53 protein-coding genes and 2 pseudogenes (1 of these 55 running past the window's edge) are annotated in these 56,909 nt (G+C 62.2%); 35 read left to right on the top strand and 20 right to left on the bottom strand.

What is annotated here, in order from left to right; translation table 11 throughout:
* The 3 genes from A9K71_RS26250 to A9K71_RS26240 all read left to right on the top strand — a co-directional run.
* A protein-coding gene (locus A9K71_RS26250) for a type II toxin-antitoxin system Phd/YefM family antitoxin (RefSeq protein ID WP_067002873.1) crosses the window boundary here: on the top strand, positions 1 to 165 show its 3' portion. The gene continues 102 nt to the left of window position 1, outside the view; 165 of the gene's 267 nt are visible here — the last part of the coding sequence; the start codon falls outside the window, past its left edge; the stop codon is at positions 163 to 165.
* Positions 162 to 584, top strand: a complete 423-nt coding sequence (locus A9K71_RS26245; RefSeq protein ID WP_067002872.1) for a type II toxin-antitoxin system VapC family toxin — start codon at positions 162 to 164, stop codon at positions 582 to 584. Before A9K71_RS26250 ends, A9K71_RS26245 begins: the two co-directional genes overlap by 4 nt.
* Before the next feature lie 286 nt (positions 585 to 870).
* Positions 871 to 1,962: a 3-deoxy-7-phosphoheptulonate synthase gene (locus tag A9K71_RS26240; protein WP_067002870.1), complete on the top strand. Its 1,092-nt coding sequence runs from the start codon at positions 871 to 873 to the stop codon at positions 1,960 to 1,962.
* A 21-nt stretch (positions 1,963 to 1,983) separates the two neighbouring features.
* Here the strand turns inward: A9K71_RS26240 and A9K71_RS26235 are convergent, their stop codons facing one another.
* Complete coding sequence (locus A9K71_RS26235) at positions 1,984 to 2,619, bottom strand: LysE family translocator (RefSeq protein WP_067002868.1); 636 nt, start codon at positions 2,617 to 2,619, stop codon at positions 1,984 to 1,986.
* A 125-nt stretch (positions 2,620 to 2,744) separates the two neighbouring features.
* Between A9K71_RS26235 and A9K71_RS26230 the strand changes: the two genes are divergently transcribed.
* Positions 2,745 to 3,446, top strand: a complete 702-nt coding sequence (locus A9K71_RS26230) for a YafY family protein (RefSeq protein ID WP_067002866.1) — start codon at positions 2,745 to 2,747, stop codon at positions 3,444 to 3,446.
* Between the two features lie 12 nt (positions 3,447 to 3,458).
* Here the strand turns inward: A9K71_RS26230 and A9K71_RS26225 are convergent, their stop codons facing one another.
* The gene (locus tag A9K71_RS26225; protein ID WP_067002864.1) at positions 3,459 to 4,568 is read right to left on the bottom strand and encodes a Gfo/Idh/MocA family oxidoreductase; all 1,110 of its coding nucleotides are present in this window, start codon (positions 4,566 to 4,568) and stop codon (positions 3,459 to 3,461) included.
* Between the two features lie 158 nt (positions 4,569 to 4,726).
* Between A9K71_RS26225 and A9K71_RS26220 the strand changes: the two genes are divergently transcribed.
* From A9K71_RS26220 to phnN, 9 genes are all read left to right on the top strand, one after another.
* Complete coding sequence (locus tag A9K71_RS26220) at positions 4,727 to 5,572, top strand: MurR/RpiR family transcriptional regulator (RefSeq protein WP_067002862.1); 846 nt, start codon at positions 4,727 to 4,729, stop codon at positions 5,570 to 5,572.
* 155 nt (positions 5,573 to 5,727) lie between these two features.
* Positions 5,728 to 7,662, top strand: a complete 1,935-nt coding sequence (gene iolC / locus A9K71_RS26215) for a 5-dehydro-2-deoxygluconokinase (RefSeq protein WP_067002860.1) — start codon at positions 5,728 to 5,730, stop codon at positions 7,660 to 7,662.
* 51 nt (positions 7,663 to 7,713) lie between these two features.
* A complete protein-coding gene (iolD, locus tag A9K71_RS26210; RefSeq protein ID WP_067002858.1) occupies positions 7,714 to 9,564 on the top strand; it encodes a 3D-(3,5/4)-trihydroxycyclohexane-1,2-dione acylhydrolase (decyclizing) in 1,851 nt (616 codons plus the stop codon).
* A gap of 173 nt (positions 9,565 to 9,737) precedes the next feature.
* A complete protein-coding gene (gene iolE, locus A9K71_RS26205) occupies positions 9,738 to 10,652 on the top strand; it encodes a myo-inosose-2 dehydratase (RefSeq protein WP_067002856.1) in 915 nt (304 codons plus the stop codon).
* A 63-nt stretch (positions 10,653 to 10,715) separates the two neighbouring features.
* The gene (locus A9K71_RS26200) at positions 10,716 to 10,928 is read left to right on the top strand and encodes a hypothetical protein (protein WP_067003268.1); all 213 of its coding nucleotides are present in this window, start codon (positions 10,716 to 10,718) and stop codon (positions 10,926 to 10,928) included.
* A 13-nt stretch (positions 10,929 to 10,941) separates the two neighbouring features.
* Positions 10,942 to 11,754, top strand: a complete 813-nt coding sequence (gene iolB / locus A9K71_RS26195; protein ID WP_067002854.1) for a 5-deoxy-glucuronate isomerase — start codon at positions 10,942 to 10,944, stop codon at positions 11,752 to 11,754.
* A 150-nt stretch (positions 11,755 to 11,904) separates the two neighbouring features.
* Positions 11,905 to 12,612 (top strand): DUF1045 domain-containing protein, encoded by a 708-nt coding sequence (locus A9K71_RS26190; RefSeq protein WP_067002853.1) that lies wholly within the window; start codon positions 11,905 to 11,907, stop codon positions 12,610 to 12,612.
* 31 nt (positions 12,613 to 12,643) lie between these two features.
* Positions 12,644 to 13,783: an alpha-D-ribose 1-methylphosphonate 5-triphosphate diphosphatase gene (locus A9K71_RS26185; protein WP_067002851.1), complete on the top strand. Its 1,140-nt coding sequence runs from the start codon at positions 12,644 to 12,646 to the stop codon at positions 13,781 to 13,783.
* The gene (phnN, locus tag A9K71_RS26180) at positions 13,780 to 14,406 is read left to right on the top strand and encodes a phosphonate metabolism protein/1,5-bisphosphokinase (PRPP-forming) PhnN (protein WP_067002849.1); all 627 of its coding nucleotides are present in this window, start codon (positions 13,780 to 13,782) and stop codon (positions 14,404 to 14,406) included. The genes A9K71_RS26185 and phnN overlap by 4 nt, the downstream gene beginning before the upstream one ends.
* Positions 14,407 to 14,548: 142 nt before the next feature.
* Here phnN and A9K71_RS26175 read toward each other — a convergent pair whose 3' ends face one another.
* From A9K71_RS26175 to A9K71_RS26165, 3 genes are all read right to left on the bottom strand, one after another.
* Positions 14,549 to 15,544 carry an ABC transporter permease gene (locus A9K71_RS26175; protein ID WP_067002847.1) on the bottom strand — a complete coding sequence of 332 codons (996 nt, stop codon included), beginning with the start codon at positions 15,542 to 15,544 and terminating at the stop codon, positions 14,549 to 14,551.
* Positions 15,541 to 17,106, bottom strand: a complete 1,566-nt coding sequence (locus tag A9K71_RS26170; protein ID WP_067003266.1) for a sugar ABC transporter ATP-binding protein — start codon at positions 17,104 to 17,106, stop codon at positions 15,541 to 15,543. The genes A9K71_RS26175 and A9K71_RS26170 overlap by 4 nt, the downstream gene beginning before the upstream one ends.
* A gap of 121 nt (positions 17,107 to 17,227) precedes the next feature.
* Positions 17,228 to 18,190, bottom strand: coding sequence for a sugar-binding protein (locus A9K71_RS26165; RefSeq protein ID WP_067002845.1), 963 nt, complete (start codon positions 18,188 to 18,190; stop codon positions 17,228 to 17,230).
* 541 nt (positions 18,191 to 18,731) lie between these two features.
* Here A9K71_RS26165 and A9K71_RS26160 point away from each other — a divergent pair.
* The 8 genes from A9K71_RS26160 to A9K71_RS26115 all read left to right on the top strand — a co-directional run bounded on the left by A9K71_RS26160 (position 18,732) and on the right by A9K71_RS26115 (position 29,029).
* Positions 18,732 to 19,847, top strand: coding sequence for a LacI family DNA-binding transcriptional regulator (locus A9K71_RS26160; protein WP_067002844.1), 1,116 nt, complete (start codon positions 18,732 to 18,734; stop codon positions 19,845 to 19,847).
* Between the two features lie 65 nt (positions 19,848 to 19,912).
* On the top strand, positions 19,913 to 20,998 hold the full coding sequence (locus A9K71_RS26155) for a nitronate monooxygenase (protein ID WP_245299780.1): 1,086 nt from the start codon (positions 19,913 to 19,915) through the stop codon (positions 20,996 to 20,998).
* A 471-nt stretch (positions 20,999 to 21,469) separates the two neighbouring features.
* Positions 21,470 to 22,270 (top strand): class I SAM-dependent methyltransferase, encoded by an 801-nt coding sequence (locus tag A9K71_RS26145; protein ID WP_067002840.1) that lies wholly within the window; start codon positions 21,470 to 21,472, stop codon positions 22,268 to 22,270.
* A gap of 399 nt (positions 22,271 to 22,669) precedes the next feature.
* Complete coding sequence (locus A9K71_RS26135) at positions 22,670 to 23,815, top strand: integrase (protein WP_067003261.1); 1,146 nt, start codon at positions 22,670 to 22,672, stop codon at positions 23,813 to 23,815.
* A gap of 229 nt (positions 23,816 to 24,044) precedes the next feature.
* Positions 24,045 to 24,356: a hypothetical protein gene (locus A9K71_RS31815; RefSeq protein WP_156752770.1), complete on the top strand. Its 312-nt coding sequence runs from the start codon at positions 24,045 to 24,047 to the stop codon at positions 24,354 to 24,356.
* A gap of 471 nt (positions 24,357 to 24,827) precedes the next feature.
* Positions 24,828 to 27,869: a DUF3987 domain-containing protein gene (locus A9K71_RS26125; RefSeq protein WP_082980721.1), complete on the top strand. Its 3,042-nt coding sequence runs from the start codon at positions 24,828 to 24,830 to the stop codon at positions 27,867 to 27,869.
* 219 nt (positions 27,870 to 28,088) lie between these two features.
* Entirely contained in the window at positions 28,089 to 28,679 is a 591-nt protein-coding gene (locus tag A9K71_RS26120) for an HGGxSTG domain-containing protein (protein WP_067002834.1), read from the top strand.
* A complete protein-coding gene (locus tag A9K71_RS26115) occupies positions 28,676 to 29,029 on the top strand; it encodes a hypothetical protein (RefSeq protein WP_067002833.1) in 354 nt (117 codons plus the stop codon). The genes A9K71_RS26120 and A9K71_RS26115 overlap by 4 nt, the downstream gene beginning before the upstream one ends.
* A gap of 51 nt (positions 29,030 to 29,080) precedes the next feature.
* Here A9K71_RS26115 and A9K71_RS26110 read toward each other — a convergent pair whose 3' ends face one another.
* The 3 genes from A9K71_RS26110 to A9K71_RS30925 all read right to left on the bottom strand — a co-directional run bounded on the left by A9K71_RS26110 (position 29,081) and on the right by A9K71_RS30925 (position 30,407).
* The gene (locus tag A9K71_RS26110) at positions 29,081 to 29,362 is read right to left on the bottom strand and encodes a hypothetical protein (protein ID WP_067002831.1); all 282 of its coding nucleotides are present in this window, start codon (positions 29,360 to 29,362) and stop codon (positions 29,081 to 29,083) included.
* A 6-nt stretch (positions 29,363 to 29,368) separates the two neighbouring features.
* On the bottom strand, positions 29,369 to 30,031 hold the full coding sequence (locus A9K71_RS26105; protein ID WP_067002829.1) for a recombinase family protein: 663 nt from the start codon (positions 30,029 to 30,031) through the stop codon (positions 29,369 to 29,371).
* A 70-nt stretch (positions 30,032 to 30,101) separates the two neighbouring features.
* Complete coding sequence (locus A9K71_RS30925) at positions 30,102 to 30,407, bottom strand: helix-turn-helix domain-containing protein (RefSeq protein WP_082980720.1); 306 nt, start codon at positions 30,405 to 30,407, stop codon at positions 30,102 to 30,104.
* 380 nt (positions 30,408 to 30,787) lie between these two features.
* Here A9K71_RS30925 and A9K71_RS26095 point away from each other — a divergent pair, with 380 nt between their 5' ends.
* The 4 genes from A9K71_RS26095 to A9K71_RS26080 all read left to right on the top strand — a co-directional run bounded on the left by A9K71_RS26095 (position 30,788) and on the right by A9K71_RS26080 (position 35,303).
* Entirely contained in the window at positions 30,788 to 31,012 is a 225-nt protein-coding gene (locus tag A9K71_RS26095; RefSeq protein ID WP_067002826.1) for a hypothetical protein, read from the top strand.
* A 473-nt stretch (positions 31,013 to 31,485) separates the two neighbouring features.
* On the top strand, positions 31,486 to 31,893 hold the full coding sequence (locus A9K71_RS26090) for a hypothetical protein (protein WP_067002825.1): 408 nt from the start codon (positions 31,486 to 31,488) through the stop codon (positions 31,891 to 31,893).
* A gap of 15 nt (positions 31,894 to 31,908) precedes the next feature.
* On the top strand, positions 31,909 to 33,144 hold the full coding sequence (locus A9K71_RS26085; RefSeq protein ID WP_067002823.1) for a hypothetical protein: 1,236 nt from the start codon (positions 31,909 to 31,911) through the stop codon (positions 33,142 to 33,144).
* Positions 33,144 to 35,303, top strand: coding sequence for a hypothetical protein (locus tag A9K71_RS26080; RefSeq protein WP_067002821.1), 2,160 nt, complete (start codon positions 33,144 to 33,146; stop codon positions 35,301 to 35,303). Before A9K71_RS26085 ends, A9K71_RS26080 begins: the two co-directional genes overlap by 1 nt.
* Positions 35,304 to 35,305: 2 nt before the next feature.
* On the opposite strand, the gene A9K71_RS26075 is transcribed toward A9K71_RS26080, so the two are convergent.
* Complete coding sequence (locus tag A9K71_RS26075; RefSeq protein ID WP_067002820.1) at positions 35,306 to 37,030, bottom strand: DNA methyltransferase; 1,725 nt, start codon at positions 37,028 to 37,030, stop codon at positions 35,306 to 35,308.
* Between the two features lie 239 nt (positions 37,031 to 37,269).
* On the opposite strand from A9K71_RS26075, the gene A9K71_RS32965 reads away from it, so the two are divergent.
* The 3 genes from A9K71_RS32965 to A9K71_RS26060 all read left to right on the top strand — a co-directional run bounded on the left by A9K71_RS32965 (position 37,270) and on the right by A9K71_RS26060 (position 40,159).
* Complete coding sequence (locus A9K71_RS32965) at positions 37,270 to 38,823, top strand: collagen-like protein (protein WP_067002818.1); 1,554 nt, start codon at positions 37,270 to 37,272, stop codon at positions 38,821 to 38,823.
* Between the two features lie 349 nt (positions 38,824 to 39,172).
* Positions 39,173 to 39,631: a hypothetical protein gene (locus A9K71_RS26065; RefSeq protein ID WP_067002816.1), complete on the top strand. Its 459-nt coding sequence runs from the start codon at positions 39,173 to 39,175 to the stop codon at positions 39,629 to 39,631.
* A 75-nt stretch (positions 39,632 to 39,706) separates the two neighbouring features.
* Positions 39,707 to 40,159 carry a MucR family transcriptional regulator gene (locus A9K71_RS26060; protein ID WP_067002814.1) on the top strand — a complete coding sequence of 151 codons (453 nt, stop codon included), beginning with the start codon at positions 39,707 to 39,709 and terminating at the stop codon, positions 40,157 to 40,159.
* A 22-nt stretch (positions 40,160 to 40,181) separates the two neighbouring features.
* Here the strand turns inward: A9K71_RS26060 and A9K71_RS30920 are convergent, their stop codons facing one another.
* Complete coding sequence (locus A9K71_RS30920) at positions 40,182 to 40,550, bottom strand: nuclear transport factor 2 family protein (protein ID WP_082980719.1); 369 nt, start codon at positions 40,548 to 40,550, stop codon at positions 40,182 to 40,184.
* 69 nt (positions 40,551 to 40,619) lie between these two features.
* A complete protein-coding gene (locus A9K71_RS26055; RefSeq protein WP_067003255.1) occupies positions 40,620 to 40,937 on the bottom strand; it encodes a hypothetical protein in 318 nt (105 codons plus the stop codon).
* A 267-nt stretch (positions 40,938 to 41,204) separates the two neighbouring features.
* Here A9K71_RS26055 and A9K71_RS26050 point away from each other — a divergent pair, with 267 nt between their 5' ends.
* On the top strand, positions 41,205 to 41,438 hold the full coding sequence (locus A9K71_RS26050) for a hypothetical protein (RefSeq protein ID WP_348627037.1): 234 nt from the start codon (positions 41,205 to 41,207) through the stop codon (positions 41,436 to 41,438).
* An 87-nt stretch (positions 41,439 to 41,525) separates the two neighbouring features.
* Here the strand turns inward: A9K71_RS26050 and A9K71_RS26045 are convergent, their stop codons facing one another.
* The 3 genes and pseudogenes from A9K71_RS26045 to A9K71_RS31810 all read right to left on the bottom strand — a co-directional run bounded on the left by A9K71_RS26045 (position 41,526) and on the right by A9K71_RS31810 (position 44,758).
* A complete protein-coding gene (locus tag A9K71_RS26045) occupies positions 41,526 to 42,803 on the bottom strand; it encodes a PIN-like domain-containing protein (RefSeq protein ID WP_067002812.1) in 1,278 nt (425 codons plus the stop codon).
* Positions 42,804 to 42,983: 180 nt separating this feature from the next.
* Positions 42,984 to 43,857, bottom strand: a pseudogene (locus tag A9K71_RS26040) (RNA ligase family protein).
* A gap of 289 nt (positions 43,858 to 44,146) precedes the next feature.
* A complete protein-coding gene (locus tag A9K71_RS31810) occupies positions 44,147 to 44,758 on the bottom strand; it encodes a hypothetical protein (RefSeq protein ID WP_156752769.1) in 612 nt (203 codons plus the stop codon).
* A 152-nt stretch (positions 44,759 to 44,910) separates the two neighbouring features.
* Here A9K71_RS31810 and A9K71_RS26030 point away from each other — a divergent pair, with 152 nt between their 5' ends.
* Both A9K71_RS26030 and A9K71_RS31805 read left to right on the top strand, forming a co-directional pair.
* Positions 44,911 to 45,741 (top strand): excalibur calcium-binding domain-containing protein, encoded by an 831-nt coding sequence (locus A9K71_RS26030; protein WP_082980715.1) that lies wholly within the window; start codon positions 44,911 to 44,913, stop codon positions 45,739 to 45,741.
* Between the two features lie 94 nt (positions 45,742 to 45,835).
* Positions 45,836 to 46,711 (top strand): hypothetical protein, encoded by an 876-nt coding sequence (locus A9K71_RS31805; RefSeq protein ID WP_156752768.1) that lies wholly within the window; start codon positions 45,836 to 45,838, stop codon positions 46,709 to 46,711.
* Between the two features lie 607 nt (positions 46,712 to 47,318).
* On the opposite strand, the gene A9K71_RS26025 is transcribed toward A9K71_RS31805, so the two are convergent.
* The 3 genes from A9K71_RS26025 to A9K71_RS30905 form a co-directional block, all read right to left on the bottom strand.
* Positions 47,319 to 47,645 carry a hypothetical protein gene (locus A9K71_RS26025; RefSeq protein WP_067002807.1) on the bottom strand — a complete coding sequence of 109 codons (327 nt, stop codon included), beginning with the start codon at positions 47,643 to 47,645 and terminating at the stop codon, positions 47,319 to 47,321.
* A complete protein-coding gene (locus A9K71_RS26020; RefSeq protein WP_067002805.1) occupies positions 47,642 to 47,884 on the bottom strand; it encodes a hypothetical protein in 243 nt (80 codons plus the stop codon). The genes A9K71_RS26025 and A9K71_RS26020 overlap by 4 nt, the downstream gene beginning before the upstream one ends.
* A 93-nt stretch (positions 47,885 to 47,977) precedes the next feature.
* Positions 47,978 to 48,337, bottom strand: coding sequence for a hypothetical protein (locus A9K71_RS30905; RefSeq protein ID WP_082980714.1), 360 nt, complete (start codon positions 48,335 to 48,337; stop codon positions 47,978 to 47,980).
* Positions 48,338 to 49,298: 961 nt separating this feature from the next.
* On the opposite strand from A9K71_RS30905, the gene A9K71_RS26010 reads away from it, so the two are divergent.
* From A9K71_RS26010 to A9K71_RS26005, 3 genes are all read left to right on the top strand, one after another.
* On the top strand, positions 49,299 to 49,490 hold the full coding sequence (locus A9K71_RS26010; protein ID WP_067003253.1) for a hypothetical protein: 192 nt from the start codon (positions 49,299 to 49,301) through the stop codon (positions 49,488 to 49,490).
* A 103-nt stretch (positions 49,491 to 49,593) separates the two neighbouring features.
* A complete protein-coding gene (locus A9K71_RS30900) occupies positions 49,594 to 49,776 on the top strand; it encodes a hypothetical protein (RefSeq protein ID WP_082980713.1) in 183 nt (60 codons plus the stop codon).
* 125 nt (positions 49,777 to 49,901) lie between these two features.
* Positions 49,902 to 50,129, top strand: coding sequence for a hypothetical protein (locus tag A9K71_RS26005; RefSeq protein ID WP_067002800.1), 228 nt, complete (start codon positions 49,902 to 49,904; stop codon positions 50,127 to 50,129).
* Between the two features lie 852 nt (positions 50,130 to 50,981).
* Here A9K71_RS26005 and A9K71_RS30895 read toward each other — a convergent pair.
* A pseudogene (locus A9K71_RS30895) lies at positions 50,982 to 51,978 on the bottom strand (flavoprotein); the annotation flags it as partial.
* Positions 51,979 to 53,059: 1,081 nt separating this feature from the next.
* On the opposite strand from A9K71_RS30895, the gene A9K71_RS25985 reads away from it, so the two are divergent.
* Positions 53,060 to 53,269, top strand: coding sequence for a cold-shock protein (locus tag A9K71_RS25985; protein WP_067003251.1), 210 nt, complete (start codon positions 53,060 to 53,062; stop codon positions 53,267 to 53,269).
* A gap of 455 nt (positions 53,270 to 53,724) precedes the next feature.
* On the opposite strand, the gene A9K71_RS30885 is transcribed toward A9K71_RS25985, so the two are convergent.
* Entirely contained in the window at positions 53,725 to 54,030 is a 306-nt protein-coding gene (locus A9K71_RS30885) for a hypothetical protein (RefSeq protein WP_156752767.1), read from the bottom strand.
* Between the two features lie 236 nt (positions 54,031 to 54,266).
* Positions 54,267 to 56,909: CheR family methyltransferase (locus A9K71_RS25970; protein ID WP_067002790.1), on the bottom strand; the 2,643-nt coding region annotated here is incomplete at its 5' end.

Below are 56,909 nucleotides of genomic sequence, written 5' to 3'. Positions count from 1 at the left end.
ACCCGTAACGGCAAACCAAGCGTTGTCGTCGTGTCCGCAGAGGAATGGCGGCGGAAGACCGCCCGCAAAGGAACGCTTGCGGAGTTCCTCCTGGAGTCGCCGCTGCGCGGCGCCGATCTCGACCTTGAGCGTCAAGCCGACGAACCGCGTGATCAGCCGCTTTGAGGCTTCTGCTCGATACCAATGTCCTGTCAGAGGTGACGAGGGCGGCGCCGGATGTAGGCGTTCTAAAGTGGCTGGACGGGCTTGATGAGGATCGATCATTCATCAGCGTCGTGTCGATCGCCGAGATCCGGCGCGGCGTTTCCCTCATGGATGAGGGCCGCAAACGAGAGGCACTGGCCGAATGGCTCGCTCGAGATTTGCCGCAGCGCTTCGAGCAAAGGGTTTTGCCGGTGGACGAAGCCGTTGCCTTGGCCTGGGGCGACCTGATGGGCCTTGCCAAGCGCCGCGGTCGCGGTCTGTCGTCGATGGACGGTCTGATCGCCGCCACCGCGATTGCGAAGCAGCTCACCTTGGCAACGCGTAATTCGAAGGATTTCGAAGGCTTTGCAATCGAACTTTTCGATCCATGGTCTGCATGAACCGTGAACCGCTGCATGATGCTCTCTTTTTTCCCGAGGCCACGGAGCACGGCGCAAACCAAGCAAATGCTTAGCTTCATGAGGACGTGACAAGCGCCTCGGCATCGACTATATGAGCCGCATGATCCACCTGACCGCCTCGTTTTGGTACTTTAGCTACGGTAGCTCGCTGGCGGCGGGAGGATTGCGCTCGATCTGAAGATTGCAGCATCTAATCCGAAAAGCCGCCAGACCTGGCGGCTTTTTCGTTTCAGCCGGCAGGTCTCCTAACCAGGAGCAGAAAGCCGTGTTGACCACCACAGACGACCTACGGGTGAAGGAACTCAAAGTCCTGAGCACGCCGGACGACGTGATGCGCGAGATACCGCGCTCGCTCACGGCGACGCGCACCGTTGCCGCCTCGCGCAACGCCATCCATTCCATCCTGACCGGGGCCGACGATCGACTGGTCGTCATCGTCGGCCCTTGTTCCATCCACGATCCGGTCGCCGCCGTGGACTACGCCAGCCGTCTGGCGGCGCTGCGCGAGGCCCTGGCCGACCGGCTCGAGATCGTCATGCGCGTCTATTTCGAGAAGCCGCGCACCACGGTCGGCTGGAAGGGCCTGATCAACGATCCCGATCTCGACGGCAGCTTCAACATCGACAAGGGCTTGCGGATGGCGCGCAACGTGCTTTCCGCCGTCAACAATCTCGGCCTGCCGGCGGCGACGGAATTCCTCGACATGACGACGCCGCAATACATCGCCGACCTCGTCGCCTGGGGCGCCATCGGCGCGCGCACGACCGAAAGCCAGATCCACCGCGAGCTGGCGTCGGGCCTCTCTTGCCCGGTCGGCTTCAAAAACGGCACCGACGGCAATCTGAGAATCGCCGGCGAGGCGGTTAAGTCGGCGGCGCAGCCGCATCATTTCATGGCGGTGACCAAGGGCGGCCGCAGCGCGATCGCTGCGACGACCGGCAACGAAGACTGCCATATCATTCTGCGTGGCGGCGTGGCGCCGAACTACGACGCGGCAAGCGTCGACGCGGCCGCCGCGGAGCTCGGCCGCATCGGCATCGCGCCGCGCCTGATGATCGATGTCAGCCACGCCAACAGCGGCAAGAAGCCGGAGAACCAGCCGAAAGTCGCGCACGACGTGGCGGGCCAGGTCGCAGCGGGCGACGAGCGCATCATCGGAGTCATGATCGAGAGCAATCTCGTCGCCGGCCGTCAGGACGTCGTGCCCAGCAAGCAGCTCACCTACGGCCAGAGCATCACCGACGGCTGCATCGATTGGGCGACCACCGAAACGGTGCTGCACGGACTTGCCGGCGCCGTCGAGTGGCGCCGGTCGGTGAAGCGCGAACTGCTCGCCACCCGTCAGGGCGCCGCCTGACAACCCTGGCGAGGGCGGCGTTCACGCCGCCCTCAGCCCTTCCCATGCGGTGAATACCGAGACCGCGAATAGAAGCAGCCCGGCCGCACGGCCGGCAATGACCGTTGCCCGCGGATTGCCGACCAGAAGCGCCCGGCTGCGCCCGGCGGTGATGGCGAGGCCGCCGTAGATTCCTGCTTGTGTGACGACAGTCAGCAGTCCCATGATGGTCGCCTGCATCCAGATCGGACCGTAAACCGGCTTCAGGAACTGCGGATAGACGGCAAGGATAAACAGATAGGCCTTGGGGTTGATCAGGCAGGTGACCAATCCCTGGCGAAAGGCTTTCCAGGCGGAGCGGCTGCCGGCGGGCCCGTCATCGCTGACGGTGATCGAGCTGCGCATCAGCGAAATTCCGATATAGGCCATGTAAGCGGCGCCGGCGATCAGCAGCGGTTTGAACAGGACCGGCACGAAATGAATCAGCAGCCCGACGCCGATCGCCCCGTTCAACGTATGCACTACGCCGCCGAGCATAATGCCGCCGGTCGCCGCCAGCCCCCTGTCGAGCCCCCCGGTCAGCGCATTGGCCAGCACGAACAGCATGTCCATGCCTGGAACGGCGATGATGCCGAACAGCAGGATGAAGAATAGCCAGAGATTTTCCGTGTAACTCATGTCAGTTGCCTGCCGCGGCCCGCCAAGGACGCTGAGGAATCTGTTGATTTTCAAACCGATGCGCGGCCCTATAGGTCATCCCAACTGACGGGGGTGTGTCAGTTGCGTTTCGATCGAGTGGAAAAATGCGCAAGGCCTCGCGCCTGTTCGAAATCATCCAGATCCTGCGGCTGGCCAAGAAGCCGGTGACCGCGGCGACGATCGCCGAGCAACTGGAAGTGACGGTGCGCTCGGTCTATCGCGATATCGTAGCGCTGCAGGCGATGCGGGTGCCGATCGAGGGCGGGCGCGGCATAGGCTATATCCTGCGCCCCGGCTTCGACCTGCCGCCGCTGATGTTTTCGATCGAGGAGATGGAGGCGATCGTGCTCTCGCTGGCGCTGCTCGAACGCACCGGCGACGACGAGCTCAAGCAGGCGGCAAAGCGCGTCGGCGCGAAGATCGCCGGCGTCGTGCCACCGCCCTTGCGCCAGACGCTCGACGCCAACGCTCTTCATGCTTGGGGTTTTTCGCCTGCGGCCGCGGCGGTCGATCTGGCGCTGATGCGCCGCGCCATCCGCGACGAGGAGAAGCTCGACCTCGCCTACCGCGACGAAGCCGGCCGCGACACACAGCGTATCGTCCGCCCGATCGCGCTGATCTACTACGCCGAGACCGCTAACATCGTCGCTTGGTGCGAGCTGCGCCAGGCCATCCGCAATTTCCGCAGCGACCGCATCGAGGATTGCCAGGCGACCGGCCTATGGTTCAAAGGCGAAGGCGACCAACTGCGGCAGGTTTGGGTGGACGGCTGGGAGATCAATGCAGCAGCCGCCGCCGGCACCTGAAGGGGAGCCGGCTCACCTCACTTCCACCCAGTGCTGTTCCTGGAACGATCGCGCCATGGCGTGCACCGTGCGCTCGATCTCCAGCCCCTCGTCGAAATCGATGATCCGCGCCGGCTTGCCGGCGATCCGCATCAAAAGCTCGCGGCATTCGATCACCTTGAGGTCATTGAAGCCGAGGCCGTGGCCGGGCGCCGGCACGAAGGAATCGTAGGGCTTGTGGTGCGGCGCCACCAGGATCGTGCGGTAGCCCTGCTCGGTCGGCCGGTCGGCGGTCAGATAAAGCTGGAACTCGTTCATCCGCTCCTGGTCGTAGAGGATCGAGCCTTTCGAGCCGAAGATCTGGAGGGCGATACGGCCCTTGCGGCCCCAGGCCGAGCGATTGACCAGCAGCGTACCGGCGACACCGTTCTCCAGATGCATCAGCACACTGGCGATATCGTAGGTCTCGACCGCACGGCGGCCGCCGGAGGCGACGCGCCGGTCGGCATAGGGTTTCGCCATGTCGCACATGACGCGAGCGACGCGGCCGAACAGCACTTTGATCAGCGACAGCGGATGCACCGCGAAATCGTCGAGCGCGCCATAACCGGAAGCCGCCTCATGCTTCCAGAAGAACAGCGCCTCGGGATCGGCCATGAAATCCTCGTCCATCTCGATGCGAACGAGATTGACGTCGCCGATGATCTTTTCCTCGAGCAACGCGCCGATATGGCGGATGGCCGGGTTCTGAATGTAGTTGTAGCCGAGCACGGCAGCCTTGCCGGATTTGGTCGCTGCCTTTGCCATCGCCTCGGCCTCGGCAAAACTCGGAGCCATCGGCTTCTCGCACCACAGGTGCTTGCCGGCTTCGAGGATGGCGATCGCCATTTCCGGATGGAACTGGTTGGGCGTGGTCAGCGACACGACATCGACCTCCGGATCGTTGAGGACGGCACGCCAGTCGCTCGAGCCTCGAGTGAAGCCGAACTCGGCCGCTTTGCGCTTTGCAAGCTCGTCATTGACCTCACCCAGATGCACCAGCCTCGCCTTCTCGACATCGGGAAAGACGGTGCCGACCGCGTTCCAGGCGATGGCGTGGCACTTGCCCATGAAGCCCGTGCCGATGAGGCCCACTCCGACCATGTCGATTGTCTCCGCTGAAGGGGAAGAATTCGCATGGATGAATTAATCCATTTCATCCGAGAATGGAACGTCCAAATCATTTTTTATGGTGTTCTTGCGCGAAACCGCTATGATGAGGCAGGAGAGGGAACACCAGCATGGCCGTGGGCGGAGCGACGATGGACGGACGGGTGCCTCGCGATTTCGAGACCTTACGCACGACGATCCTGGAGCGGCGCACCAGTCTGCCCAAGCGCATCGCGCAGATCGCCGCCTATGCGCTGGACAATCCCGACGACATCGCCTTCGGCACGGCGGCGAGTATCGCGGCTTCCGCCGGCGTCCAGCCCTCGACGTTGATCCGCTTCGCCCAGCAGCTCGGCTTCGATGGTTTCACTAGCCTGCAGCAGGTGTTTCGCGAGCGGCTGCGCGAACGCAATTCCTCCTATGACGAGCGGTTGGCGGCACTGCGCGCCAAGGCCGAAGAAGGCGCTGGACACCGGGCGATCTTCGACGGCTTCGTGGCTGCCGCCAGCACCTCGCTCAGCGACATTTCGCGCGTGCTGAACGATGCGCATTTCGAACAGGCGATCACGCTGCTGGCAAAGGCCGAGACAATCTATGTGCTGGCCAAGCGCCGCTCCTATCCGGTCGCCTCCTACATCGCCTACGCGCTTGGCAAGCTCAAGATCCGCAACCAACTGATCGAGTCGGCCGCGGGCTTGAATGCCGAGATGATCGGCTTCGCCACGCCGCGCGACGCCGTCATCGCCATCAGCTTCTCGCCTTACGCGCCTGCGACCATCGAGGAGACGCGCACGATCGCCGAGCAGGGCGTGCCCATCGTCGCCATCACCGACAGCTCGTTCTCGCCGCTCGCCCAATTCGCCAAGGTCTGGTTCGAGGTGGCCGAATCCGATTTCGGCGGCTTCCGCTCTTTGTCGGCGACGATGGCGCTTGCCATGGCGCTGACCGTTGCCGTCGGCGAAAAGCGGCGCGACGCCGGCCGCAAGCGCAAGGCCTGAGCGGCCCCGAACGGGCGTTTTTCCATCAGGGAACACTCATTCCATATTGACTGCAGATTGGAATTATTATTTCATATTGACGGTGTCACGCCGCCGTTCGCGCGTGCTGCCCAAAACGACGCTGCTCTGCACAACAAAGCCGATGGGAGGTTCGAATGGGCGAAGCCGTGGAAGCGAAATATCCGCCGCTCGACGTCATCACGATCGGCCGCGCCTCTGTCGATCTCTACGGCCAGCAGATCGGCTCGCGTCTGGAGGACATAACCTCCTTCGCCAAGTCGGTCGGCGGCTGCCCGGCCAATATCTCCGTTGGCACGGCAAGGCTCGGCCTGCGCTCGGCGCTGCTCACTCGCGTCGGCGACGAGCAGATGGGCCGTTTCATCCGCGAGCAGCTCAGGCGTGAGGGCGTCTCGGTCGACGGCCTGAAGACCGACAAGGAACGGCTGACGGCGCTGGTGCTGCTTTCCGTCGAGGACGAAGGCGTCTCGCCGATGATTTTTTATCGTTCGGATTGCGCCGATATGGCGCTCGCCGAAGCGGACATCGACGAGGCTTTCATCGCCTCGGCGCGCGCCGTGGTCGTCACCGGCACCCATTTCTCGCGTCCCAACTCGGATGCCGCACAGCGCAAGGCGATCCGTTTGATGAAGGCCAAGGGCGGCAAGGTCGTCTTCGACATCGACTACCGCCCGAACCTCTGGGGGCTCGCCGGCCATGCCGAGGGCTTCGAGCGCTACGTCAAGTCGGACCGGGTCTCGGCGCAGCTGAAGACGGTGCTGCCCGATTGCGACCTCATCGTCGGCACCGAGGAGGAAATCATGATCGCCTCCGGCGCCGACGATTGTCTGAGCGCGCTTAAGACGATCCGCACGCTGTCGACCGCTACCATCGTACTCAAGCGCGGTGCCAAAGGCTGCATCGTCTATGACGGGCCGATCAGCGACGACCTCGAGGACGGTATCGTCGGCGAGGGCTTCCCGATCGAGATCTACAACGTGCTTGGCGCCGGCGACGCCTTCATGTCGGGCTTCCTGCGCGGCTGGCTCGGCGGCGAAAGCTTTGCCACGGCGGCGACCTGGGCCAATGCCTGCGGCGCCTTCGCCGTGTCGCGCCTGCTATGCGCGCCGGAATATCCGACCTTCGAGGAGCTGCAGTTTTTTCTGAAGCACCGCAGCAAGCATCTGGCGCTGCGCAAGGACGAGGCAATCAACCACATCCATTGGGCGACGACGCGGCGGCGCGACATCCCTTCGCTGATGGCGCTCGCTTGCGACCACCGCGTCCAGCTGGAAGATGTCGCCGCCAGGGTCGGTGCAGATGTCTCGCGCATCCCCGACTTCAAGGTGCTCACCGTCAAGGCGGCGGCCAAGGTCGCCGCCGGTCGCGACGGCTACGGCATGCTGATCGATGAGAAATACGGCCGCGATGCCATGTTCGAGTTCGCCCGCCATCCCTTTGCCTGGTTAGGTCGGCCGGTCGAGCTGCCCGGATCGCGGCCGCTGCGCTTCGAGTTTTCGCAGGACATCGGCTCGCAGCTCACCGAATGGCCGGTCGACCATTGCATCAAGTGCCTCTGCTTCTATCATCCGGATGATCCGGAGGCGCTGAAGACAGAGCAGCAGCAAAAACTGCGGACCCTGTTCGAGGCGGCGCGGAAAGTCGGCAGGGAACTGCTCGTCGAGATCATCGCCGGCAAGCACGGCACGCTCGACGACACCACCATTCCGCGCGCCCTTGAAGAACTCTATGCGCTGGGCATCAGGCCCGACTGGTGGAAGCTCGAGCCGCAGGCCTCGGCAGGCGCCTGGGCCAGGATAGAGCAGGTGATCGTCAAGCACGATCCGTGGTGCCGCGGCGTCGTGCTGCTCGGTCTGGAGGCGCCGCAGGATGAGCTGGTCGCCGCCTTTGCCGCCACCGCCAATGCGCCCATCGTCAAGGGATTTGCCGTCGGTCGCACCATCTTTGTCAATGCCGCCGAACAATGGCTGGCCGGCAAGATCTCGGATGACGAGGCTGTCGCCGACATGGCCTCGCGCTTCGAGCAATTGACCGAGGCATGGCTTGCAGCGCGCGGCCGCAAAGCAGCATAAGAAGAACGGGCAGCATATTAGGCGGCACAGGGAAAGCCGGAGGAAACGACAATGACCAAGACCGTTCGCCTGACGATGGCGCAGGCGCTGACCCGCTTTCTCAGCCGCCAGATGACCGAGATCGACGGCAAGAAGGTGCCGATCTTCGGCGGCGTCTGGGCGATCTTCGGCCACGGCAATGTCGCCGGCATCGGCGAGGCGCTCTACCAGGTCCGCGACGAGCTGCCGACCTTCCGCGCCCATAACGAGCAGGCGATGGCGCATGCGGCGATTGCTTACGGCAAGGCGAATTTCCGCCGCCGCTTCATGGCCGCGACCACCTCGATCGGCCCCGGCGCGCTCAACATGGTGACGGCTGCGGCGCTCGCTCACGTCAATCGCTTACCGGTGCTGCTGCTTCCCGGCGATGTCTTCGCCAACCGCTTGCCCGACCCGGTGCTGCAGCAGGCCGAAGATTTCTCCGACGGCACGGCGAGCGTCAACGACTGCTTCCGCCCCGTCTCGCGCTATTTCGACCGCATCACGCGGCCGGAGCAGATCATCCCGGCACTGAACCGCGCCATGCAGGTCTTGACCGATCCGGCCGAATGCGGCCCGGTCACGCTTTCGCTCTGCCAGGACGTGCAGGCGGAGGCCTATGATTATCCGGAAAGCCTGTTTGCCGAGCGCGTCTGGACGCCGCGCCGGCTGCGCCCGGATCGCAACGAACTGGCCGTCGCCGTGGCGGCCCTGAAGAACGCCAAGAAGCCGCTGGTGATCGCCGGCGGCGGCGTCCTCTATTCGCAGGCTTCCGGAGAGCTGGCCAAGCTGGTGCAGGGCGCCGGCATTCCGGTTTGCGAGACCCAAGGCGGCAAATCCTCGCTGCCCGACGATCATCCGCTCAACATGGCGGCCGTCGGCGTCACCGGCACATCAGCGGCCAACCGGCTGGCGGAAGAGGCCGATGTGGTTCTTGCCGTCGGCACCAGGCTGCAGGACTTCACCACCGGCTCCTGGGCGCTGTTCAAGAATGCCGGCCGCACCATCATCGGGCTCAATACCCAGGTCTTCGATGCCGGCAAGCACTGGGCGCTGCCGCTGGTTGCCGACGCCACCGAAGGGCTCGCCGAGCTGTCCGCCGTGCTGAAGGGCTGGAAGGCGCCGACCGCCTGGACCGACAATGCGCTGAAGGGCAAGACGGAATGGCAGGCTGCCGCCGCCAAGGTGACGGCCTCGACCAACGCCGCCTATCCCTCCGACGCGCAGGTGATCGGCGCCGTGCAGCGCGCGAAGGGCTCGGGCGTCACGCTTTTGCATGCCGCCGGCGGGCTGCCGGGCGAATTGCACAAGCTCTGGCAAGCGGGCGCGCCCGGTTCCTATCACGCCGAATACGGCTTCTCGACCATGGGCTACGAGATCGCCGGCGGGCTCGGCGTCAAGATGGCGAAACCCGACCAGGAAGTCGTCGTCATGGTCGGCGACGGCTCCTATCTGATGCTCAATTCCGAGATCGCGACGTCGGTGATGCTCGGCCTGAAGCTCACCATCGTATTGCTCGACAATCGCGGCTATGGCTGCATCAACCGGCTGCAGATGGCGACCGGCGGCGCCAACTTCAACAATCTCTTGAAGGACGCTCGCCATGAGGTGATGCCCGACGTCGACTTCGCCGCCCATGCGGCAAGCCTAGGTGCCGTCGCCGAGAAAGTGGCCTCGATTGCTGAACTCGAAACGGCGCTTGCCAAGGCGAAGGGCAACGACAAGACCACCGTGCTGGTCATCGACACCGATCCGCTGGTGTCGACCGAGGCCGGCGGCCACTGGTGGGATGTTGCCGTGCCGGAAGTCTCGTCGCGGCCGCAAGTGAACGCCGCGCGCAAGGCGTATGACGAGAAAAAGCTCATGCGGAGCTTAGGTGATTGAAGCTGGCACTGCCCCTCACCCTTGCCCTCTCCCCGTGAAGAACGGGGAGCAGGGGGCCGCCAGCGCTGAAGCCTGTCCCTTCTCCCCGTCATTTCCAGGGAGAAGGTGCCGGCAGGCGGATGAGGGCAGCGCCGATGAGCGAAAGTTGAACGATCCAAACCTGGAGTGACGACTTGAAAGCCAAACTGGGCATGTCTCCCATCGCGTGGTGGAACGACGATCTCGTGGAATTGAGCGATGATGTGTCGCTGGAGGAGTGTTTGCGCCAGTCGCGCTCGGCCGGCTTCACCGGCATGGAGATGGGCCGCCGCTTCCCCAACGATCCGAAGGTGATGCTGCCGATCCTGAAAGAGGCCGACGTCACGCTCTGCGGCGGCTGGTTCTCCGGCACGCTGGTCGATGAGGACATGTCGAAGAACAAGGATCGCATCCAGCCGATGATCGACTTGTTCAAGGCGGTCAACGCGCCTTGCATCGTCTATGGCGAGGTCGGCCGCTCCATCCAGGGCGACCGCTCCAAGCCTCTTGCCACCAAGCCACGGCTTTCCGGCGACGAGATGAAGGCCTATGGCCGCCGCGTCACCGAATTCGGCGAATGGTGCGCCGACCAGGGTATGCCGCTTTCCTACCATCATCACATGGCGGCCGTGGTCGAGACCGAGCCGGAACTCGATTCCTTCATGCATCATTCCGGCGAGGGCATCCCGCTGCTGCTCGATGCCGGCCATCTCGCCTTCGCCGGCGGCGATGTGTTGCGCGCCATCGACAACCACCACAAGCGCATCAACCACGTCCATGTGAAGGACGTGCGCATGAACGTGATCGACGGGCTCGACCGCACGAAGCAGTCCTTCCTCGATGCCGTCGCGCTCGGCGCCTTCACCGTGCCCGGCGACGGCTCGCTCGATTTCGGCGCGATCGTCCAGCGCTTCGCCGACTACGGCTATGAAGGCTGGTTCGTGGTCGAGGCCGAGCAGGATCCGAAAAAGAACCCGCCGCTGAGGATGGCTGAGGTCGGCCACAAGGAGCTGATGCGGGTGATGACGGCCGCCGGTTATACGGTGGAGACGCAGGGCTTCCCGGCGTAAACGGTGGATTCGTCCGGCCGCTCGGTCTATCTGATGCGTTTGGACAAGTCCCGGATTGGCGCGATGAAAGACTATGAGCACCCCTTCTTCCGACCGCTGTGGCGGCGCATTGCCGTCGTTGCCGTCTGCCTAATCTGGTCGGTGATCGAATTCGCCTCCGGCACGCCGTTCTGGGGTGTAATCGCGCTCGGCTTCGCCGGTTACGCGGTGTGGCAGTTCTTCTACCTCTACAAGCCGGCCGAGGAGCCCAAGCCTCCGGCCGAGCCGAAGGAATGATCCAGGAGACAAAATGTCGAAACTGCTCGTCAAGGCCGACAAGGGCCACGGCCACGTCGCCCACGTCACCCCGCAAAGCGCGGGCTGGACTTACGTGGGTTTCGATCTCCACCGCTTGCGGCCGGGCGAGACGGCCGCCGGCAAGACGGGCGAGCGCGAGGTCTGCCTGGTGTTCGTCACCGGCAAGGGCCAGGCTGCGGCCGGCGGCAAGGATCTCGGCCTGCTCGGCGAGCGCATGTCGCCCTTCAAGGGCAAACCCTGGTCGGTCTATGTGCCGCAAGGCTCCGACTGGTCGGTGACCGCCGACACCGAACTGGAGCTTGCGGTCTGCTCGGCGCCCGGTCTTGGCGGCGGCCTGCCCGCCCGCGTCATTGCGCCCGACGATCTCGGTCAGGAAGTGCGCGGCAAGGGCACCAATACCCGTTACGTCACCAACATCCTGCCCGAGGGCAAGCCGGCCGACTCGCTGCTGGTGGTCGAGGTCATCACGCCCGGCGGCCATACCTCCAGCTATCCGCCGCACAAACACGACCAGGACAATCTGCCGGCCGAGTCCTATCTCGAGGAGACCTACTACCACCGCCTCGACCCGCCGCAGGGTTTCGCCTTCCAGCGCGTCTACACCGACGCCGACAGAAATGGCGTGCGCGATCTGGACGAGGCGATGGCGATCGAGGACGGCGATGTCGTGCTGGTGCCGAAGGGCTACCACCCGTGTGCGGCCTGCCACGGCTATGATCTCTATTATCTCAACGTCATGGCCGGCCCGAAGCGGACGTGGAAATTCCACAACGCCGCCGAGCATGAGTGGCTGATGAAGGCGTGAGATTTTTCATAGCCCTCAACCTGTTGGTCCAGTTCGGGAAAATCGTCGGCTAAGGACCGCCGGAGCCCGGGTTGCCTTCGAACACCCATGAAAGCTTCGTCAATCCGTCATGGAAATCACCTATGGCAGCGGGTCTGACGAGGATTTTCGATGCGCTATGCCATTTACTTTACCCCGAGGCAGGATGAGCCGCTGGCGCGGATCGCCGCCAACTGGCTGGGGCGCGACCCGTTCGGCGCGCCGACGCGGCCGGTCGAGGGTGTGGGTGCCCTGTCGGCGGCGGAAGTTGCCTTCCACACCGCCTCGGCACGGCGCTACGGCTTCCACGCGACGCTGAAGGCGCCGTTCCGGCTGGCGCCGAGCGAAACGGAAGCCTCGCTGCGGGCGGCGCTCGACGATTTCGCCGAGGCCACGCCACCAGTCGTCATCCCGCGTCTGGTCGTCGGCCAGATCGACGGCTTTTTTGCCCTGGTGCCGGGAAGTCCATTCGAGCCGCTCAACAGTTTCGCCGGCGAGGTCGTGCGCGCCTTCGACCGTTTCCGCGCGCCGCTGACCGAGGCCGAGATCGAGCGCCGCAGCCCAGACTCGCTGAAGCCGGATGAGTTTCGCAACCTCTGCCAGTGGGGTTATCCCTACGTCTTCGAGACGTTCCGCTTCCACATGACGCTCTCCGGACGGGTCGGGCCACAGGAAAGTCCGCGCCTTCGCGCTGCAATCGACAGCCTGTTCGCGGATGTGCTGCAGCGTCCGGTGCCGGTGGATGCGCTGACGCTGTTCGTCGAAACGGAACCGGGCGCGCCCTTCATGGTGCTCTCGCACCACGTGCTTGGACGCCGCCCGGCCAGAAAAACCGCCTGATTGTCCGCCCGCCTGAGATAGGACTGCTGAAATGACCGCCGAGACCGTTTTGAACAATGCCCGCATCGTGCTGCCCGACGAGATCGTCGCGGGCTCGCTGCTGCTGCGCGATGGACTGATTGCCGCGATCGAGCCGGGTGCGGCCCGCACCGGCGAGGACATGGGCGGCGACTACATCATCCCGGGCCTCGTCGAACTGCACACCGATCATCTCGAAGGCCATTACGCGCCGCGTCCGAAAGTGCGCTGGAACCCGATCGCCGCCGTGCTCGCCCACGATGCGCAGGTGGCGACCGCCGGCATCACCACGGTGCTCGACGCCCTGCGTGTCGGCATGGACGAGGATGCCGACTTGAAGTCCGACGACGTGCGCAAGCTCGCCGACGCGATCGAGGACAGTGTGCGCCAGGATCGGCTCAGGGCCGACCACTTCATCCATCTGCGCTGCGAGGTCTCGGCGCCGGACTGCCTCGAGGCCTTCGCCAATTTCGAGACCGACGACAGGGTGAAGCTCGCCTCGCTGATGGACCATGCGCCGGGCCAGCGCCAGTTCGTCGATCTCGAGACCTACGCCTATTATTACCAGCGCAAGCTGAAGCTCACCGACCGCGACTTCCAGAAATTCTGCGAGAAGCGTATGGCGGAATCGGCCAAGAATTCCGGGCCGAACCGCGTCTTCATTTCCGCCGCCTGCCGCGAGCGCGGCATCGTGCTTGCCAGCCACGACGATGCGACGGCCGGCCATGTCGACGAGGCGGTGGAGCAGGGCGTGCGCGTTGCCGAATTCCCGACCACCGAGGAGGCGGCGAGGGCCTCGAAGGCGGCAGGCCTCGGAGTGCTGATGGGCGCGCCCAACGTCATGCGCGGCTCCTCGCATTCGGGCAATGTGTCGGCGCGCTCGCTTGCCGGCGACGGTTTGCTCGACATCCTGTCGTCCGACTATATCCCCTTCAGCCTGATTCAGTCCGCCTTCTTCCTCGGCGATGTCGTGGAAGGCATTTCGCTGCCGCAGGCGGTCGCCATGGTCTCGAAGAACCCGGCGGAAGCGGTCGGCCTTAGCGATCGCGGTGTCATCGAGCCCGGCCGGCGCGCCGACCTCGTGCGCGTGCGCGTCGACCAGCATGTGCCGGTCGTGCGCAACGTCTGGCGTCAGGGCAGGCGCGTCGCATGATGGTTTCTGCGCTGATCGAACGAGAGCTCACCGAGACCCTTCCGATCCGCAACGGCGTCTTCGTCGCGGTGGTCGGGCCGAGCGGCGCCGGCAAGGACACGGTGATCGGCTACGCCAGGGCGCATTTTGCCGGCGAGACGCGGCTGGAGTTCGTCCGCCGCGTCATCACCCGTCCGAGCGACTCCGCCAGCGAGGACCACGATACGCTGGCCGACGCCGCCTTCGCCGAGGCGGAAGCGGACGGCGCCTTCGCCATCTGCTGGGACGCGCATGGCCTGCGCTATGGCCTGCCGGCCGATGTCGATTGGGCGATCGCCAATGGTCATGTCGCGGTGGCCAACGTCTCCCGTGCCGTCATCCCGGCGCTGCGTGAGCGCTATGCCAACCTGGCGGTGGTCGAGATCACCGCGGCGCCGGAGATCCTCGCCGAGCGGCTGGCGGCGCGCGGCCGCGAATCGCGCGGCGAAGTGCTGGCGCGTCTGGCGCGCAGCACCAGCGTGACGCTTTCCGGACCGGACGTCACCTCCATCGACAACAGCGGCGCCAGAGAGATCGCCGGCGAGCGCTTCGCCGACGTGCTGCGCAAGGCGATGGCGTTCTCGGACCTTTCGGACATGATCTGAGGTGTATTGATTCAGGTGATGCCGGCTTGCGAGTGGGAGGTTGGGCCGAGACTTGTTGATGTCGGCGCCAACGTCCAAAAAATGTGTGCAGCACGCGAAGTTGAAATTTGCGCCGCTGCCTGCCGAGATCGGACGAGGGAAGCTACTCCGCCGGCGCGCCGGCGACATTCCGGCGCGACGCCTCCATCATCCGGCGCCGGGCGCGGAACACGCCCCACTGCTGGTCGACCAGCACGCCGATCAGGATGACGCCGCCCATCACCGCGAAGTTCAGGGAGGACGGGATGCCGAGCAGATTGACGAGGTTTTGCAGTTCCTGCAGCAGCACGGTGCCGAGGATGACGCCTACCAGCGAGCCCTCGCCGCCGCGCAGCGAGAAGCCGCCAAGCACCGCCGCGGCGATGGCGTAGAGCTCATAGAACTGGCCGTGACTCGCCGGCGAGATCGAGCGCGTGTACATGGCGAAGTAGATCGCCGACAGCGCCGTCAGCACACCGCAGATCACGTATGCCGCGATCACCACGCGCCCGGTGCGAATGCCCGAATACTTCGCCGCTTCCTCATTCTTGCCGATGGCATAGAGATAGCGCCCGAACACCGAGCGGTGCAGCACCACCCACATGACGATGGCGATCACGATCAGCGCGATGAAGGAATTCGGCAACCCGCCGGAGCGGCCGGCGGTCAGGAATTCGAGATCCGGGAAATTCTGGCCGAAAGCGAAGCCCGCCGTGCCGTCGGCGGTGTAGAAACGGGCGACGCCGCGGTAGATCAGCAGGCCGCAAAGCGTCACCACGAAAGGCTGCATCTTGAGCCGCGTGATCAGCCAGCCATGCATGAAGCCGATGATGGCGCCGAGCACGATGATCAGCACGAAGGCCAACGGCCAGTCCATCTCGCGCACGGCGATGAAGTCGATGAACAGCGTGCCGAGCAGCGCGATCAGCGAACCGACCGAAAGCTCGATGCCGCCGGTGATGATGACGAAGGCCTGGCCGATCGACAGGATGCCGAACAGCGCGACCAGGTTGGAGGTGTTGGCGAGATTGATCGTCGACAGGAAGCGCGGATTTATAGCCGTGACCACCGCGCCGACCACCAGGATCAGGACCAGCAGGCCGAGGTCTTTCTTGCTCATTGCGCTCCTCCCGCGGCTTGCGCCAGCTTCGGCTTCTTGCCCACCGCCAGCAACAGCACGTTCTCCTGGCTGAAATCGTCCCGGTCGAGGATGCCGGAGATCTGCCCCTCATGCATGACCGCGATGCGGTCCGAGACGCCGATCACCTCTTCCATGTCGCTGGAGATCATCAGCACCGCGACGCCGGCATCGGCCAGCGCCCGCATCAGCGCGTAGATCTCGGCCTTGGCGCCGATATCGATGCCGCGTGTCGGCTCGTCGAGGATCATCACCTTGGGGTTCATCGCCAGCCATTTGGCCAGAACCACCTTCTGCTGGTTGCCGCCGGACAGCGTGCCGGTGCGGGTCAGGACCGACGGCGCCTTGATGCCGAGATCCTTCTTCTGCTTCTCGGCGGTGGCGAGCTCCGCGCTGGTCGACACCAGCGAGCGCTTCGCATGCGCCGGCAGATTGGGCAGCGAAATGTTTTGCGCGATCGAGAGGTCGAGCAGGATGCCGGTCAGCTTGCGGTCTTCGGGCACCAGGAAGATGCCGCTCGCCACCGCATCGGCGGCCGATCCGACATTGAGCGCCTTGCCGTCCAGCGCGACACTGCCGCCGAGCCGCTCGTCGATGCCGAACAGGACGCGCGCGAGCTCCGTGCGGCCGGAGCCGACCAGGCCGGCAAGCCCGAGGATTTCGCCGCGCCGAAGCTCCAGGTCGACCGGGTGATCGGGATAGGCGCTGGTGCGCACCGCTGTTGCCGAGAGCGCGACGCCGCCCGGCGCGCGCCCCGCCTCCGCTGCTTTCTCGCGCTGCTTAAGCATGCGCCCGATCATCAGCTTGACCATCTGGTCGTGATTGATGTCGCTCTTCGGCAGCGTGCCGGCCAGCATGCCGTCGCGCAGCACCACGACGCGGTCGGCGACGCGCTCGACCTCGTGCAGGCGGTGCGAGATGAAGATGACGCTGATGCCTTCCGCCCGCAGTCCCTTGATCACGTCGAGCAGCTTTTCGGTCTCGGCGATCGGCAGGCTGGAGGTCGGCTCGTCGAGGATCACCAGCCGCGCCTTGATCGACAGCGCCTTGGCGATCTCGACCATCTGCTGCTGCGCCAGCGACAGCGAGGCGACCGGCGCGTCGGCCGAGAAATTGGCGCCGACGCGTTTCAGGAGCGGCGCCACCATCTCGCGCAGTTTGGCGCGGTCGACCAGCCTCAGCGGCCCGGCCTTGAGCGGCTCGCGGCCGAAGAAGATGTTGGCGGCGACGTCGAGGTTTTCGAACAGGTTGAGCTCCTGATGCACGAAGGCGATGCCGGAGCCGATGCTGGCTTCCACGGTCAAGCCGTCATGCGCGACGCCGTCGACGGTGACGGTGCCGCTGTCCGGCCGCGTCACGCCGCCGAGGATCTTCATCAATGTCGATTTGCCGGCGCCGTTCTCGCCGACCAGCCCGATCACCTCGCCCGGCCTGACCTCCATCGAGAACCCGTCCAACGCCACCACGCCGGGATAGGTCTTGCGCACGGCCTCGAGGCTCAGGAACGGAGCGGATTGGACGATGGATGGGTCGGAATAATTCATCACGCCATTGTTCATCGCGCTTATCGGCAGCCGGTGGGCTGCAGACTGACGGGCCGCATGCGGCCCGTCAATACGGACGCCGGCTCAAGGCGAAGCTTGAGCCGGCGCAACTGTGCATCGATTACTTGCCGGCCATCGCCTTCAGGTTGGCGGCATAGGCGTCGACATCGTCCTTGCCGATGATCTTGGTCGGCACGATGATCAAGCCGTTGGCCGGAATGCCCGACTTGTCGCCCTTGAGGTAGGCGGCCATCAGCTTCATGCCCTGATAGGCCCATTCGAAGGGCTGCTGCACCACGGTCGCGGCAACCGTGCCTTCCTTGACGCCGCCCAGCGTGATCGGATCGTCGTCGAAGCCGACGACGGTGATCTGGCCTAGCTTGCCGGCGTCGCGCAGCGCCTCATAGATGCGCGGCGTGTTGTAGGAGTAGAAGCCGACCATGCAGGTGATGTCGGGGCTGGCGACCAGCGCGTCCTCGACATTCTTCTTGGCCCGCGCCTGGTCGATGTCGTCGCCGCGCACGTCCACCAGCTCGATCTTGCTGCCGGCAAGCCCCTCCTTCATGCCCTCGATGCGCTCCTTGGCATTGTCGGCGCCGAGCAGGCCGACGAAGCCCAGGCACTTGCCGCCGTTCGGCATCGCCTTCTTGGCGATCTCGGCCGCCTGCTTGCCGGCATCGACGTTGGACGAGCCGATATAGGCGACGCGCTTGGTCTGCGGGGCGTCGCTATCGGTGGTGAACAGAGCGGTCTCGGACGCGATCTTGTTCAGCCCGTCGGTCGAGGTCTTGGGGTCGACCGCCGACACCATGATGCCCTTCACGCCGGCCGTCACCAGGTCGTCCATCAGGCGCTGCTGGATGGCGACCGACGACTGCTCGGGATATTTCAGCTCGAGATTGTAGTCGGGCAGTTCGCCCTGCGCCTTCTTCACGCCGGCTTCCGCCGCCTTCCAGAAGTCTGACGCGCCGTTGACGACGAAGGCCAGCGTCGGCTTGTCGTCGGCGCGCACGGCTGCGCTGGCCGTCAGGCCAATAACCAAGGCCGCCGCGGCGACGGACGCGTTACGTATCATGGATTTCATGCTTCAACCTCCCTTTTGAAACTCATCGCTGCTGTCTCGGCTGCGGCCTGGACGCCCTCCTCCTCAAGGGTCTGGCACCTAAGTCCGGGGCCGATCCAGCCGCGACCGAAACACTAGACACAGATTTGACGTTCGTAAATAGTCCGATTTGTCTGACATTTTCGTGAGGACGAGGGCAGCCCTCTTCCGGCAAATTGCCGGGCAGCGAACCTGCGCTCCTCCCAGATGCCCTTCGCCGCAGCTTGCCCGGCGACGCGTTGACAGTAGATCGCTTACCGATATTAGTAAATAGTATTAGTCCCGGGTCCCCGGCGCCCCCAGCCGCGGCGAATCGGTGCCCGCGGTGCACGCCGGTGGAAGCAGGATTTACGCTGGTGGGTCGGCAAAACCTGTGAAAACTGACAGCTTTGCTGACCTTTTTGGCCATTTTGTCGCCGCATGCCGTGGCTGGTGCCAACGCCCTTTTTAGTGATAATAGTTATAAGCATACCCGCTCGGTGGCGGGCTTTGCGGAACAGCCCGGCAGGTTTGGGAAAAGACCATGAGCGAACCGACGCAACTGCGCGATCCACGGGAAACGTCCAGACGCCGCAAGGCCTCGGCCAAGCCCAAGGGCCGGGTCACCATGACCGATATAGCGAGGGCCGCCGGCTGTTCGCAGGCGACGGTCTCTTTCGTGCTCAACAATTCGCCGGGCATCAGGCTGTCGCAGCAGACGCGCGACCGTGTGATCGAGGCAGCTAGAGCGCTGGGCTATTCGCCGCCGGTCTTTTCAGCTTTGCGTCCGCCCGTCACGCCCTTCGAAGGGCTGGATGGCGTCATCGGCTTTGCCGTCGATCAGCTCGCCACCAGCCCCGAGGCGGTTGTGGCCATCGAGGGCGCGCGGCAGGCCTCCTGGAATGCCGGCAAAGTGCTCTTGGTGGCGCAGACCATGGGTGACGCCGTCATGGAGCCGCGTGCCATCCAGGCGCTCACCCGGCGCGGCCTCTCGGCGCTGATCTACATGACCATCTTCACCCGCGAGATCACCGCGCCCGAGTTCCTCTACAGCCTCGACATTCCGGTCATCCTGCTCAACTGCTACACCGCCGACTATGCCTTCCCGGCCGTGGTGCCTTCCGAGATCGCCGGCGGCCAGAGCTCCACCCGGCATCTGATCAGCCGCGGCCACCGCCGCATCGCAACCATCACCGGCGAGCCCTGGATGCAGGCGGCGCAGGATCGGCTGAAGGGCTATCGCCGCGCTTTGGCCACCGCCGACATCCCCTTCGATCCGGACCTGGTGGTGGAGGGCGACTGGTCGGCCAGCGCCGGATATGCCGCGACGGTGAAGCTGCTTGCGCTGAAGGACCGCCCGACCGCCATCTTCTGCCAGAACGACCGCACGGCGATCGGCTGTTACGAGGCGCTGAAGGAGGCGGGCCTGCATATCCCCGGGGACATTTCCGTGATCGGCTATGACGACGAGGAGATCGCCCGTCACCTCTTCCCGCCGCTGACCACATCGATTCTTCCGCATCTGGCAATGGGCCAATGGGCGATCGAGCAATTGGAGACGCCGCCAACGCTAGGCCGCGGCCGCTATCCCATCACCAAGCTTGAATGCCCCTTGGTGGAGCGGGAAAGCGTGGGAGCGTGCCTCGCACAATTCCGGTGACCCCGCCCTGATCCGGGCCTATGATGGACTGCGCGTGTTCCTTTCCCGACACAGGAAAAACGCTCGTGTGGCCGAACCGTCGTTTATGCGATCTCCTAAAGATCGAACATCCGATCATCCAGGCTCCGATGGCCGGCTCGGCGACTCCGGAACTCGCCGCCGCGGTGAGCAATGCCGGCGGGCTGGGATCGCTCGGCTGCGCATCGATGCTGCCGGACGGCTTGCGCACCGCTGCGCGCCAGCTGCGCGCCTCGACCGAGCGTCCCTTCAACCTCAATTTCTTTGTTTTTCCCAGACCAGACACCAGCGACGCCGTGCTGACCCAGGTCATCGACAGGTTGCGGCCCTACTACAAGGAGCTGTCGCTCGACGAACCCTCGCGGAGGCTTCCGCCGATCGGACCGGGTTTCGACGATGAAAAGCTTGAACTGCTGCTCGAGATCCGGCCACCGGTCGTGAGCTTCCATTTCGGCATTCCGGACGCAGCCGCGGTCGCCAAGTTGAAGCAGTCGGGGATCGTGGTTATCAGCACCGCGACAAATGTCGCCGAAGCGCGCCAACTCGCCGACGGCGGAGCCGACGCGGTCATAGCTCAGGGCTGGGAGGCAGGTGGCCATCGGGGATCGCACGCTCCCAACCGTCCCGGTGACGGCGTTGGCACAATGGCGCTGGTTCCCCAGGTCGTGGATGCCGTCAAGCTGCCGGTCATTGCCGCCGGAGGCATCGCCGACGGCCGCGGCATAGCGGCCGCCTTCGCGCTTGGTGCCAGCGGCGTGCAGATCGGCACCGGCTTCCTGTCTTGCGACGAGGCCGGCACGGACGGACCGCGCCGAGCCCTGATCCGCGCCGCCACGGACATGGACACGATGGTCACCGATGCCTTCACCGGCCGCGCGGCGCGGGCGAGACGCACCCGCTTCGCCTTGGAGATGGAGGTGAACCGGGCGCACCTCCCCGACTTCCCGCAAATGGTTGCGCTCAGCGCTCCGCTCGGCGAGGCCGGTGCAAAAGGAGATTTCGCCTTTCATCTTTATGGGCAGGCGGCAGCCTTGAACCGGGAGCTTCCTGCCGGCGAATTGATGCAGACGCTCGTGGCCGAAACCGGCGAGGTGTTCGAAGCGCTTTCGACCGGCAAAACGACGCCTGCTTGAACGAAGTCTCCGCTCGTTGACGTCACTGACAAGTTGCAATCCGGACTGCGACAAGATCGGCCGGCAGGCAGGGATGCCATCCGGTCGCGATCGATGATGCCGGCATTCGGCGGTAAGGTGCGACCGCCCAGCCCCGCCAGTTTGCCGCCATATGCGGTCTGGTGATCTGCGGCAGCGAAACGCACAAGGCGATCCCGCTGCGGAACACGTTGGCATCCTCGCTTGCGGCGGCGAAAAGCCGGGCCAATGACCGGATACGGCGGCGGAACAGGAAGGCCCTCCGCCAACGCGTTCATCTCGGCGATCCGGGCTCGGTCGGCGGCGATCTGGTTGCGATAGAACACCGGCGCTCGGCCTCGGCATCGTATGCTCCTGCCAACGCCCACCTGTGCGATCTCGGGACGAGGCTGGTTTCGTTGCTTGGCATGGTTCCCGCGTGGGTCTAGGCTGAAACCAGTAAGGGAGGACGGGATGACATCAAGCTTCACCGTTCACGCGGCATCCGGCTATGAGCAGCTCATGGGCCGCTGGAGCCGCAGGCTCGCGCCCAAGTTCATCGACTTCGTCGGCCTAGCCGGCGGCGAGAAGATCCTCGACGTCGGCTGCGGCACCGGCAGCCTGACCTTCGAACTGGCGAAGTCGCGCGATCTCGCCGAAATCCAGGCCATCGACTTCTCAGCCGTCTTCGTCGCGGCGGCGAAGGAGAGGAATACCGATCCGCGCATCACTATTGAGCAGGCGGACGCCACGGCGCTGCCTTTCGAGGACAACGCGTTCGACCGTGCGCTGGCGCTGCTGGTGCTTCACTTCGTGCCGGAAACCGGCAAGGCGGTGGCCGAGATGCGCCGCGTGACGCGGCCGGGCGGCGTGGTCGCGTCCGTTGTGTGGGACCATCTTGGCGGCATGCCGGCCATGCGCATGATGATCGACACCGTGGCCGCGCTCAGCGAAAGCGGCCGCCAGATGCGCAATCGCTACTGCTTCCAGCCGATGATGCAGCCCGGCGAAATGAAGCGGACATTTGTCGAACAGGGCCTGACCGAAATCACCGAAACCGAGCTGATGATCCGCATGGATTACCAGAATTTCGACGACTACTGGGCGCCGATTGCCGCCGGTGAAGGCCCGCTCGGCAAATACATGACCACGCTCGACGCAGCCGAGCGGACCCGCACGGAGGCTGCAGTCCGCGATGCCTATGAGGCCGGTCGTGCCGATGGGCCGAGGTCTTTCGCCAACGTCGCCTGGGCCTGCCGCGGCATCGTGCCCTGACTTCAGCGCGATCCGAGCTGCACTCGGACGGCGTCGCGGAAACTGCGGTGCAGCCGAGCAGCGCCGGCGGCCTGCGGTGCCAATAGATGGCGCACCCGACAAGATTCGAACTTGTGACCTCTGCCTTCGGAGGGCGGAGTGAAGGCTGCCAACGGATAAACATGATATCCTGAAAGCCTTGTATCCCGGCCAGTTGCCGTTATGCTTATCACAGTCATCTCTCAAATCTGTGTGGGACGCTCTGTGGGACAGCGAACTTCCAAGATCGATAGCCCTTCGAAGCGTGCCCGTCTAGACTCGCGAAAAAACCCATACTGGACCGGCGTCAGCGGCGGCCGGGGCGGCGTCAGCCTGGGCTATCGAAAGCCCACCCGCGGTGGCGGTGTGTGGATCGCCAAGATGGTCGCTGACGGCCATCGCGTCGAAGAGAAGTTGGGCGGCGCCGACGATGACGGCGCGCCGGCAGGCGCGCTCACCTACCGCGCTGCGGTTACAGCGGCGCTCGATTGGAGCAAGCGGCAATACGCGGCTGCGCAATCGGCCGCGAACGGCTCGAGCGTTCCGACAGTGCGAACCGCCGTCGAGAGCTATGTTGCCAAGCGCAAAAAGCGATCAGTGCGAGAAGGGGGCAATGCCGAAGGTCGGCTGACCCGCCATGTGCTGTCCGACGAGGAATTCGCCGACCTTGCGCTTGCGAAGCTGCGCGCCGCCGATATCGAAAGCTGGCGCGGGAGATTGCGCATCAACGGCTTGGTTGAGGTCGACGAGGACGAAGGCGAGGACGATCCCAAGCCGCTCGCGCCGTCGACTGTGAACCGGCTCATGAATGACCTTCGCGCCGCCCTGAACGACGCCGCCGAGCGGCACCGGCGCGAATTACCCGCTCACCTGGCAACCGAGATCAAGGTCGGAACCCGCGCCATGAGCGTCACCGAGGATGCCCGCAAGCAGTTACTGTCCGATGAGCAAATCCGCTCGACCATCACGGCGGCATTCGACGTCGACGAAGATTTCGGCCGTCTGGTCCTGGTGGCCGGGGTGACCGGAGCGCGGCATTCGCAGATGCGCCGGCTCCGCGTTGGGGATCTGCAGATCGACAAACTGCGCCTCATGATGCCTGGCTCGTCGAAAGGCCGTTCGGCCAAAGCCAGGCCGCCAGTCTCGATCCCCATCGCCGCCGAGACGCTGGACAAGCTTCGGCCAGCGGTGACCGGTCGCGAGACGGACGAGCCGCTTCTGGAGCGGTGGGCGTATCGCAGCGTCGGCCCGGTGAAGTGGGAGAAGGATCACCGGCGCCCGTGGGGGCCGGCCTATGAGGTCGACAACTGGTGGGCGGCCACAGTCGAGCGGGCAGGCGTGCCGGCAGGCACGATAATGTATGCCTTCCGGCACTCGTCGATCGTGCGAGGGCTCAAGGCCGGCTTGCCTGTCCGCTTGGTCGCGGCGCTTCACGACACGAGTTCCGGGATGATCGAGCGGCACTATTCCGCCTTCATCGTGGACGCAACAGAGGAACTGGCGCGCCGCGCCGCCCTCGCGATATAGATATAAATTCTGTAATACAGAATATTCTGTCATAAAGAAAGATTGGCGTTATTACTAACGATGCCAACCTACGCAATAATTATCTCCAGAATTGCGTTGACTTGGCCGAGTAATGAATTAGATTCATGTTCGCCGTCGCTTGAAGCGGACGAACTGGCTGGCCTGGATTGGCGCGACGCACCTTCCGAAAATTTGAGAGCGCCAATGCGCTTGGTTGAAAGGCAGTCAGATGACGATCCATGCCGTCGCGCCTGCGCGCGCCGATCGAAAGAAATCTCCTAAGGCGGAAATCCCTTGGCGTCAGCGCCCTTTTCTCCCGCTCATCACTGCGGCGGAACTGCTCGGCCTATCGCCATCGTCTCTCTACCGGCTCGAATCGGAAAGGCGATTGACCTTCAACAGACTAGGCGGCCGGACACTCGTTACGGTGGGCAGCCTGATCACGCTGATCGACAGTGCGGACGACTGGACACCGTCGGATCGCGGCTCAGCCGCCCGAGCGAAGCGCCAAGAACGCGCACGTGCGGGGTGGGCGGGATGACGGCCGCGTCGATGTCGCGACGTGAGCGTCGTCGAGGCAGTCGCGGTCGGCTTGTCGTCACGGATCGGCCGTGGGTCTTCTGTGATCTACGCCCAGCGACAATCGCGGACCTGCTGCCGGGCGACGCAATGACGCCCGGGATGCAATGGCTGGTGGCGAGAGGGGCCAATGAAAACGGGCAGCCCGGTGAGATGTTTTTCGAGATACCGCTGAACCTCCCGCCGGAACAGCGCGCAAATACGGGCCCCAATGTGCGAGCTGTGCTCGAGATGCTTCGCCAGTCCGCGGAATTCCGGAGCCTCATGGACCAGTACTATTGGTACGCGCCCAAGGCGGGCGAACCAGGCTATTCCGACGGACACGCCCGGACGGGATAGCGATCGCAATTCTATCTGACGACCAATCGACCTCGGGGAGAGAGAAACAGAAACGCCGGCCGCGTCTGGACACGCGAACCGGCGAGAAGGTCGAATGATGAATATTCTGAATATAGTTCCAGAAGTTGTCTCTGGCAAGTCTGAGTGGGCTACTGTGCGCGACCGCGTTCGCGCTGCTGGTGACCTAGAACAGCTTGTCGCCGCCGGCTATTCAGCGATGATCCGGCCAGCCGCACCGCCCGGCGTTATGTGCTCCTTTTGGGATCAAGCCAAAGGCGCCGTCGTCGATCGCATCAGTGACGGCAAGGCTCCGTCGAAGCTCAGAGATGGCAAGTGGGTGGGCTTCAAGGGTTGGCGGAAGACTGAGAGCACGCCGGCCGACATTGCTGAGTGGAGCCGGTGGCCTGGTCCGATCAACTGGTGCGTTGTCACTGGTGAAGTGGCCGCACTGGACATCGACGTCAAGATTGAGCGATCGGAAGCGGGGCCGGAAGCCGACCGCGGGCGCGCCTTAGCCGCTGCACTCAAGGACCTCGCTGCATGCGCGCTTGGCCTGCCAGTTGCCGCTCTTCCCATGCGGTGGCGCGACAACTCGACAAGTTGCATGATCCTGATGAAGCTCGCAGCACCGGTGGGCAAACGGCAACTGCAATTCGTCGACACGGTGACCGGTCGGGAACACCTCGTCGAATTCCTTGCGAAAGGTCAGCAGATCGTCGTCGCCGGCCAGCATTCATCCGGCGCCCGCGTACGATCCTCTCTGCCCACAATTCCGCTCGATCATCTGCCCGTTCTAGAGCCGGCAAAGTTGGACGTATTGATCCCTGCCATCGTCCAGGCAGCCAAGGAGCTTGGCTTCGATCTGACGTCGTCCAAACGTTCTGCCGACAATGATACGAAGCCTCCCTATCCGCCGGCTATGGCCGTCCTCAATGCTGTCATGGCGCGCCGATCGGATTGGGTTCCGTCCATAGTCCCCCGGTCAGCCAGCGCGGATCGCGAGTGGCGGATTTCATCGGCCGAGTTAGACCGCGACCTCGAGGAAGACCTGGTGATATTCACCGATGGCATCCATGACTATGGCGCGGAGTGGACCCACAACCCAGCGTCACTCATCCGGGAGTTTGGTGCCGTCGATTCCGCCGGCGAGATCAACTTCGGAGGCAGCCCGTTCTATGGCCCTGTTGGCGGACGTCCGTATGCGCCAGTTGGGGAGCCGGATACGTCGGTCCGCCGTCCGACCGAAGCAGAGGCGTTGACCTGGCTCTGCCGCCAGTTGGCCGGAGATCAATTTCCCGAGTTCGGTGAAGGTGCCACATGGGCATCATCGTTGCAGACAGTCGCGCGTGCCGTCGGGCTGCGCTGGACCGCGCTGGAGGCGGCCCGCTGGTTCAAGTTCGCCGAAGGCGACGGTCCGGCAGCCTGGAATCCCGACAAGCTGATCGAGGAGGCCGACACGTTGGCGGCGTTGCTCGCCGTCGATCCCGTCGCCTTTGCAGGGATCGAGTTCGCTCACGAGATGAATTCCACGCCGCTCGACCTTCGACAAGTCGTGGCAGAAAGGTGCGCAGCCGTGGCCGCGACCGCGCATGAGAAGGAAACGCCACCCAAGCCTGGCGACGATCTGCCGGAGCCGTTGGACATTTTCACGCAGAACGATCCCGCGGACCTGTCGACGCTTCCGTCCAACTGCCTGCCTGAAATGCTGCGTCGATGGGTTGGCAGCGAAAGCCGCCGCAAGGGCACGCCGGAGAGCTTTGCTGCGATTGCCGCCGTTGCGGTCGCATCGGCCGCGATCGGAGCGTCCGCCAGGATCCAGATACGAAAGTTCGACACCGGATTTACACAGCCGGCCGGGCTGTGGGCTTGCATCATCGCGGCACCCGGCAGCGCGAAGTCGCCAATCATCAAGGCGGCGGAGAAGCCGCTGCGCAATCTCGATGCTGAGTGGCATCGCGTTTGGAAGCTTGAGCACGATATGTGGGATGTTGCTAATCAAGCCCACAAGAGCCGGCGGAAAGATGCGTCTCCGCCTGGACCTGAGCCGATCCAAAAGCGGTGCGTCGTTGATGACGTGACGCTCGAGAAACAAGTCCAACTGCACGCCCACAATCCGCGGGGGCTGATGCGCTCGCCCGATGAGCTCCTGAGCCTGTTCGGGTCGTTGGGCGCCTATAAGCGGAGCGGCGATGGCGATCGAAGCCAAGCGCTCCGTCTGTTCGATGGTTCGGCTATCTCAGTCGATCGAGTGAACGGAGGATCCATCCGCGCCGACAGTGCGCTGATGACCGTCATCGCCAGTTCGCAGCCGCAGAAGATAGCCGAGATCGCAACGAATCTCGGCGCTGACGGAATGCTGCAGCGCTTCGTCTTCATCCTTGATGACGACGTCGACCGACGTGGGATTGATGAACCGCCGGACGAAGAAGCGGCGGCGGCGTATGCGAGGGCCATACAAATGCTGGCCTCGAACCAACCCGCCGACGGGACGCCAATACGCATGGCCCCCGAAGCCCAAAATACATTTGACGCTGCTGCCGAGCAGATCGCAAGGCTTAAGAACGCGCCCGGCCTGTCGACCGCCTGGCAGGGGCATGTCGCAAAGTTCGGCATGATCCTGCCGCGCATCGTCCTCGTCTTTCATGGTCTCGAGGCGGCCTTTCGGTCGAGCGGTTCGCTCCCGCCGACGGTTTCGCTCGGCACGGTGGAAAAGGCCGTTTCGTTCAGTCGCTTCGTGCTCCGGCATTCGATGGCCTTCTACTCGCGATACTTCGAACCCAACACGGAGGCGTCAGACGCTCGTGGTGTGGCCGGGTATTTGCTAACAAAGCCGGATCTGACGACGCTGTCGCGCCGGACGGTCTACGACGCGCGCACTGATCTCCGTGACCGGCGGCGCCTATTCGCGGCCATGGCAGAACTCGAAATTGCAAATTGGGTCGCCGTCAACAAACGAGATCAAGACGGCCCTTCTGAATGGCGCGTCAACGTTCGAATCCATCAGAGGTTCGAAGCGCAGGCAGTGCGAGAGAAAGCAGAGCGCGCATCAAAACGGAAGGCAATCGCTGCGGCTGGCCAAGCCCGCAAATGGGTAAATTCGGACAAATTGTCTGCTGGAGGCAGTCATGACGAGTGAAAGTGCGGCAACTGCGGCTTGCGTGTGCGAAGAACCAGATACCATTTTGCTTCTTTTCTGTACCACCCGCTCTACCCCATGGTCCCTCCCTCTTATGCGCGCGCAAGCCGCATTTCCCGCAGCTGGCGCCCGAGGACAATTTGTCCGATCGTTGGGGCCTTGGCGGGTCGGCGGGCTGTCATCGGCGATACCTCAGCGATGCGTAACTGGAGACCTGCCGTGAGAGGCGCCGGCCGGCAGAAGCGGCGCGACCCGTGGCGCGGTAGCGCGGAGCAGATCGCCGTCGGCCGCGCGGCGATCATGAAGTGGAACCGTATCCGCCACCTTCAGCCGAAGTGCGGCGCCACTCGAAAGCGCGACGGCGAACCCTGTCAGAATCTGGCGATGGAAAACGGGCGGTGCCGCTTCCACGGAGGAAAGACGGGAAAAGGCGCCAACTGGCACAAGCCGGTGTGGCCGCACCGTGATGCGCCGGACGCTGAAACGAAGCTGAACAAGAAGCTGGCGACGTTGCAACGTGCGGCATCGAAACGAGCGAAGCGCGTGGCTGCCATGACGCCGGAAGAACGCGCGGCTTACGAGACCTGGAAACGATCGCACAAGCCGGGCCCGGCCGCGACTCGAGCGAGAGCGCGGCGGGAGCGCCAGGAGGTGCAGCAGGTGCGCGAGATCCTGTCAGCACGCCCGCCGGCCAAGGCGGCAAACGCGGACGTCGCCGAACTAGATACGTTGATCGCCAAGAAGAAGGCGGAACTCGATCGGCTGATCGACGCCAACTCTGAAACCGATGACAAAGGGGCATTTGGATGACCACGACAGGCGGCCAGGAAACGCCGGAACAGCTTTTCGAACGTGTCGACCGCAGGCTTCGCACCGAAGGTCTAGAGGCCGCTGTCAACGGCCTGATTCGAGTGTGCAAAGACGAGAAGTCGCCACCTCCGGCAGTGGCGACGGCGGGTGTGGCGCTACTCCGCGCCAATGGTGTTCTGGTTGATCGGTCATCGGGCGGCAAGAAATCGAAGGATCCGTCGGAGATGACCGGCGAAGAGCTCGACGCTGCGATCGATCGCTTGAAGCGCGCCGCTCGTGAGATCGAGGACCCATCGTCCGCCGGCACAAACCTCACCGGCGACACGGGCGCCGGTGACGCATTCGACTAGGTGCCGGCCGCGTCAAAACCGATCGGCGCCCCCTCCGACTAAGTTCTTTGATCAAAGGCCGTAACCAATGGTGGCGCCAGTGTTTCGAACGGCCTTCGTTGTGGCCTCGTGAACCGCCTGTTTTACGATCGGCGCGAGCGCGTTGGCCAGTCTTCGCGCGGCTTCGTCCTTTTGCGATTCCTGCTCCAGAAACGAGGGGTGGTGAACCGAGCCGGCCAACCCAAAGAAAAGCAGCACGCAGAGCACGCAAAACACGGCGATAATTGCAAGCGATGTCGCTATTACGATCTCCGCCAATTCATCCTCCCCCGCCGGAAAACCGGCAAGATTCAATCTACGCTATTTCCTTGATGTCAATACGACGCCGGCCCGGTCGAGAATGCGCTTCACCGACATCGCTTTCAGCCCAGTAGCGTCGCCTATGGCGCGCAAGCTGGCGCCGGCTTTTCGCATCGATTGCATCTTCGCCAAGGTGAATTGCTGCTCGGCATTGTCCACCAAGCGGCCGTCGACCACATCATAGCCGAAAGGCGCTTTGCCGCCGCCGTAGATACCCTGTGCGGCCAAGTGGCGCTTCACTTCGCGGATGCGCTCGCGGATGCGATCGCGCTCGTTCTCGGCTACGGCTGAAAGGATTGTGAACACAAGCTTGGAAATACCGTTGCCGGTGACGTCGCCACCCAGATCGATCATCACCAAGCCGGTGCCCTGCCCTTTTAATTCCTCGAGCGTTCCAAGGGCATCAGAGGCGCTACGGAACATGCGGTCGAGCCTGGGAGTGATGATCATGTCGCCGTTTCCGACGGCGGCGAGCAGGCGCTGACCCTGCGGTCGATCCGCCAGAGGTACAGAGCCGGACACGCCGGCTTCGACGAACATCTCGTCGACCGTCCAGCCTTGCATCATTGCGTAGCCAGTAATCTTGGCCTTCTGAGCCTCTAGGCTCTCGCCGTTCGAAGCCTGCTCGATCGTCGAGACGCGAACGTAGCCAAAAACCCTCATTTGATCCTCCGTTTTGTAACCGAGCTACAGCACTGTTACAAAATAAGCAATGTTACAGAGGCTCGCAAGCTTATTTAGTCCTGTCCCGTTTATCGCGTTGATAGTTCTGTCGCGCGAGCCAGACGCGGCGCGCCAGGGCGGCAGGACTTTCGGGCGGGCGACCTGGCTTCGCGACAACTACCTTCATGACAGCGGGTTCATTGTGCCGCTTGGTGCTCTCGAGATATTTTTCGAGGTCGGATTCAGCAATCAGCACAGGTCGACCCGGTATGTAGGCTAGCGCGCCCATTTTACGCAGGCGTTTGACCTTTTGCTCTGAGCAGCGAAGGCGCGCGGCGACCTCTTTCTGTGTCAGGAGATTGGAGATTTCTGCCATTTGGTTGCCTCGCGGTAGCGTTCGCAAGAAGATGCAGCCAGGTCATTGAGGAGTCAATAATGTATTACGAAACAAATCGAGAGAGGATTGATAAGTTGATTGATGGTTGATTAGTCGTCGACTGATCAACACTATTATCATCCGGCAAAATTAATACGGAAATTTACCTTGACGAAAACTTCAAATTGCAATCTAGTGCTAATGGGTTTAGCGACCCGTATGCACGCGGTACAAAGCTGCCCGACAGCAGCTTTTCGCCCGCTACAAAGAATTGGTCCAGGGTCCGCACAGCATGTCCAAGGCTAACGCCTAAAACTGTGCGGAATCGTCGTGCGCGGTTCGCTAAGCCCTGGATCAACCCCTTTAGCGAGGCACCGCATATGTCAAACATCATATCCTTCGCCACCGGGAAGCCCGTCAGCGAACCTGGCGAACCCTTGCCCGAAGCAGTCTTCGAAATTCTGTCGTGGAATGACCCGATCATGCGGAACTATTTCCGAGAGGCCGGGCGGATCCATGTCGATGGCCTGGTGCCGATCGAAATCGCTGAAAAGATGCAGACGATGTGCGACGAGTGGAACGCCACCCGGATTGCGTCCAATTGAGGGCTTTTGCGGCGCCGGCGGGTGGCTCGACCTGGGTCCTAGGCCGGGCCGCCACCCCGGCATACACCCCCATCGCATCGGCCGAAGACCCGGCGGGCTGCCGTAGGAATTCGCAATCTTCCCGAACTTTCGGACATTTTGTCCGTATAGACGCCGGTCTGTGTCGAACGTGAAGCGCATATGCTTCACGCGCCCTCAATGTACGCAAGTCTAGCCAAAGAAAAACGCCAAAAATGCTAGCCATCGCCGCTCAGATCGACTAGAATCATCCTGCCGGATAAATCGCGGAACTCGGGCGGCCGCTCCCACCGTCAGGCACTCACCGCCTGGCATGTTCAACGAACCCAAACAGCCACGCAGCTTTGCGTCAGATGGTTCTTGATCGGAGCATCCGGTTGTCTGCGATTCCACAGCCCTCTCAATCGGCGGATAGCGTCCGGCAGCATGTCGAGAACGCTCTCGCATGCCTACGCATGATCGGCGTGGCGAACCTGCCACCCGAGCATTTGGCCGGGTGGGCTTTGCAAGAACTCTATATGGCCGCGGCCGGCGGCGCTGACTTGGCCGCAATCGCGCCAGAGGCTTCTCGCGAAGCACGTGACCTCATGTTCAAGACGTGTGCCGATGTCGACGCTTCGGTGAACGGCAAGATACTTCCCGAGCGGATCTACTTTTTCATGGGCACGAGCTCCGGCCTTCTTGCTCCGGGCCATGATCCCTTTCGCGCAGATCGGCTCGACTATGCTGGCATTCTGGCCGCCGAGTTGCGAGCGCTGCATCACCGCCGAAATCTCAACTCGCGTGGCTTTCCACTGCTTCGTGACGCTCGATCACGGGATGCATGGGCCAAGCCTTTCAGCGAAGTGGCCAACGTCCAGTAGGAGGCGGAATTGCCCGTGAAATCTTCGCAATTTTTCAACAACCAAGCGTTCGCCCAAGCCGCGAACAACCTCGCCTCGCTGTTCGAACCGCCGAGTGGCGCGGATGCTGCCGGTTGGGCGCTCGCGAACGAGCGCAAGGCGGCGGCGCAACGACTCGCCGATTTCTACGACTACCGGAACAACCCGAACTTTGACCAACAGATGTTCGATCGCATGGGCGTGGCTGCGGGCGCGTACCAGCCGAATCAGAGCTACTATTCGGTCGATCAGACCAACGCGACGTCGCGCGCCAATAACGCGGCCGACAACGAACGGGCGATCCAGACGAACGCTGCCGACAATGCCCGCGCGCTCGAGGTAGGCCAGATCAGCGGTCTTGCTGATCTCTACAAGCCTGTGGGTGAAGGCGAAGTGCGTCCGGCCATCCCGCAGGATGTGGCGGGGCGCTTCGGCGTCACGCGCGAACTGCCGGCGGAACAGGGCCGCGTGAAGCCGATCACCGATGACCAGTTGAAGGCGGCCATTCTCAGCAAGATGCCGCAGAACGTTCAGGAAGCCGCCGCGTTTGGCGGCACGCCGATCGAGGCCATCGTCACGCCGGAAGGTCCGCGCAACGTCACCCGGCTCGACGCGATCGGCCAGACGCCTTACGAGACACTGAAAGGCGGACTGACCGTCACGACGAACCCGGATGGCACGACCACCGTGACCCAGGGCGGATCGGGCAGCAAGATCACCGAATTCCAGGGAAAACAGAACGCGTACGCAACTCGCATGGGCGGTGCGCTGCCGATCATCGATCAGCTTGGCGGCGAGCTCACTGACTTTTCGCAGGCCGCCTACGACGCATTGCCGACGGTCGGCACGATCAAGACAGGCAACGGCATGCTGAGCGAGAATTACCAGAAGGCCAGCAATGCCGGCCGGTTGTTCCTGCAGTCAGTCCTTCGCCTCGATTCGGGCGCCGCCATCCCGCCCGCCGAAGAAGCGCAGTACGGCGACGTGTTCCTGCCGCGGCCGGGCGACAAGCCGGGCACGCTGAAACAGAAGCGCCTGGCCCGCAATCTGGCATTCCAAGGCGTTCAGTCCGGCATGACGCCCGACCAGATCCTCGCCACCGGCAGGGCCGTGTTGGCGGCTCAGAACGCCGTTCCTGGCGCGACGACCGCGCCACCGGCAACAACGGCGCCGACCAGTGGAGTGATCAAGTTCCAGCGCGGAGCCGACGGCCGACCAGTGAGGGCGCAATAATGCCGATCGTCGAGTATGAAGGGCAGCGCGTCGAGTTCCCCGACGATTTCACAGATGCTGAAATCTCAGACGCTCTCGCCTCGCTGAATGGGCCAGCACCTGCGGCGCAGCCGTCGGCCAGTCCGATTGGCAACGTCATCCGGCACAATCTCGGCTTGCCGGAACAGCCGGTCGATCAGCCGTCCGTCGCCAAGGACGTCGCATTGTCGGCCGCCTCCGGCGTCCCGCGCGGGCTGGCGGAGACCGCCATGTTCCCGATCACGCTGTCGCGCATGGTCGAAGGCGCCGGGAACTATCTCTACAACAAGGCCGAGAACGGCGTGCGCTATCTCGCCGGCGCGGATCCGCTGTCGGAGCAAGAACTGGCGCGGCGCGCGGCATCGGCCGACTCGTCGCCGGCCTACGACTTCGAAGACCGCGTGCGGCAGTTGATGGACGACAACCTGCACACGCCGCAGACGACGCCCGGCAAGTATGCCGGCACGATCGCAGACTTTGCAGCGCCCGGCGGCTTACCGAGCAAGGGCGCCCGCCTGGCCGAGACAGGTCTAGACGTCGCACGCCGATATGGAGCGGACTTGCTCGGCAACGTGATAGCTCCTGCGGTTGTTTCGGAAACCGCAGGACAAGCAGTGGAGGGTTCGGACTACGAAGGACTGGCGCGGTTTCTCGGAGCGCTGTTCGGCAACGCCGGTACGGCTGCGGTTCGGGTTCACAATGCCCCTGAAAGTGTCGTGCGCCGGGCGACTGGCGACCTGACTGACGAACAATGGCAACGGGCGCGCGACCTTCAAAACAACAGCGTGGGCGTCGGTCTCACCGGCCCGGAAGCGATCAGCCAGGCCACGGGCGGCGCAAGCGCGCTGCCGAGTGTTCAGCGGGTCGTCGAAGGCTCGACCAATGGCGGCGCCCGCATGGGTCCGTTCTTCGCGCAGCGCGTCGGCCAAGTGGGCGGTGCAGTTGGCGATGTGCTCGACCAGGTCGCCCCGCAGAGCGCGCAGCCGTCGACACTCGGTCAGAGCGCTGCCGAAGCGGCGGCCAACGTGATCGACCGCGCCCGTCAAGGCGTCAACGCCCAGACGCGCCCGCTCTATCAAGCGGCCGAGACGCAAACCATCCCGGAATCCCAATTCGGTGAGATTGCCGCCGACCCACGCTACGCGGCGGGCGTGGAAAGGCTCCGCGCCAACCCGGAACTGTCGCCCGACTACATGACATCTCCGGTCGGCGCCGCGGGACCAGTCGTGCCCGAGCCTCTACCCCCGCATTCGATCAAAGTCGTGGACGCCGTGACGAAGGATCTGAACGCCCGCGGCGAAGCGCTCGCGAACTCCAGCAACCCCCTCTATGGTCCCGAGCTCGCCGGCAAGAGTCGCGAGGCTGCCGCCGATGCCCGCAACCTGGCGACCACGACGTCGCCAGAGTATGCACAGGCGCTAGCCGAGCAAGAGGCGCTTCGACGCACCGTTTTGAACCCGATCGAGCAGGGTCCGGTCGGGCGCCTGGCTGCGGCCACTGACACGACCGGCGCGGGTAATGCCCTTCTGCCCCACGACCCCCTCACCGGTTCCGCTGGCGAAGCCGCGGACGCGACGCGTCGGCTGGTGGCGGAAGATCCGGCTACGACAGCCGCGCTCGTGCGCCAGAACCTGGCCGATCGCTTCACCAAGGCCAGCACGGAAACCCAGGAAGGCGTTCGCGACTATGCCGGCGCCAAGTTCCGCAAAGACGTGGCCGGCAACGCTACGCGCCAGGAAGTGCTTGATGCGGTGCTGCGTTCGTTGCCGGGCGGCGATGTCGCAGCCGATCGCATGAGCGAACTTCTCGACGTGCTGCAGGCCACTGGCCGGCGCAAGCCAATCGGGAGCGCTACGGAATTCAACCGGACTCTCAATGCCGATCTTGGCGATGCTTCTCCCGCGGCGCGCGCTATTGCCGTCGCGACGTCGCTCGGGCGCTCGCTGTTCACGAATGCCGGAGACGCGGTACGGCGGAAGGCCATGCGCGACGGTGTCAGCGCGCTGGCCGACATGTTCATCGCGCCGAATTCGGTCGACCTGGTCCGCAACGCCAGGAACCGGACCGGTGGCGCAATCGCTGCTGACGCAGCGGCCCGCACGGCTTTGGAGAGCGGCCAGACTTTGGCCGGCCCGAATTAGCGCTAGCGGTCAGAGACGATCGAAGCCTGCTTTTTGTCGCGTCCGAACTTCATGAAGCGAGGATCGATAAATTCTCCCCGTATTTGGACTTGGGTGTCGCCCGTGTGCGGAAGAAGCAATTCTAGTTGATCGCGCGATGTCTTTCGACGAACTGGCGTGTGTCGCTCCGGTCGTGGGATTGGGGGCATCTTGGGCGGTCGTCCGTCCAGGATGTCTTCGATCGTGACGACTTGAAGCCGGGGCAGTCGTCCGTGAGCGGACCTGGACACGAAACCCGCTCGGGCGGCCTCCGTCAACATTGGCCCTGTTGGCGTGGCCAAGCAAACCAAGATACCCATTTCGGCTTCTTCGCGCTCAATAACACCCCGAAGATCCCGAACCATCTGCACGCCGATATGTTCGCCACCTTTTACCGAAATGATGATTTGGCCATCACCGTATGGCCCGTTTTTGTAGGCTACTCGACCGTCAATGCCTTGATCCGCGCCCTTCTTCTCGTCGCGTTGATAGCTCTGTGCTCCTAGAAGCCAAGCAGCCCACCATTGGAACTGATGCTTGTCGCGGTGCGCCAATTCCCTGGCGCCGTCCAGAGTGGTTGGCCTTCCATACACCTCATACACAGCGCCCGCTCGCCAGCGCGCCAAGCGCTCCTCGATCAGCGTCACGGCATAGTGCGCAACGTCGATTCCGACCCACTGCCTGCGGAGCTTTTCTGCTGCATCAACCGCGGTGCCGCAGCCACAGAACGGATCTAGGACGACGTCTCCTTCGCGCGACGACGCAACAAGCACTCGCTCGAGCAACGCCAAGGGCTTTTGCGTAGGATAGCCGAGACGTTCCTTTGCCGTCTGGTTCAAGCGGTCAATATCGGTCCAAACATCGCCGACGACTACCTGCCGTTGGGACGCGTCGAAAGGCTTTTCGGCGCGGCGTCGCGGCCAGCCGCCGTTCTTCGGCCAGTGTATCAGGCCCGCCAGGTCCCAAGCCTCCATCTGAATAGCGCTATTTCCCCAATGACGCCCCATCTTCGTCGGATTGAATCCGCGCCAAGGTTGGCCGCTCTCGCCTTGTTTGGTGATGCCGGCCCCGGTCAACTCGTAGGTTTGATACTTCAAGCCGTCCGACCCGGTTATCAGCGTGTGAGGAAGCTTGGCAGCCTCACCAAGAACGCGCTGCGCGTTGAACGTCGCCGACTCCGGACTCGAATACATCAACAGCGTGTCGTGCAGGCGAGGCCACTGGCCTACCGTGCTGCGCGAGTTTGTCCGCTTCCAGATGATCTCGTTGCGGAACCAATCATGGCCGAACGTCGCATCCAGCAGGATCTTGAGATAGTGCGAAGCGGTGGGGTCGCAGTGGAGGTAGATCGAACCCGTGGGCTTCAAGACGCGCTGGAGTTCAACAAATCGCACGGCCATCATGGCGAGATAGGCCATCATGGCGTTTTGGTCGCCAAGCCACCGACGGATGCCCGAAAGCGCTAGTCCCAATTTGCCGTGATTGCGGACATCGTCATATGCAGTCTCAGCAGCGTCGCCCCACCTCCATGTGTCTTTGAAAGCCTCAACCTGTGCATCGGCTTCGCTGTTGGTGGAATTCGATTGAAAGAAGACGTTGTAGTTTGCGTCTGACTTGAAGGGAGGATCCAGATAGATCAGGTCGGCGCTCTCGTCTCGAATCTTGTTACGCAATATGTCGAGATTGTCGCCGTAGAAAAGCTTATTCATCGATGTAGCCCCGTCCACCAGCAGAGGAGTATCGATGAAGATTATTAACGAAGACTGCTATGGAGTGTGACCGGTCAAAGCGCTATATTTGTTGAGCCGGAAAAACCGCAGAACTCGGGCAGCTGCATCACCGCCCCGGCCTCCGGGGCATGTTTCAACCACTTCCCTCTTTCGATCTCATCCATTGAGCGTCCGCCGCGCCGGCGCAGTCGGGGAAGTGCAGTTGCAAGTGATGCAAGATGCCGAATCCCGAAAAACCGCAGATCGAGTTCAGCTACAAGGTTCTGCAGAATTGGTTGCAGGGCGGCACCGCTCTGGACAATGACCTGGCGAACCTTGCCAAGGGCATCGGCGACACGATCGACGCGCTCGCTGACGTCCGGCGCGCCGACGGCGCGCTGAACAACGAGATCGTTACGCCGGACAGCCTTTCACCGGCAGTCCTCGACATGATTCAAGCCGAAGGGCCGACCGGACCAAGTGGCCCGACAGGTCCTACCGGCAGCGTGGGCGCGACAGGGGCCACCGGGCCTGCGGGTGCGACCGGCTCTACCGGAGCGACCGGCCCCATGGGGTCAACCGGCCCGGTCGGCGCGACCGGCCCCGTTGGTGCTGCAGGCGCGGTTGGTGCTACGGGACCGACCGGCATTGGAGTGGCCGGCGCCACGGGCCCGATTGGCGCGACGGGACCGATTGGGGCCACCGGTCCGGTTGGAGCCACGGGACCAATCGGTGCAACGGGGCCAATCGGAGCCACCGGCCCCGCCGGAGCGACAGGGCCGGTAGGCGCGGATGGCGCTGTCGGCCCGGCGGGTCCGACTGGTCCCACAGGCGCCACAGGGCCGGCGGGCAGCGTTGGTGCGACCGGACCGGTTGGCGCGACCGGACCGGCAGGATCCGGCGACTTCAGCGGCCCGCTCTCGTCGGTGGCGGACAACATCGTCACCTTCGCAGGCACGACGGGCAAAGTGGGTAAGGACAGTGGCATCGCGGCCGGCGCCATCGCCACCGGCCCGGCATCCGCTATTTCAGGCAACCTTCCAAGCTTCAACGGCACAGGCGGCAAGGCACTTCAGGACAGCGGCATCGCGGGATCTAGCGTTGCGCTGAAGGGATCAGCCAACACCTTCACGACAAGCCAGACCATCACGCTTGCGGCCGGTCAGGCCATAGGTGTCAACGGCGGTCCTGCCGCCGGCACGCCTGGGCTTACGGTCAACACCGTAAACCCGGCGACCGGCGCCGCGGCCTTCGTCTCGTTCAATCGAACTGGCGCCTACGCCGTCAACTTTGGCCTCGATACGGACAACGCCCTGAAGGTAGGCGGCTGGTCGATGGGGGCGAACGCCTACCGGATTTTCCACGAAGGACTTTCGGGAGCAATTCCCTATGCGGCGCTCGCCTCAGCGGCCCTCGCTTCCAATAGCGAGTTCCAGCTAGGCACGGCCAGCAAGCTCCTCACGGCGTCGGCGCTCAAAGCCACAGTGGCTTACCAGGGGCTGGCGGACGCGGCGACCATCTCTTGGGACATGTCGTTGGGCAACAACGGCTCTGTCGCGCTGACCGGCAATCGCACCCTCGGCAATCCGACCAATGCCAACCCTCTCTTCGGCTTTGTCCTGAAGGTCACAGCCACGACTTCGTCTCGCACGTTGGCGCTGAGCGCCAATTTCGTGCCGGCAACCGGCGTCGAGGCATTCCCGATCACCATAGCCACCACAGAAACTGTGTTTCTCGTCGGCTTCGTCGACACGAGCACCCGGCTCGTCATCACCGGCGTAATCCGCACCTAAAGGGAGATGCTTGACGTGATCGATCTCGCGCCGCCTCCGCTCTGGTTGCCGCCGAAGCCAGCTGTCATTCGCTCGGCTTATGATCTTCATCCGCCGAAGATCGGGATGCTTCCTGGCATCGCGCCGATCTTAGTCGGCGCAGCGCCCCCTGCGGCTCCTGTAGATCATCACCGTCACCCAGGCGCTGACCATTCACCCGGTAGAGACACAAACGGTCACCTGGTCCGGCGTAGCCTTCGGCGCGGCTGCGGCGGACCGGTACATCTTTCTCGCCGTTCCCTATTACGCTCTCGGCACCGCCGGAGCCTCGATCTCCGCCGGAACCATTGGCGGCGTCACAGCCACAATCGTGGCGAGCCCAGGGCGGGGCGGCTCAGCCACCGGCGGCTTCTCGATCGGAGTGGCGATCGTCTATGCCTTGGTGCCGACGGGGACTTCCGGCAGCGTCACGCTGACGCTGGCGACCAACACGACCTTCCGGCCACGAATCTGCGTCTATCGCGTCGTCAATCTTCAGTCGACAACGCCGGTGCAGTTGCTCTCAGCCAACAACATCGACGCCACCGCCCCGCTGAGCCGAAGCGTCTCCGCCACAAAGGACGGGTTCACGATGATCGTCTGCTCAGTCTACGGCAACTCGACCACGCGCACCTTGTCGGGCCTGACACAAGATTACACGGTCTCTCCCGTCGCCTCGATGCAGTTCATCGGCGGCAGCATCGAAAATACCAGTACGGGCACTGTGACGGGCACCGTCACGGGCGGCACGACGGGCAACTGGTGCGTAGCAATGGCTTCGTTCAGGTAGCGTCTTCGCAGTGTTGCGTTGCGACGAAAACCGGCTAAGAGACTTCAGCTATTTTTGCACAATCGGAGATACTGCATGTCGGAAGAGAATGAGAACAGCCGAAGCCAATTGATCGAGCTCACCGCCGACATCGTGTCAGCCTACGTCGGCAACAACCCCGTGCCGGTTGCCTCTCTCCCGGAATTGATCGCGAGCGTAAACTTGTCTCTTTCGAAGATCGATGGATCGGCCAAACCCGAGACGCCGGCCCAGGCGCCCGCAGTCAATCCGAAGCGATCGGTGTTCCCCGACCACGTGGTTTGCCTCGAGGACGGGAAGGAGTTCAAGTCGCTGAAGCGGCATCTGTCGACCGACCACGGCCTGACACCGGACGAATACCGGGCCAAATGGGGTCTGAAGCCGGACTACCCGATGGTAGCGCCTAACTATGCCGCTCAGCGATCTGAGTTGGCCAAAGCCAGCGGGCTCGGTCGGAAGCCGGCGGCCAAGTCGGTGAAGAAGGCGAGCGCGAAGCGGAAGGCCAGCTAACCACCGAATTGCGGCGGGGTCTTCAGCCGACGGCGTCAGTACTGTTCAGACTGCACATCCGGATCAACCAGCCTCCGCCAGCCTGACGCTCAAAGACACTGAGTGAGGTGCCGTTGCCGACTGCCTCCCCTTCCGAGTAGGTGGCCAGTGTCCAGGCAAGATCTCCTGAGCTGCCCGCTTTGATCACTTGAAGGGTTTTGTTGGGCCCGACATGTTGAACCCAAGTGCCGTGCAACGCCTCTATTGCCGCTCGCCCGCGCGCTGGAGGCCCGTAAGGTGAATGCACTTCTGCATCATCGGTAAAAATGGCAGCGCAGCCGGCAGCATCCCCTGATCGGTATGCAGCGACATATAGGTCCCAAATTTCCTGTAGATCATCGAAGATCGACATCGTTTCCTCCTTGCCGATCTGAACTAGGATAGCGACAGCCCATGAATGCGACTAGGTCCATCGGACCAGTCATTCATCCCGCCAGATCACACGCTTCTCCCAACGGATCTGCACCAGGCGCCGGAAGCGGATCGTGTGGGCCTGTTCGCCAGTTGGATGGAATAGCTTCGCGTTCATCCACTCCCGGCTCTTGCACTGCTGGCAGCGGACCTTGTCCCTGACGTCGTCGATCGTGACGTTGCCGATCACCTCGCGCAGCTCGTTCGGTTTGTAGTAACGCGTGACGTTGCAGCGAGCGCAGCGAATGCCCGCCACCTGCCCCGCGTCATGGGCGTGCGTCAGGGTCCACGGGGCGCCTCTCGGCCACTTTTCCGGTTGCTCGGGCATCCACTCGAATTGAGAACATATTCCCATCCGGTCAAGGGGCCGCTTGACTCTTTTGTTCTCATTTCGTTCACTGTTGCCCATGAGCGACGAAATCAGACTGCCGCGACCCGAATACCCCACGCCGGCCGGCGTCCAGCATCACATTTGCGAGCACGACGGCTGCAGCAAGGATGCTGGTTGGGGATTCGCCAAACCGAAGCAGGCGCCGCACTGGTTTTGCTTTGAGCACCGGGCCGATGGAGAGAAATTCCTTTAGGAGCGAGACCGATGTCCCGTCATCAATTCGTGCATGAACTGGAGAGCGCCGCCGACCATATCGCAGACGCTCCGCGGGCCGATTTGCAAGTGCTGTTGCGAAGGGCCGCGCTGCTGCTCAGAAATGTCGGCGGACTCAGTCTCGATCCGAACACCGACGAGGTGCTGAACGGCCTGGCCGCCGAGATGGGCAAGGCTAAGCCGGAATTGGTTGAGACGATCGTCGGCGAGTGGTCTGGTGGCTAACGCCTATCTGCCAGTGCCGCGCCAGCTGGATGAAGAGAGCACCGTGGAAGGCAACGCATGATCACCGCAGCGAGCACGTGGAATTGCTCAGGTTGCGCCCCGACCTTGCGGGTCCCGCAATTGGCGAATCTCCTCGACTCGCTCGCGAAGTTCGCGTGTCGACGCAAGCCGATCCATTACGTTCGGAGCCTCGTTCCAGTACTCCCCATCCCGCAAGAGGTGGACAAGCCTATCGAATAGCGAAATGTTACCAGCACCAATATCGTCATCGCCAGAATAGATAACACTTTGCCGAACTTCAGATTTATATTCGTCAACAAGCCTCTGAAGCTCTGCAGGATCATCCCCCGTAATTTTCTTTTCCGCCCGCGCTGCTGTGGCAGGGCCAATCAAATTTATCAAGGTGGCGATGTTCATTGCGTAGGTTATAACGCTTTCTTCGTGTGCACCAGGTTTTCTCAGGATTTGTTCAGACAAATCTCTGATTCTAGACCTGATTCGCATTGATGACGCCGCCGCAAGGCGCCTGTTCTGGACTCTCTGAATCTCCTGCACGGTGGCATCCGACACAAGAGCGCTGTTGCTTTCACGGACAAGCGCGAGGAAGCGCGCTGGTCTATATGCATAAAACAGCTCGCCGGTGGCGGCGAAGAATTCATATCGAAGCTCTGGCCTTGGCCCTAGTGTCTCGTCGGACGGACCTTTCCACCACCAATCCTCTTTGTTGTCGTCTGTAACAAGCAGCACAGGGACCTTGTCCGACTTGGCTTTCGCGATAATTTCAGCCCAAATCAGGTAGTCTCCCGGTCTTTCGTCCATGTAGCCCGGCGGAATTTTAGCCTTGCGGCGGCGATCAGCCTCCTTGACCCGTAAATCGAACTCAGCTGGCTTTGGCTCTGAAGCTACCTTGCCGTCGAACAGCGCAGCTATAGCCTCGAACGTCCCTACAGGATCGGGCAGCTTGGCTATCGTGGCGTCCACTTCCTTCAGTATCTTGTCAAATAACTCGGGAAGTTGTGCTATCAGAGCGCCGTCTTCCCAAGAGTGATAACGTTTGAAATTATTAAGGGATACGGTGATCTTCCCGTTGCTCGCTTTGAAGTCGGCCTTGAGCTTTTCGTACTCGTCCCGGTTTGATTTTGCCGCGGATCGCCAACGTTCTTGAAATTCTTTACCGACCTGATGGGGCAACCACAGGCGCTTATCGAACGTTTTGAACGCCGCCAACATTTCGTCTCGGGCCTTCGGCATAAGCTTGAACAGGTAAAGCAGGGAATTTGTATCGGGAACCAGAATCGCCTCTTTCCAGAGCCGCTTCCGCTCTTCATCGGTAGGAGTGTAATGGCCAAAAAATACGCTGCGCATAGCACTAGTCATCCTGTCGGACCTCGAAATAGTCGCGCTAGATGTTTGAAGCCTACGCGATGAGATTTTTGTGAGCAATCAGATCGGTGGTGCTGGAACCGAAATCCGGGATTTTTCGGCCGACCTTTCGCGGCGACGCGTGCGGCAACCCGATCACGCAAACAGAAAGAAATAGCGTGGTTATTCCGAAACCCAAAAGTCCTTGAGCGTGGCATGGCGCAGCTTCTGCTCGCCCTTCAGGAACTTCACCCGGCCGATCAGGCCGGGCTTCAGCCATTCGGCCTTTTCCTTCGCCAAGCCCTTCGGCGGCGGAGCGCCGGCCTTTCCTTGCGCGAGATCCCATAGGGTCTGCCGCTTGTCGGCTTTGAAGGTAACGAAGGCGCCGCCCATGTAGCGGCCCTGGTCGGCCATGAGAACCATCGCGGGCTTGCCGCTCTCGCGCTTCACGCCAATGATGTCCATTTCCTTCTCGACGTAGCACTTGATCTTGCGCCAGTTCATCGTCGAGCCACTGCGATAGACGCTGTCTAGCCGCTTCGAAACGATGCCCTCCAAGCCCGCCTCGCACGCGAGAGGGTAGACGGCGTCGCCAGTGCCTGGCAGCGCTTCGCTGAACTGGATATGTCCGCCGACGGGGATGAGCGCCTGCAGGATATCGCGCCGGTCCCTCAGAGCCATGTCGCGCAGATCGTGACCGTTGAGGTGCAGTAGATCGAAAGCAACAAAATAGAGATCCTGCGGGCGCCTGGTGATCGCCGAGCGCAGCGCATGGAAGTCGGATAGCCCCGGCTTCGTTGGTCACGATCGTTTCGCCTTCAATAATGAAACTTTCCGCCTCGAGCGCTCCGGCTTCCTCCGCCAGCGCGCGATATCTGGCCGTCCAATCAATCCCCGTTTTCGTGTAGAGGCGGATGCCGTCGGCGTCCTTAATGACCTGGGTGCGATATCCGTCGAATTTGACTTCGTGGCTCCAGCCATCGCCCATTGGCGGCTGCTCGACGAGCTCGGGCTCCATCGGACGGATGAACTTCAGCCGGTCGCCGGCGTTACGCATACACAATACCCCAACCGCGATTTAAACAGCGGCCAGCCCGGAGGTTCCGTGCATTTTAGCGAAACTGTATGTAGGAGCGGTTATGAAGTTTGAGCTAGCTGACTGTGAGGCCGCACTTGGTCTTATTAGGATATCGATCGAGGAGACCTGTCCGGCCGGCGTTCTCCGGAGTCGAGAGCTCGTGAACGGAATCTACGGGCCAGCGCCGGTCCACGAGGCCGCTAAGTTGGCCGCCTCAAGGGAACCGCCTGCGCGTCCCGGAGTGATGCGCAGGCGGCAAAGCCGATCGCTACACGGTGACCACGAGGCTCGCGATTCTGGTGAACTCAACTATGCCTTTTCTGCCGGGAACCCCGGACCATGAGGCGCCGGGCGGCCTCCTAACGACATGGGTCGCCACATCAGAAGCACGACCGCAGACCATTAGCTGCCCTCGCCCACCCGCGGCGGGAGCTCCAGGCAGGCCACCCTCGTCAAGGATCTTGACGTCGCCAAGTGAGACACCATCGCCAAGTCGTCGATATGCAACAAGGAAACTACCCCCATCGCCGCCGTTCGTGCCTGGGGTTGCAGGGACACCCTCCTCGGAGGGGTTTTTTGTCGCCACAGCCAATACCCAATTCCAGTGTGCACGATCTTGGTCTTCCGGAGGCCCGCTGATCCAATCCGGCCTATCGGGACCACCGGGGATTCCGTCGATCCCATTAGATCCCCGAACGTCGATCGTAAGCGCGCCGTCCACAATGAGCCGTTCGCATTCGATCTGAACGATTGCGGCGTTGGTGACCTTGATGGTAGCTCCAGCTAAAAATCTCAACGTTCCCGTTTTTATAAGCTTTGACTCAGAAAATACGGTGTTTCCGAGGTCGACCGACGCAAACAAGTCCTCTCTGGTGTCCATAGTAGTGCTCCCCCTTGCGAACAACACAGAACGGTTATCGTTTCCATTCATAGGACGCAAGCTCTTCTGAATCTACGGTCAGCAATTCAACTGCCGGCAATCTACTGGACAGAGGCCTATATTTGGCCCATGCTCTGAGCGGGGAACAGGGCTTGGACAGATCACGGCACGACAATCGATCCGACCAGTGGCGCAAGCGCGGCGGCGCAAAGCGTTCACGCGCGTTGCGTTGGGCAAGTGTACCGCGTCGCCTGATCTTCGTAACGGTAGCCGCGGCCGCGGCGCTGGCCGCGCAAACAGCAATTCACCACAGCGACACCCTGCCGGAGCTCAACCTCTCGAACTTGCTCGCGCCGAAGCCGCAACCAATCATCGGCGTTCCTTCTGTCATCGACGGTGACACGATCGAGGTTCATGGGCAGCGGATCCGCTTCAACGGCATCGACGCGCCAGAGAGCAAGCAATATTGCGACGACGCCAAGGGCTTCGAATATCCCTGCGGCCGGCGATCGGCCGAAGCGCTGGATAGCTTCCTGGCTGCCTCGAGGCCGGTGCAGTGCTCGTTCGTGACCTGGGATCGCTATCACCGCTACGTGGGCGACTGCCGGCGCGCCGACGGCGCCAGCGTGGCGGCATGGATGGTCGAGCATGGCCAGGCGCTCGATTGGCCGCGCTATAGCCATGGTGCCTATGCGGCGCAGCAGGCGAAGGCGGAAGCAGCTAAAGCCGGTTTGTGGGTTGGGAAGTTTGAGGCGCCGTGGGACTGGCGCGCGTCACACGCCGACGGAGCGGCACCGCCGAGCCAGCCGCTCGGCATCGTCAGCCGCAAGCTGGTCGCGCAGAGCGGCTATTCGTGCGAGCCGCGGCGGACGTGCAAGCAGATAAGTTCCTGCGACGAGGCCCAATGGTATCTGCAGAACTGCTCATGGGGCAGCAAGCTGGACCGGGACGGCGACGGCCTGGGGTGTGAGACGCTATGCTGATGGAAGCTGGCCAGGAAGCGTTCGCGTGGGCCGCCACGCACCAATTGCGAAATATCAGATCCTGTGCAATTCTTCCGTGTAGGGGAGAGTGGAAATGTTCCGGCAAGGTCTATTTTTCGGAATCGACGCACCCGCAAAGAGGCGCTACAGTTCTCTCTGTGTTTTCGGCAAACGCGTCTTTCCCCTAATCGCCACTTTGGCCGGAATGACCTCGCTGGCAGCTGCAGGGGATTTTGACGTGCAGCTGATGCTGCCGGATGCGAACGTTTCAAGTCGGCCGGTCATAGAATTCAGAGCGAGGAAAGCAACAACAGATCCGGTCTCACCGGGCCACGCTTACATTCTTCTAGGGCGCGAATTGGATAATGGCCTTCGAGTTTATAACACGGTCGCCGGCTTCTATCCAGATGACAGTAGAAGAGCCGCACCGTTCATGCAGATTTTTTCGACGAAAGGTAAGGTCAGTCAGAAACTCGAAGACGCTAAATCAGAGATCACGCTCTCGACGTACATAACGCCAATTGAAGAGCAAAAGGTGGTCTCCATTCTCAAAAGCTATGACACTAAGAATTATTCCTTGGCCACTCGCAACTGCGTTACGATGACCAAAGAGGTTGCAACGGCGGTCGGCCTGTCGATGCCTGCGGGCCCGGGGAATGCCGTTCCGCAGGTTTTTCTGCAGTCCCTAATTGACGCAAACCGGAGTAAAGCACCAGTTCCGGGGCCTGCGCCCCAAGATATCCCACCGGTTCCTAACGCCCCGGGACCACCTGCTAACAACGCCGTTGAAGCTGGGCGACTGACGATCGACTTGACTAGTCCGCCTGCCCCGATTGTTCCACCTCTTGTCACGCCTCCCGGGCTGCCACCGGACATGCTGCCTGCTCCTCCTCCGATGCAGCCACCTGCTCCGCCGCCGCCCATTCTGCCGCCGGTTCGGCCCCCGGTTTTGATGCCTCCGCCCAACTAATGGAAGGTTTCAGCAATGGATCGTCTGGTTGTCTATGGCGCTATCCTGCTTGCAACCGCAGCCTGCCCGGGCGCAGCCCAATCGGCCGAGCAACACCATTTGGCGTGTGTTACTCAATGGGGTGCATCATGCGGAAACACAGATGCATTCTTCCACTGCGGAGCATCACTCCAGGGTATAGGAGAAACAATTTGCTCCATTCACACAGACCGCGGAACCCAGCGTTATCCTTTCACGGCGAAGGTCATCAAGGACGTAGCAGGGGGAGAGTGCGGGTTAGCAACTGTCGACGTCGTATGCCACGGCCTACCCGACGACTCAGCACCCACTTGGCATTATGACAACTGCCAGGCTGGCCGACGGCTTATGTGTCCTGACAAATACCGCTTTTTCGATTGTGGCCCAACACCGAACCAAATAGCGCAATCCTATTGTTCCGCTTCCAGTTCACCCTACCAAGTTTTTAGCTATCATACCGCTGGGGGCGGGCGCTGCGGCAAAAGCCTTTATGCCGTCGCATGCCACATGCCTCGTTGAAAGAGTCTCGAGGGTTGCGGCAACTCGGCCTGTCAGATGTCGGGCGGTAGGGCTTAGGGGAAGGCGAGCGTCATGACTGGCCTGCCGGTGTTTCGGGAGCGCCAGCGATGGATGACCGCGGGGCGATCCTCTCCTTGCGGCGCTCGCTGTTGCGAAAGTTGAGGGACAGCATGCTTTTGGTCGCTTCCGAACGGCTGAGCCCGATCATGAAGGCGCCGTCCACATATGCCGGGATGCCAGTGAAGACGTGATAAACCGTCCAGGAACGATCGGGTTCGACCCGGCGGCCATATTGGCGGTCCCTAAAGGCGCATGCCTGCGCGCCGGCTGCATTTTCCTGGCCTGGACGAGCCGAGGGTTCGCGAGCGGCATCGGTGCGGTGGTTGCTCGCGTTCATGGTGGCGACCCTTTGTCTGTCCCCGCCTGCGCGGCAATGACGCCGGAGTAGATCGTCGTCCCGTCGGCGTCGGCAATTGCGACCGCATCTGGCCACTGCGGCATGTTCAGTGTCCTCGCCAGAAGCCGCGCGATCTCGATCGCCGCGTCGAGGTCGGCCGCGTCCACGGTCTCACGGCCGACGACGGCGTGCGCGTCGTCGGCAACGCGCGTGCGATAGAATTCGATCACGACCTTCATCCGAGCCCGTCGCGCGCAAACATCCTGCCGTCAGCCCTTGCTCTTGCTTTGGGTGTGGATGCCGCTCGCGCCTTGATTTGGCCGAAGGCGCTCTCAGGCTTCACCGGAAGCTTTTCCTGCTTCGGCTTCTTGATCTCTCTGTTCGAGCGTTTCTGTCCCTTGGCCATGTCCGAACGTCCTTTCGATGAGCCTTATGCCGCCGTGCGATACTTCGGCGACCGGTTCCAGCCTGTCCTCCGTGACCACCCGCTCGTGCGGTTCGGCGTCGCTGCGGATGCGATATTGCGGCGAGTTTCCCCTCGGAGGCAGGGCACGAGTGACACGGTAGATTTCGCCGGTCTTTGGACCGACGCCGAGACCGCCCTTCAACCGGACCGCCTGTCCGATGTCAAAAAGGCGTGCCGGGGCTCCGTGCTGGATGGCTCGTGCGTTGCGTTGCATGAGGCTGGTCATGGTTGTCTCCGGTCCTTGTCGAGCGCCGCCTCGAGTAAGGCCGGCTCAATCTGCACCAATTTTTCCTTGGACCCCCGCGCAGAGATCGCTGGTGAACGCGGCCACGCGGCGCCATGCAGTGCGCGAAGCGCCTTCGAGAGACTCCTCAGCGAGGCGTATGAAGGTCGGCGTGGTGCGAGTGGTCACTTGCGGCTTTCTGCGGAAACGCGCACATGAGCCTTCCGCTTCAATTCCAGCCCAAGCCGCGAAACAATGTCCGATGTCGCCGGTACATCCGTGGTCAGCGGCGCAGGCATCATTTCAGGCTTTCAAACGAAGCGACATGCCGCGCCGGGAGCGGCGCAATGCATTCACTATCGACAATTCGGAGGCAAGTGGCGAGGCTTGACTGACGAATGCCACTTCGACCAAATCAACGAATTTTATATATGCGCCCCCATTGCGCCGTTAACAAGGTGGTCGCGGCGTTTTATTTCTCGTTGCCAAATAACAAAGCGAAATACAGGGTCAAGAAATCGGCACGAATTCACGTCATCCAGCGCGATATTTTCCGAGTCTCGCAATTATTCCGACCGATAATTTAGCGGGCCCGACAAATAATTTCGGTGATCCTATCTATCGCGAGGCAATCTGTTTATAGAAGGGTATGCGCACCCGTTCCGCGACAAGAAAGAAGTGCCCTTGGAGGATGGTCGCCCGACAACCGCGCCAACCGAGAAGCCTGGCATTTTGAGCACCGCCATCAAGGGGGCGTTACCTGTCCCGACGGGGCGGGCTAGTGCGAATAGGCATGGAGACTGTGGCGAAACGCATGGGTGTGGCGCTCTCTTCATACGGTCCACTCGCCTTAAGGGCGTGTGTCGCGCTCCGGATTGTCGCTGTGCTGGCCTCGGTTTTTATTATCTTAAAAGCCTGAACTGGTCGGCATTTGTCGAGAGGCGAAAACGAGAAGGATGCGAGCATGGCGAACCGCTACGCGCTCAGGATGGACGAGCCGAACAGCTGGACCGTTTTCGATATCTTCACCGGCCAACCTGCCGAGTTCGAGAAGAAGATGATGGTCGGCATTAAGACGCGCCGGGCGGAAAAGATTGTTGGGGAACTGAATATTCAGGACGCCAAGCGGCGGGAAGAGGCCGGCCGGGAATCCTGATTGGCAAGCCCATAATGCGGTTCAGGGCTCCTGGCCCGGCCATGCGGATAATCGCCGAATGTCGACTGCCCCTGCACTCATTTCACTTGAAAGGATAAGACCCATGAGAACCATGAAAATACCGGATGCACCGCCGCTCGTGATCGTCGCGGTCGCCACGTCACCCAAGATCATCTCAGCTCGGTTGACGATTAGAACCGACGAAGCAGCAAGGCGCAGGATCGCTGACACTGACGGCACTCTGAGGCGGGCACGCGAACTCGCGGAACGCAATCGCCTGATTTGAACCAGCCCTTCATTGGCCCAAGATGTCTACCGCAACAGCCGCCCTGGTGATTAGCGCCTCAAACTGCAATCCCGGCGAGGCAAGGTTGGGGTTTGGGGGATTGGATAACCGGTGGGATAGTGACAATGGCAACTCTCGAATTGATAACCGTTGAGGAGCGGCCCGGTGGCCAGCTTCTATTTAATGTTCGCGTGACCTCCACCGGCGGCAAAATAGAACTGCCGATCGCCATTGAGGGCCAAGGATCTGTCGCTTCGAATGAAACGACGGTTCTTCAGTTCGCGCTTGGTTTTGCCAAAGACCTAGAGGCTTCGGTCCGGCTTCGCCTTGGAGTGGAAAATAGCGGTCTCTAGCAGCGACGAGTCACAGTGCCAATGCATCATCGGCGAGACCGTGGCCGTCCGGTAACGTCGCCTGTCGCTTTTCTGTCCCCAGCAGCGGCTTCCACGATTAACGCCGACCGAAGCCTTGACCCTGCTTTAATTCCCACGCCAAGGCGTGGCTGAATACCTAGCCGCGCGAGTTTCTTCGCTGCGCCCTTAACTTCGTCTCTGTGCATCGCCGCCTTTTGAGCAGCGAAGTCTGCTTACGGCTGCCGGGCAAGCTGGCTCCAATGGCCGGATGCGGGCGCATTGCAGCAACAGTTGGGGCCGGAAGCGGAAAGACCCGTTTAAGATCGCACTCGGTGTTATCCAATCTGGACAGCAGAACGTCGTCGCATGATGAGCCAGCCTAGGAGCAGCGCTAGCAAAAGGTTCGCCAGAGCGAGACTTGCTAGCGCAGCCAACATGCTTTGGGCACCCGAATGTTCCAACAACAAAGCGCCGACCGAAGGAGCCGCCGCCTGCGCTATGAGACTTGGGACGGCAAGACGGCCCATGAGCTTCGCGTAACCTGATGGCCCGAACAGCGCTAACGGGAGAGTTCCTCGTGCAATCGACTCCAACCCGATGCCGGCGCCGTAGAATGCGAGCGCAACCGGGATGTATGGCAGGCCAGCCCACAGTGCCGAGACGCCGATCGCCACGAAAGTCACAGATGCATATTTGGTCCAGATAGGATGATGCTGCCGCTAGGCTGATCTGGCCCACGCCTATTGCGACGGGACGCGATAGTACGACGATCCCAGGCCATGATCTGCGTCAGGCCAAGTACCGTCATGATCCCGGCGCGCTTTGGCGCGCCGATCGCGCTTGGCTGCGAATTCATGCGGCGACGCCGCACCCGCAGCCGCTCCTGCCACCGGCTTTCGCTTCGGCGTCGGCAACGCAACAGGCATCAGCTCCTATCGGAGCTGGGCCGCCACAACAGCCTTTCGAGGCGGCCGAGATCGAAGTGATCGATCTCGTGGTTGTGCAGACCCCGGTCTCCGGAAGGGTCAGATGCACCGCGTCAGCGGACACCAGGTCCCCGGCAATTGCCGCCGCCACCAAGCGCACCTGTTCATAGCCTGTCACAGCAGGAAGGTCGGAGCCCTGCCATAGCTCTTGATGCCGACGGTGTAGAAGCCGGGCTCGGGATGGCTGAGCTCGCGGTGACCGTGCGGTGGAACATCGCCGCAAGAGTGCTCATTTGGGTCGATAAGCGGTCCCAGCGCTTTGACGCCTTCGAGCCACGGATCAAGGTCAAGCCGAAGTTCTCCGGTAATCGACAAGTCCGGGCGCTGACCGGTCCCCGCGACGATCCTGTCGACGGGACCAACCGTTCGCACGCCATCCGCCGACACCCCTTCCACCACCAGACGACCGTCGACATCGCGAATAGCCGTTGTTGCAAAGCCAGTGATCAGCTGAACGCGGCCGCTCTCAACGAGATCTCTGGCATCCGATCCGAGCTCGCCCCGCGCCGGCAAGGCATCAAGGTCGCCGCCACCGTAGATGCGGACAAGGTCAGTGCCACGCGTCAGCCATGTCCCTGGTTCCGTCTCTGCAAGTTCGGCCAACTCCAGCAGCGCATTGGCGGCGGAGTGACCAGAACCCGCAACTAATGTCGTGCGGCCTGCATAAAGATGGCTGTCCTTCCCGAGGATATTCGGTATGCGTAGGCAATCCGGCTGCCGAGTTCCGCTTCGCCCTCGGCTGGTATGCCGCCGGCGCCGAGCGGATTCGGCGACTGCCATGTGCCCAATGCATCGATCACTGCACGCGCCCTATCTCGACGTCTTCCGGCGGCAGTCTCGGCCACGAGCATAAACGGCTTGCCCTCCATCGCCAGAACCGGGCACCGTGGTCGCCACGTTGAAACCAACTGATTTTCTGTCTCTATCCTGTCAGAAACCGTTACGGTTCAGGCACCTTTGATGGGCGGATGCTGCATCTTGCGGGAAATGGCCCATCACTCTGGAGCTCCTGAAAGGCGATGAGGGTTCATTTCAGGCGCAGGTCAAGAAATTGAACGAGCGTGCTGGTCAAATCCACGCGGGTTGAGGGCAAGCGGTGGCCCTGGTTGTTTCAATGACGGCGCTTGAGAAAACGGGCTTCTCGCAACAATGAGGCCCAGTCACTGCCAATCAACTTAATCAAGTCTCTCGCTTGGTCCTCTGAAATGCCTGTTTCCTTGGCCAGTCGTCGAATGAGCATTTCGATATCGGCCTCGTCCCGAGCGGTCGATCTATCCTCACGACCCATGAGCAATACCTTTCAACCATCTCTTGGACGCTGCTTCACGCCCTAAAATTGACCGCTCCTTGTTAACGCGCCAGCACCGGTTGGTTCTGGAGAGCTTTCGTTGTGAGAACGCAAATGGCAAGGAGTTAGGCCTAGCATTCCCGGATTCGACGCTCCCATACTTTTGGCGACCGTGAGCTTCCACAACGCTCCCCGCCCGGGACCGGGCGGTCTCTTGCGTCCAGCTGCATAATTCGCCCCGACCGTGCATCACGTTGGCAAAGGCCCGTGGCATCACCGAGGACAGCTACGTTCATTATTGCGCCGAGCACCGAGTGCGGCCCCTATAAATAGGATCAGCCCGAAACCCTCCGGACTTCCGAATTCTAATCAGGCTTTTTTTATGCCAAATGCTTTTGAAAATAACAGCCGTCATTCGTTCAAAACGGCACTGCATTCCGCCTTTGTTGGCGCCCGACAGGCTGCCCTTAAATGTCGATAGTGAGCGGAGCGCCTTGCGTAGAAGGCAATTCACGCCTATATCGTCACTATCGATGTTTGCTGTTGAATTTGTTTCTGCGCTCTGGCGCCCGACGATCTTCCCTCAAAATCGATCAATATGACGTTTGGCATGTCGCCAGACGCGAATTTCTATGCCGATTCGAAAGGAAATCGCCATGAATACTGGAACCGTAAAGTTCTTCAACACGACCACGGGCTTCGGCTTTATCGCTCCTGAAACGGGCGGCGCAGACGTGTTTGTCCATATCTCCGCTGTAGAGCGCGCCGGTATGCGCACAATCGTTGAAGGCCAAAAACTGACCTTCGATGTCGTGCAGGACCGCCGTAACGGCAAGAGCGCGGCCGAGAATCTTCAGGCCGCCTAAAGAAATTGCTTCTGGCCTTGACAACGGATGTACTGGCAATGGCCGTCGAAGCGTTTTGGAAGGTCGGGCTCGCCCGGCCTTTTTGATTTTAAGGATGATCTACGATGTATAGTGCGATTGCAGAAGCCGCGTTTAAGCCCAAGCCGACCGTAAGGGAAAGCAAGGGCGACGCGACCACACAAGCTGCCCGAGACATAATGGACAAAGAGACCGCAGATCGCGAGTCAAAGACACAGCGACTCAAGCTGGCGCGCCTCGCCAAAGAAGCTGCCGAGCCTGTCGCTGCGCCAAAACCGAAACGCGTTTTGGCCCGAGGCGTGCGTCGCCGGACGTGACCTGATAACATCGGCAGTTAACTGTTCGGTTACTTGCTAATTTCTCCACCTATCTCTCCATACCCCGATATTAGCGCGGCGAGGGTCATGCTGGTACAGCGTACATACATGCCTCAAGCCCTAGTGCTGATCCCGCTCAGCGCTGGGGCTTTTCGATTCAGCCTGACCTGATATCAGTTCCCAGTGGGCGACGTGCTCCGCTTGCGTTTTCATGAACTTGCGCAGGAATTCTTCGGCCTCCTCTGTCGGATGCCCGTCCCGTGCAAGCTTTTCTATGAGAGCGCGCTGGCGGGCGATTATTGCCTCGCCTTCGACGAGTGCCGCAGCGAAGTCTCGCCGTTGGCTCTCGGGGAGTTTTTTGTCCTTGTGAAACGCTGATTTTAGGATTTCGGCATCCATTGCCGACAAGGATTTTGAATTCGCCATGTTGCCCTCATTGCGGGGGCGAAGACCATTCCCCGCGAACGAGCGGAGTATATGTCTACACGATTAATTTCGCGAGTCCTTATGAAGAGGAAGCGTCGTACCGGCTGTCCTGATTATATTCCTATCGCACAACCAGATGCTGCCGGGTCGACTTGGCTTTTGAGCCCTGCGGAGTTTGGGCCATGTCCGCGCAGTCCGCTATAAACGCGCCAAGTCGGCTAATGGAGCGCTCTTGTTCATGCGTAGCCGGGCAGCGGCTCGAAGGCTTCGGTTCGGGCAAGGGGGATTTCAAGCAGGCACTCCAGGCCGGTGGGCCGGAAGTTCATTTCGACACTCCCCCTCAGCTCGTACTCCAAACTCTGCTGGATGAAAGTGGTTCCAAAATTTCTGCGGGATGGCTCTTCCACGGCCGGACCGCCGAGTTCCTTCCAGCTGATCGAAAGCATGCCCGGCTTCACCACGTTCCAGGAGACCTCGACGCGTCCGGTCTCGGCGGAAAGCGCCCCATATTTGGCGGCGTTGCTGGCAAGCTCGAAGAACACCATACCGAGTGCCGCCGCCGTTGCCGCATCGAGGTGGAACGGCCGGCCGTGAACGACTAGGTTCTGGTGTCCCGTGCTGTTGTAGGGAGAAAACGTCGCCCTGAGCAACTGCTCGAGGTCGGCGTCGCCCCAATTGTGAGACGACAGGACCTCATGCGTGCGCGCCATCGCGTGTAGTCGCTCATGAAATGATGTCGCGAATTCGCCCATCGTGCTTGACGAGCGGATCATGCGCGCCGCCAGCGCGGTGATCGTGGTGAGGATGTTCTTCACGCGATGCTGCAACTCATGCAGCAGCCTCTCCTGAGCGCGCTCGGCTTCCTTGTGGTTCGAGACGTCGACCAGGGCTGCGATCGCGCCGCGCACCCTGCCGGTTTCGTCGAACAGCGGATTGGCCGACATCATCACGTCGATGCTCGAGCCGTCCGTCCGCGCGATCCGCGCTTCATAGCCGGGCACGGCCTTGCCCGTTCGCATTGCCTTCTGCAAGGGCTGGTCGTCCGCTTCCACCGCGGCGCCGTTGATCATCAGTGGGAGCCCGGCCGGCACCGTGGTCAGCTTGCCGTCCGCGGCGAGACGGCCGGCGAGTTCGGCCGCGTGGCGATTGGCGCGGATGGCGTCGCCGTCGCCGTCTTCGGCGATGAAGATGCCGACAGGCACAAGGTCCACCACGGTCTCCAGGCTTTCGAGGCGGTTGCGCAGGTCGTGCGACAGCGCACCGATTTTTTCTTCCGCCAGCGAAACCCGGGTGACATCGACGAAGGTGACGACGACTCCGGCGATGACATTGTCGACCGTGCGGTAGGGCATCACGCGCATGATATAACGCTTGCCGCTTTCCGTGCCTTGAACCGGCCTTTCTGCTGTTCCCAGCCGCTGCAGCACCTGCTCCATATCGGGCTGCAGCCCGTCGGCGGCAAAGCGCGGCCGCACATGAGCGAGCGGCCGGCCGACATCGCTTTCGACCAGCCTGAACAGATCGCGCGCTGCCGGCGTGAAGCTCTTGATGCGAAGGTCGCGGTCCACAAACACCGTCGCGATCTGTGTGCTTTCGAGAAGGTTGGACATGTCGTTGTTGGCGCGAGTGAGCTCGTCGACGCGGATGTTGAGCTCGGCATTGATGGTCTGCAGTTCCTCGTTGATCGATTGCAGCTCTTCCTTCGAGGTCTCCAGTTCCTCGTTGGACGACTGCAGCTCCTCGTTGATGGAAGACAGCTCCTCGTTGGAGGATTTCAACTCCTCGTTGGAGGATTCCAACTCTTCTGTCGTGGTCTGCAGCCGCTCCCTGGTTTCCTGGAGCTCCTTTTCGAGCTGACTGACGTTGGCGCTTTCGACATCGTCGGTCGTGTGGACGGTCTCGTCCTCTGCCTCCGCCTTGATCCCGCCGATATCGCGGAAGACCAGCATATAGAGCGGATCGGAATTGCCCTCGACCGGCAGCGGCTGCACGGCCAGGCTGATCGTCTGGCGCCCGCCATTGGTGCCGACGGCAATGTTGTTCTGGACCGCCACCTGTCCGGTGCTGACGGCCTTGTGGAGCGCAGCGCGCAAATCCATGCGCAGCCCGCGACGGGCCATGGAGAAGACGTTGTGGTCAGGCGCGCCGGCGGCAAGTTCCAGATATTTGCCTGTCCCGCCCGAGCTGTGCATCAATTCGCCGGCGGCGTTGACGACCACATAGGCCGGCGCATAGCGCTCGACCAGGAAGCGTTCGGCAATCTCTTGCAGGCTTCCTGTGGTTGCCCGCGAGCGCGCGCTAGGAACAGCCTGCCTGGCCGCAGCGGCAAGCGGGAATTCCGGCAGGCGTTGCGCAGCGACCCCACCGCGCTTCTGGAAGATGCGGCTCGCTTTGTTGATGGTCGAGAACAGGCGCACATGGCGCGTGACGTTCTCGGACGAGCCGAGGAAGAGATATCCGTTATTGCGCAGCGCATAATGGAAGATCGGGATGATCTTCTCCTGCAACTCCGGCCCCATATAGATCAAAAGGTTGCGGCAGGCGATGAGGTCGAGCTTGGAAAACGGCGGGTCGCGCAACAGATTGTGCGCCGAGAACAGGCAGGCTTCCCGCAACTCGGCGGAAACGCGGTAGGTGCCGTCCTCGCGCGAGAAGAACTCCTTTAGCCGCTTCGGCGTGATGTCGCTTGCGACGGTCGCCGGATAGCGGCCGGCGCGCGCCACTTCCAGCGCGCGCTCGTCGATGTCGGTGGCGAAGATCTGCAGGTTGGGAGAAGCGGCGCCGCGCGGCGCGTTCTCCTTCAGAAGCATAGCGATCGAATAGGCTTCCTCTCCGGTGGCACAGCCAGGCACCCACACCCTGATCGTCTCGTCGGGCTT

This window comes from Mesorhizobium sp. WSM3873, from assembly GCF_001672445.1.
GTDB lineage: Bacteria > Pseudomonadota > Alphaproteobacteria > Rhizobiales > Rhizobiaceae > Mesorhizobium.
This window is presented reverse-complemented; position numbering and strand designations above follow the sequence as displayed.

Coding starts and splice junctions, on each gene's coding strand:
- A9K71_RS26235 (WP_067002868.1), bottom strand. CDS start 2,619: ATGAGTTACACGGAAAATCTCTGGCTATTCTTCATCCTGCTGTTCGGC.
- A9K71_RS26230 (WP_067002866.1), top strand. CDS start 2,745: ATGCGCAAGGCCTCGCGCCTGTTCGAAATCATCCAGATCCTGCGGCTG.
- A9K71_RS26225 (WP_067002864.1), bottom strand. CDS start 4,568: ATGGTCGGAGTGGGCCTCATCGGCACGGGCTTCATGGGCAAGTGCCAC.
- A9K71_RS26220 (WP_067002862.1), top strand. CDS start 4,727: ATGGACGGACGGGTGCCTCGCGATTTCGAGACCTTACGCACGACGATC.
- iolC (WP_067002860.1), top strand. CDS start 5,728: ATGGGCGAAGCCGTGGAAGCGAAATATCCGCCGCTCGACGTCATCACG.
- iolD (WP_067002858.1), top strand. CDS start 7,714: ATGACCAAGACCGTTCGCCTGACGATGGCGCAGGCGCTGACCCGCTTT.
- A9K71_RS26200 (WP_067003268.1), top strand. CDS start 10,716: ATGAAAGACTATGAGCACCCCTTCTTCCGACCGCTGTGGCGGCGCATT.
- iolB (WP_067002854.1), top strand. CDS start 10,942: ATGTCGAAACTGCTCGTCAAGGCCGACAAGGGCCACGGCCACGTCGCC.
- A9K71_RS26190 (WP_067002853.1), top strand. CDS start 11,905: ATGCGCTATGCCATTTACTTTACCCCGAGGCAGGATGAGCCGCTGGCG.
- A9K71_RS26185 (WP_067002851.1), top strand. CDS start 12,644: ATGACCGCCGAGACCGTTTTGAACAATGCCCGCATCGTGCTGCCCGAC.
- phnN (WP_067002849.1), top strand. CDS start 13,780: ATGATGGTTTCTGCGCTGATCGAACGAGAGCTCACCGAGACCCTTCCG.
- A9K71_RS26175 (WP_067002847.1), bottom strand. CDS start 15,544: ATGAGCAAGAAAGACCTCGGCCTGCTGGTCCTGATCCTGGTGGTCGGC.
- A9K71_RS26170 (WP_067003266.1), bottom strand. CDS start 17,106: ATGAATTATTCCGACCCATCCATCGTCCAATCCGCTCCGTTCCTGAGC.
- A9K71_RS26165 (WP_067002845.1), bottom strand. CDS start 18,190: ATGAAATCCATGATACGTAACGCGTCCGTCGCCGCGGCGGCCTTGGTT.
- A9K71_RS26160 (WP_067002844.1), top strand. CDS start 18,732: ATGAGCGAACCGACGCAACTGCGCGATCCACGGGAAACGTCCAGACGC.
- A9K71_RS26145 (WP_067002840.1), top strand. CDS start 21,470: ATGACATCAAGCTTCACCGTTCACGCGGCATCCGGCTATGAGCAGCTC.
- A9K71_RS26135 (WP_067003261.1), top strand. CDS start 22,670: ATGGTCGCTGACGGCCATCGCGTCGAAGAGAAGTTGGGCGGCGCCGAC.
- A9K71_RS31815 (WP_156752770.1), top strand. CDS start 24,045: ATGACGATCCATGCCGTCGCGCCTGCGCGCGCCGATCGAAAGAAATCT.
- A9K71_RS26125 (WP_082980721.1), top strand. CDS start 24,828: ATGATGAATATTCTGAATATAGTTCCAGAAGTTGTCTCTGGCAAGTCT.
- A9K71_RS26115 (WP_067002833.1), top strand. CDS start 28,676: ATGACCACGACAGGCGGCCAGGAAACGCCGGAACAGCTTTTCGAACGT.
- A9K71_RS26105 (WP_067002829.1), bottom strand. CDS start 30,031: ATGAGGGTTTTTGGCTACGTTCGCGTCTCGACGATCGAGCAGGCTTCG.
- A9K71_RS30925 (WP_082980720.1), bottom strand. CDS start 30,407: ATGGCAGAAATCTCCAATCTCCTGACACAGAAAGAGGTCGCCGCGCGC.
- A9K71_RS26095 (WP_067002826.1), top strand. CDS start 30,788: ATGTCAAACATCATATCCTTCGCCACCGGGAAGCCCGTCAGCGAACCT.
- A9K71_RS26090 (WP_067002825.1), top strand. CDS start 31,486: ATGATCGGCGTGGCGAACCTGCCACCCGAGCATTTGGCCGGGTGGGCT.
- A9K71_RS26080 (WP_067002821.1), top strand. CDS start 33,144: ATGCCGATCGTCGAGTATGAAGGGCAGCGCGTCGAGTTCCCCGACGAT.
- A9K71_RS26075 (WP_067002820.1), bottom strand. CDS start 37,030: ATGAATAAGCTTTTCTACGGCGACAATCTCGACATATTGCGTAACAAG.
- A9K71_RS32965 (WP_067002818.1), top strand. CDS start 37,270: ATGCCGAATCCCGAAAAACCGCAGATCGAGTTCAGCTACAAGGTTCTG.
- A9K71_RS26060 (WP_067002814.1), top strand. CDS start 39,707: ATGTCGGAAGAGAATGAGAACAGCCGAAGCCAATTGATCGAGCTCACC.
- A9K71_RS30920 (WP_082980719.1), bottom strand. CDS start 40,550: ATGTCGATCTTCGATGATCTACAGGAAATTTGGGACCTATATGTCGCT.
- A9K71_RS26055 (WP_067003255.1), bottom strand. CDS start 40,937: ATGCCCGAGCAACCGGAAAAGTGGCCGAGAGGCGCCCCGTGGACCCTG.
- A9K71_RS26050 (WP_348627037.1), top strand. CDS start 41,205: ATGTCCCGTCATCAATTCGTGCATGAACTGGAGAGCGCCGCCGACCAT.
- A9K71_RS26045 (WP_067002812.1), bottom strand. CDS start 42,803: ATGCGCAGCGTATTTTTTGGCCATTACACTCCTACCGATGAAGAGCGG.
- A9K71_RS31810 (WP_156752769.1), bottom strand. CDS start 44,758: ATGGACACCAGAGAGGACTTGTTTGCGTCGGTCGACCTCGGAAACACC.
- A9K71_RS31805 (WP_156752768.1), top strand. CDS start 45,836: ATGTTCCGGCAAGGTCTATTTTTCGGAATCGACGCACCCGCAAAGAGG.
- A9K71_RS26025 (WP_067002807.1), bottom strand. CDS start 47,645: ATGAACGCGAGCAACCACCGCACCGATGCCGCTCGCGAACCCTCGGCT.
- A9K71_RS26020 (WP_067002805.1), bottom strand. CDS start 47,884: ATGAAGGTCGTGATCGAATTCTATCGCACGCGCGTTGCCGACGACGCG.
- A9K71_RS30905 (WP_082980714.1), bottom strand. CDS start 48,337: ATGACCAGCCTCATGCAACGCAACGCACGAGCCATCCAGCACGGAGCC.
- A9K71_RS26010 (WP_067003253.1), top strand. CDS start 49,299: ATGGCGAACCGCTACGCGCTCAGGATGGACGAGCCGAACAGCTGGACC.
- A9K71_RS30900 (WP_082980713.1), top strand. CDS start 49,594: ATGAGAACCATGAAAATACCGGATGCACCGCCGCTCGTGATCGTCGCG.
- A9K71_RS26005 (WP_067002800.1), top strand. CDS start 49,902: ATGGCAACTCTCGAATTGATAACCGTTGAGGAGCGGCCCGGTGGCCAG.
- A9K71_RS25985 (WP_067003251.1), top strand. CDS start 53,060: ATGAATACTGGAACCGTAAAGTTCTTCAACACGACCACGGGCTTCGGC.
- A9K71_RS30885 (WP_156752767.1), bottom strand. CDS start 54,030: ATGGCGAATTCAAAATCCTTGTCGGCAATGGATGCCGAAATCCTAAAA.